At 70.4% G+C, this 55,787-nt stretch carries 56 protein-coding genes and 1 pseudogene (1 of these 57 running past the window's edge); 32 read left to right on the top strand and 25 right to left on the bottom strand.

Annotation, left to right across the window (positions count from 1 at the left end):
- On the top strand, positions 1-733 hold the 3' portion of the coding sequence (locus ABD331_RS40445) for an MFS transporter (protein ID WP_344487460.1). 665 nt of this gene lie to the left of the window's left edge; only the last 733 of its 1,398 coding nucleotides appear in the window; the start codon falls outside the window, past its left edge; it ends in the stop codon at positions 731-733.
- Between the two features lie 16 nt (positions 734-749).
- Here the strand turns inward: ABD331_RS40445 and ABD331_RS40440 are convergent, their stop codons facing one another.
- Positions 750-1,547 (bottom strand): hypothetical protein, encoded by a 798-nt coding sequence (locus ABD331_RS40440; RefSeq protein ID WP_344487458.1) that lies wholly within the window; start codon positions 1,545-1,547, stop codon positions 750-752.
- 587 nt (positions 1,548-2,134) lie between these two features.
- Between ABD331_RS40440 and ABD331_RS40435 the strand changes: the two genes are divergently transcribed.
- Both ABD331_RS40435 and ABD331_RS40430 read left to right on the top strand, forming a co-directional pair.
- Positions 2,135-3,340: a sensor histidine kinase gene (locus ABD331_RS40435; protein ID WP_344487456.1), complete on the top strand. Its 1,206-nt coding sequence runs from the start codon at positions 2,135-2,137 to the stop codon at positions 3,338-3,340.
- Between the two features lie 225 nt (positions 3,341-3,565).
- Entirely contained in the window at positions 3,566-4,288 is a 723-nt protein-coding gene (locus ABD331_RS40430; protein WP_425566169.1) for a response regulator, read from the top strand.
- Between the two features lie 509 nt (positions 4,289-4,797).
- Here the strand turns inward: ABD331_RS40430 and ABD331_RS40425 are convergent.
- The 4 genes from ABD331_RS40425 to ABD331_RS40415 form a co-directional block, all read right to left on the bottom strand.
- Entirely contained in the window at positions 4,798-5,397 is a 600-nt protein-coding gene (locus ABD331_RS40425; protein ID WP_344487452.1) for a dihydrofolate reductase family protein, read from the bottom strand.
- Positions 5,398-6,458: 1,061 nt separating this feature from the next.
- The gene (locus tag ABD331_RS61285) at positions 6,459-6,572 is read right to left on the bottom strand and encodes a VapC50 family PIN domain-containing toxin (RefSeq protein ID WP_486348511.1); all 114 of its coding nucleotides are present in this window, start codon (positions 6,570-6,572) and stop codon (positions 6,459-6,461) included.
- A gap of 367 nt (positions 6,573-6,939) precedes the next feature.
- Positions 6,940-7,395 carry a helix-turn-helix domain-containing protein gene (locus ABD331_RS40420; protein ID WP_344487450.1) on the bottom strand — a complete coding sequence of 152 codons (456 nt, stop codon included), beginning with the start codon at positions 7,393-7,395 and terminating at the stop codon, positions 6,940-6,942.
- Between the two features lie 123 nt (positions 7,396-7,518).
- Positions 7,519-9,048 (bottom strand): carboxylesterase/lipase family protein, encoded by a 1,530-nt coding sequence (locus ABD331_RS40415; protein ID WP_344487448.1) that lies wholly within the window; start codon positions 9,046-9,048, stop codon positions 7,519-7,521.
- A gap of 124 nt (positions 9,049-9,172) precedes the next feature.
- On the opposite strand from ABD331_RS40415, the gene ABD331_RS40410 reads away from it, so the two are divergent.
- The 3 genes from ABD331_RS40410 (at position 9,173) to ABD331_RS40400 (ending at position 13,187) form a co-directional block, all read left to right on the top strand.
- Positions 9,173-9,748, top strand: a complete 576-nt coding sequence (locus tag ABD331_RS40410) for a TetR/AcrR family transcriptional regulator (protein WP_344487446.1) — start codon at positions 9,173-9,175, stop codon at positions 9,746-9,748.
- A 77-nt stretch (positions 9,749-9,825) separates the two neighbouring features.
- Complete coding sequence (locus ABD331_RS40405; protein WP_344487444.1) at positions 9,826-12,645, top strand: WD40 repeat domain-containing protein; 2,820 nt, start codon at positions 9,826-9,828, stop codon at positions 12,643-12,645.
- 122 nt (positions 12,646-12,767) lie between these two features.
- Positions 12,768-13,187, top strand: coding sequence for a VOC family protein (locus ABD331_RS40400; RefSeq protein WP_344487442.1), 420 nt, complete (start codon positions 12,768-12,770; stop codon positions 13,185-13,187).
- Here ABD331_RS40400 and ABD331_RS40395 read toward each other — a convergent pair.
- The 3 genes from ABD331_RS40395 to ABD331_RS40385 are packed head-to-tail and all read right to left on the bottom strand — an operon-like array spanning position 13,132 to position 15,135.
- Complete coding sequence (locus tag ABD331_RS40395; protein WP_344487440.1) at positions 13,132-13,794, bottom strand: TetR/AcrR family transcriptional regulator; 663 nt, start codon at positions 13,792-13,794, stop codon at positions 13,132-13,134. The genes ABD331_RS40400 and ABD331_RS40395 overlap by 56 nt on opposite strands.
- 16 nt (positions 13,795-13,810) lie before the next feature.
- Positions 13,811-14,479, bottom strand: a complete 669-nt coding sequence (locus tag ABD331_RS40390; protein ID WP_344487438.1) for a DUF4166 domain-containing protein — start codon at positions 14,477-14,479, stop codon at positions 13,811-13,813.
- Entirely contained in the window at positions 14,374-15,135 is a 762-nt protein-coding gene (locus ABD331_RS40385) for a hypothetical protein (protein WP_344487436.1), read from the bottom strand. Before ABD331_RS40385 ends, ABD331_RS40390 begins: the two co-directional genes overlap by 106 nt.
- Before the next feature lie 157 nt (positions 15,136-15,292).
- Here ABD331_RS40385 and ABD331_RS40380 point away from each other — a divergent pair, with 157 nt between their 5' ends.
- The 10 genes from ABD331_RS40380 (at position 15,293) to rfbD (ending at position 23,703) form a co-directional block, all read left to right on the top strand.
- Positions 15,293-15,607, top strand: coding sequence for an MmcQ/YjbR family DNA-binding protein (locus tag ABD331_RS40380; RefSeq protein WP_425566177.1), 315 nt, complete (start codon positions 15,293-15,295; stop codon positions 15,605-15,607).
- 11 nt (positions 15,608-15,618) lie between these two features.
- Complete coding sequence (locus tag ABD331_RS40375) at positions 15,619-16,110, top strand: GNAT family N-acetyltransferase (RefSeq protein WP_344487432.1); 492 nt, start codon at positions 15,619-15,621, stop codon at positions 16,108-16,110.
- A gap of 378 nt (positions 16,111-16,488) precedes the next feature.
- Complete coding sequence (locus ABD331_RS40370; RefSeq protein ID WP_344487430.1) at positions 16,489-16,866, top strand: hypothetical protein; 378 nt, start codon at positions 16,489-16,491, stop codon at positions 16,864-16,866.
- A gap of 40 nt (positions 16,867-16,906) precedes the next feature.
- The gene (locus ABD331_RS40365) at positions 16,907-17,893 is read left to right on the top strand and encodes a DMT family transporter (protein WP_344487428.1); all 987 of its coding nucleotides are present in this window, start codon (positions 16,907-16,909) and stop codon (positions 17,891-17,893) included.
- Positions 17,890-18,534, top strand: coding sequence for a GntR family transcriptional regulator (locus ABD331_RS40360; RefSeq protein ID WP_344487426.1), 645 nt, complete (start codon positions 17,890-17,892; stop codon positions 18,532-18,534). The genes ABD331_RS40365 and ABD331_RS40360 overlap by 4 nt, the downstream gene beginning before the upstream one ends.
- 154 nt (positions 18,535-18,688) lie before the next feature.
- On the top strand, positions 18,689-19,039 hold the full coding sequence (locus tag ABD331_RS40355; protein ID WP_148433120.1) for a hypothetical protein: 351 nt from the start codon (positions 18,689-18,691) through the stop codon (positions 19,037-19,039).
- Positions 19,040-19,378: 339 nt separating this feature from the next.
- Complete coding sequence (locus ABD331_RS40350) at positions 19,379-20,833, top strand: sugar transferase (RefSeq protein WP_344487421.1); 1,455 nt, start codon at positions 19,379-19,381, stop codon at positions 20,831-20,833.
- A gap of 2 nt (positions 20,834-20,835) precedes the next feature.
- Positions 20,836-21,903, top strand: coding sequence for a glucose-1-phosphate thymidylyltransferase (locus ABD331_RS40345; RefSeq protein WP_344487419.1), 1,068 nt, complete (start codon positions 20,836-20,838; stop codon positions 21,901-21,903).
- Positions 21,900-22,826 carry a dTDP-glucose 4,6-dehydratase gene (rfbB, locus tag ABD331_RS40340; RefSeq protein WP_344487417.1) on the top strand — a complete coding sequence of 309 codons (927 nt, stop codon included), beginning with the start codon at positions 21,900-21,902 and terminating at the stop codon, positions 22,824-22,826. The genes ABD331_RS40345 and rfbB overlap by 4 nt, the downstream gene beginning before the upstream one ends.
- 25 nt (positions 22,827-22,851) lie before the next feature.
- Positions 22,852-23,703: a dTDP-4-dehydrorhamnose reductase gene (rfbD, locus tag ABD331_RS40335; protein WP_344487415.1), complete on the top strand. Its 852-nt coding sequence runs from the start codon at positions 22,852-22,854 to the stop codon at positions 23,701-23,703.
- Between the two features lie 65 nt (positions 23,704-23,768).
- Here the strand turns inward: rfbD and ABD331_RS40330 are convergent, their stop codons facing one another.
- Complete coding sequence (locus ABD331_RS40330; protein ID WP_344487413.1) at positions 23,769-24,350, bottom strand: dTDP-4-dehydrorhamnose 3,5-epimerase family protein; 582 nt, start codon at positions 24,348-24,350, stop codon at positions 23,769-23,771.
- A 59-nt stretch (positions 24,351-24,409) separates the two neighbouring features.
- Here ABD331_RS40330 and ABD331_RS40325 point away from each other — a divergent pair, with 59 nt between their 5' ends.
- The 9 genes from ABD331_RS40325 to ABD331_RS40285 all read left to right on the top strand — a co-directional run bounded on the left by ABD331_RS40325 (position 24,410) and on the right by ABD331_RS40285 (position 33,573).
- A complete protein-coding gene (locus ABD331_RS40325) occupies positions 24,410-25,612 on the top strand; it encodes a class I SAM-dependent methyltransferase (RefSeq protein ID WP_344487676.1) in 1,203 nt (400 codons plus the stop codon).
- The gene (locus ABD331_RS40320; protein ID WP_344487411.1) at positions 25,609-26,385 is read left to right on the top strand and encodes a sugar phosphate nucleotidyltransferase; all 777 of its coding nucleotides are present in this window, start codon (positions 25,609-25,611) and stop codon (positions 26,383-26,385) included. Before ABD331_RS40325 ends, ABD331_RS40320 begins: the two co-directional genes overlap by 4 nt.
- Positions 26,382-27,032 (top strand): PIG-L deacetylase family protein, encoded by a 651-nt coding sequence (locus ABD331_RS40315; RefSeq protein ID WP_262379301.1) that lies wholly within the window; start codon positions 26,382-26,384, stop codon positions 27,030-27,032. The genes ABD331_RS40320 and ABD331_RS40315 overlap by 4 nt, the downstream gene beginning before the upstream one ends.
- Before the next feature lie 5 nt (positions 27,033-27,037).
- The gene (locus ABD331_RS40310; protein ID WP_344487407.1) at positions 27,038-28,057 is read left to right on the top strand and encodes an NAD-dependent epimerase/dehydratase family protein; all 1,020 of its coding nucleotides are present in this window, start codon (positions 27,038-27,040) and stop codon (positions 28,055-28,057) included.
- Entirely contained in the window at positions 28,054-29,325 is a 1,272-nt protein-coding gene (locus ABD331_RS40305; RefSeq protein ID WP_344487405.1) for a DUF4910 domain-containing protein, read from the top strand. The genes ABD331_RS40310 and ABD331_RS40305 overlap by 4 nt, the downstream gene beginning before the upstream one ends.
- Positions 29,322-30,275: a hypothetical protein gene (locus tag ABD331_RS40300; protein WP_344487403.1), complete on the top strand. Its 954-nt coding sequence runs from the start codon at positions 29,322-29,324 to the stop codon at positions 30,273-30,275. Before ABD331_RS40305 ends, ABD331_RS40300 begins: the two co-directional genes overlap by 4 nt.
- Positions 30,272-31,720, top strand: coding sequence for an oligosaccharide flippase family protein (locus ABD331_RS40295; RefSeq protein WP_344487401.1), 1,449 nt, complete (start codon positions 30,272-30,274; stop codon positions 31,718-31,720). The genes ABD331_RS40300 and ABD331_RS40295 overlap by 4 nt, the downstream gene beginning before the upstream one ends.
- Positions 31,707-32,582, top strand: a complete 876-nt coding sequence (locus ABD331_RS40290; protein WP_344487399.1) for a glycosyltransferase family 2 protein — start codon at positions 31,707-31,709, stop codon at positions 32,580-32,582. Before ABD331_RS40295 ends, ABD331_RS40290 begins: the two co-directional genes overlap by 14 nt.
- Positions 32,583-32,691: 109 nt before the next feature.
- Positions 32,692-33,573, top strand: coding sequence for a hypothetical protein (locus ABD331_RS40285; RefSeq protein WP_344487397.1), 882 nt, complete (start codon positions 32,692-32,694; stop codon positions 33,571-33,573).
- On the opposite strand, the gene ABD331_RS40280 is transcribed toward ABD331_RS40285, so the two are convergent.
- Together ABD331_RS40280 and ABD331_RS40275 are read right to left on the bottom strand one after the other, a co-directional pair.
- Positions 33,552-34,424, bottom strand: a complete 873-nt coding sequence (locus tag ABD331_RS40280) for a DUF6492 family protein (protein WP_344487394.1) — start codon at positions 34,422-34,424, stop codon at positions 33,552-33,554. The two genes, ABD331_RS40285 and ABD331_RS40280, sit on opposite strands and share 22 nt — an antisense overlap.
- Positions 34,421-35,305 carry a DUF6492 family protein gene (locus ABD331_RS40275; protein ID WP_344487392.1) on the bottom strand — a complete coding sequence of 295 codons (885 nt, stop codon included), beginning with the start codon at positions 35,303-35,305 and terminating at the stop codon, positions 34,421-34,423. Before ABD331_RS40275 ends, ABD331_RS40280 begins: the two co-directional genes overlap by 4 nt.
- 144 nt (positions 35,306-35,449) lie before the next feature.
- Between ABD331_RS40275 and ABD331_RS40270 the strand changes: the two genes are divergently transcribed.
- Positions 35,450-36,175 (top strand): hypothetical protein, encoded by a 726-nt coding sequence (locus ABD331_RS40270; protein WP_344487390.1) that lies wholly within the window; start codon positions 35,450-35,452, stop codon positions 36,173-36,175.
- A 3-nt stretch (positions 36,176-36,178) separates the two neighbouring features.
- A complete protein-coding gene (locus ABD331_RS40265) occupies positions 36,179-37,543 on the top strand; it encodes an O-antigen ligase family protein (protein WP_344487388.1) in 1,365 nt (454 codons plus the stop codon).
- Here the strand turns inward: ABD331_RS40265 and ABD331_RS40260 are convergent.
- Together ABD331_RS40260 and ABD331_RS40255 are read right to left on the bottom strand one after the other, a co-directional pair.
- Positions 37,492-38,391 (bottom strand): hypothetical protein, encoded by a 900-nt coding sequence (locus ABD331_RS40260; protein ID WP_344487386.1) that lies wholly within the window; start codon positions 38,389-38,391, stop codon positions 37,492-37,494. The genes ABD331_RS40265 and ABD331_RS40260 overlap by 52 nt on opposite strands.
- A 12-nt stretch (positions 38,392-38,403) precedes the next feature.
- Positions 38,404-38,952: a dTDP-4-dehydrorhamnose 3,5-epimerase family protein gene (locus ABD331_RS40255; protein ID WP_344487384.1), complete on the bottom strand. Its 549-nt coding sequence runs from the start codon at positions 38,950-38,952 to the stop codon at positions 38,404-38,406.
- A gap of 26 nt (positions 38,953-38,978) precedes the next feature.
- Here ABD331_RS40255 and ABD331_RS40250 point away from each other — a divergent pair, with 26 nt between their 5' ends.
- A complete protein-coding gene (locus tag ABD331_RS40250; RefSeq protein WP_344487382.1) occupies positions 38,979-39,824 on the top strand; it encodes a glycosyltransferase family 2 protein in 846 nt (281 codons plus the stop codon).
- 25 nt (positions 39,825-39,849) lie between these two features.
- On the opposite strand, the gene ABD331_RS40245 is transcribed toward ABD331_RS40250, so the two are convergent.
- The 12 genes from ABD331_RS40245 to ABD331_RS40195 form a co-directional block, all read right to left on the bottom strand.
- On the bottom strand, positions 39,850-41,043 hold the full coding sequence (locus ABD331_RS40245) for a glycosyltransferase family 4 protein (RefSeq protein ID WP_344487380.1): 1,194 nt from the start codon (positions 41,041-41,043) through the stop codon (positions 39,850-39,852).
- Positions 41,033-42,340, bottom strand: coding sequence for a nucleotide sugar dehydrogenase (locus tag ABD331_RS40240; protein WP_344487378.1), 1,308 nt, complete (start codon positions 42,338-42,340; stop codon positions 41,033-41,035). Before ABD331_RS40240 ends, ABD331_RS40245 begins: the two co-directional genes overlap by 11 nt.
- A 105-nt stretch (positions 42,341-42,445) precedes the next feature.
- Complete coding sequence (locus ABD331_RS40235) at positions 42,446-43,441, bottom strand: GNAT family N-acetyltransferase (protein WP_344487376.1); 996 nt, start codon at positions 43,439-43,441, stop codon at positions 42,446-42,448.
- A gap of 50 nt (positions 43,442-43,491) precedes the next feature.
- Positions 43,492-44,394 (bottom strand): glycosyltransferase family 2 protein, encoded by a 903-nt coding sequence (locus ABD331_RS40230; protein ID WP_344487373.1) that lies wholly within the window; start codon positions 44,392-44,394, stop codon positions 43,492-43,494.
- Positions 44,394-45,053 carry a polysaccharide deacetylase family protein gene (locus tag ABD331_RS40225; protein ID WP_344487371.1) on the bottom strand — a complete coding sequence of 220 codons (660 nt, stop codon included), beginning with the start codon at positions 45,051-45,053 and terminating at the stop codon, positions 44,394-44,396. Before ABD331_RS40225 ends, ABD331_RS40230 begins: the two co-directional genes overlap by 1 nt.
- A 55-nt stretch (positions 45,054-45,108) precedes the next feature.
- Entirely contained in the window at positions 45,109-45,990 is an 882-nt protein-coding gene (locus tag ABD331_RS40220) for an NAD-dependent epimerase/dehydratase family protein (RefSeq protein WP_344487369.1), read from the bottom strand.
- 13 nt (positions 45,991-46,003) lie between these two features.
- On the bottom strand, positions 46,004-46,945 hold the full coding sequence (locus ABD331_RS40215) for a hypothetical protein (protein ID WP_344487367.1): 942 nt from the start codon (positions 46,943-46,945) through the stop codon (positions 46,004-46,006).
- 20 nt (positions 46,946-46,965) lie between these two features.
- Complete coding sequence (locus ABD331_RS40210) at positions 46,966-48,012, bottom strand: 2-oxoacid:ferredoxin oxidoreductase subunit beta (RefSeq protein WP_344487365.1); 1,047 nt, start codon at positions 48,010-48,012, stop codon at positions 46,966-46,968.
- A complete protein-coding gene (locus ABD331_RS40205) occupies positions 48,005-49,849 on the bottom strand; it encodes a 2-oxoacid:acceptor oxidoreductase subunit alpha (protein WP_344487363.1) in 1,845 nt (614 codons plus the stop codon). Before ABD331_RS40205 ends, ABD331_RS40210 begins: the two co-directional genes overlap by 8 nt.
- Before the next feature lie 126 nt (positions 49,850-49,975).
- Positions 49,976-50,065, bottom strand: coding sequence for a putative leader peptide (locus ABD331_RS61110; protein ID WP_311132193.1), 90 nt, complete (start codon positions 50,063-50,065; stop codon positions 49,976-49,978).
- A gap of 33 nt (positions 50,066-50,098) precedes the next feature.
- Positions 50,099-51,661: a polysaccharide deacetylase family protein gene (locus ABD331_RS40200; protein WP_344487361.1), complete on the bottom strand. Its 1,563-nt coding sequence runs from the start codon at positions 51,659-51,661 to the stop codon at positions 50,099-50,101.
- 224 nt (positions 51,662-51,885) lie between these two features.
- The gene (locus tag ABD331_RS40195; RefSeq protein WP_344487359.1) at positions 51,886-52,083 is read right to left on the bottom strand and encodes a hypothetical protein; all 198 of its coding nucleotides are present in this window, start codon (positions 52,081-52,083) and stop codon (positions 51,886-51,888) included.
- 128 nt (positions 52,084-52,211) lie between these two features.
- Here ABD331_RS40195 and ABD331_RS40190 point away from each other — a divergent pair, with 128 nt between their 5' ends.
- The 4 genes and pseudogenes from ABD331_RS40190 to ABD331_RS40175 form a co-directional block, all read left to right on the top strand.
- Positions 52,212-52,583, top strand: coding sequence for an NADH-quinone oxidoreductase subunit A (locus tag ABD331_RS40190; RefSeq protein ID WP_344487357.1), 372 nt, complete (start codon positions 52,212-52,214; stop codon positions 52,581-52,583).
- 1,073 nt (positions 52,584-53,656) lie between these two features.
- A complete protein-coding gene (locus ABD331_RS40185) occupies positions 53,657-54,301 on the top strand; it encodes a M48 family metalloprotease (protein ID WP_344487674.1) in 645 nt (214 codons plus the stop codon).
- A 395-nt stretch (positions 54,302-54,696) separates the two neighbouring features.
- Positions 54,697-55,266 (top strand): NADH-quinone oxidoreductase subunit B, encoded by a 570-nt coding sequence (locus ABD331_RS40180; protein ID WP_425566165.1) that lies wholly within the window; start codon positions 54,697-54,699, stop codon positions 55,264-55,266.
- Positions 55,263-55,787: pseudogene (locus ABD331_RS40175) on the top strand (hypothetical protein); the annotation flags it as partial. The gene ABD331_RS40180 and the pseudogene ABD331_RS40175, both read left to right, overlap by 4 nt.

Genomic DNA, 55,787 nt, shown 5'->3' with positions numbered 1-55,787 from the left:
TTGGGGCTCCGCCGGGGTCCTGGTGCCGCTGGTGGCGGCGGTGGGGCTGCTCGTCGCGTTCGTCGTGATCGAGGCGCGCAGCCGCAGCCCGCTCATGCCGCTGCGGCTGCTCGCCAACCGCCACACGAGCGCCGCCGCCGGCGCCATCCTGGTGTACGGCATGACGCTGCAGTGCGTGCCCTACTTCCTGACCCTGCACTTCCAGGACGTCCTCGGCTACGACGCCATGCAGGCCGGCCTGGCCTTCCTCGGGCCGACCATCGGCATCGCCCTCGGGAACCTGGCAGGCGAGCGGCTCATCCCGCTGCTCGGGCTGCGCGGCACGCTGCTCCTCAGCGTGCTGGTGGGGGTGGTCGGCACGCTGGTACTGGCGTTCAGTCTGTCCGTGGACGGTACGTACCTGGGGCTGCTCGCCGGAGCCGTCGGCTTCGGGCTGGGCGCGGGGCTGTCGTTCACCACCATGTTCATCCTGGCCTCGACGGGGGTGGACGGGCATGAGCAGGGGGCGGTGTCCGGGCTTTCGTCCACGGTGTTGCAGGCCGGGAGCGGGGTGGGGCTGGCCGTGCTGGTGGCGGTCGCCGATCAGGGGACCGGCGCTGGGTTGGCCGGTGAGGCTTTGCGGGCGGCCACGGTGGAGGGGCTGCGAACGGCGTTCTTCGTGGCGGCGGGGATCGCGGTGCTGGGAGTGCTGGCGGGGATGGCGATTCCGCGGCGCGTGCCTGTGTCGCGGTGAGGACGTTCCGCAGGTGCTATCCGCGTGGGCCGTACGCCGCGGCCAGCGCGGTCGTGACGACGCAGACGGCGATCCAGCCCAGGGCGCGGTTGGTCGGGCGAGGCCCCGCGCGCAGCGTCTGGATCCCGAACGGTACGAGCGCCACGCAGAGCCCGACCACGGCGACGATCGACTGAGGGACCTGGGTGCCCTTGAGGGTGCCCAGCGCCAGCATGGACATGAGGCCGAGTGCCACGGCCCGGCCCACCCCCAGAGCGCCCGAACGGTAGGCCGCCACCGCCAGCACCACCCACCCCAGGAAGGCCGGGCCGGACAGGGTCTTGAACGGGTGCCACGGCGTGTCCCGCCACGACTGGTAGTAGTCGCCGATGGCCTCGACCATCGTCTGCGTTCCCAGGCTGTCGGTCAGGTGGAAGGAGAGGTGGTCGGTGCCGAACTGGAACGTGCGGGTGAACAGCCCGAACATCACCAGGCCGCCGCCCCACAGGGCCCATAACGGGTGGGTGGCGGCGATCCGCTGGGCCAGGGCCATGACGCCCGGCCACAACAGGACTACTCCGAGCGCGAAGCAGGCGTAGGCGGTGGTGATGAGGGTGGGGTGGGTGTCGTAGGCGGCGAGCTGGTCGGGGTAGAAGAAGTGGAAGCGGATGCGGAGGAGGATGCCGGTCAGGAGCAGGAGGGGGCCGCACACCAGGGAGACTCCGCTGATCCAGCGGCCGGGGAACGGGTGGCTCTGCTGGTGGTAGGCCGCTGTGTTGGCGGCCTGCCGGGCGCTGTCCGCCCGGCGCCACCGCCGGATTCGGTCCGTGATCATCTATCGCTCCGTTCGCTGGTGAGGGTGAGAAGTGTGGGCCGGTACGTTGGTCGGCCCGGCTGCTGGGCGCCGGTCGTCGGCGCTGCCCGTCGGGGTTGACCTGGCGCCATCCGGCTTGTGCGTGGCGCTATCCGGCTTGTGCGTGGTGCTATCCGGCTTGTGTGTGGTGCTGCCTGGCTTGTGCGTGGCGGTGTCTGGCTTGTGCGTGGCGGTGTCTGGCGCGTGTGTGGTTTGTCTGGCTTATGTAGTGCTGTCCGTCGTGTGTGGTGCCATCCGCACTGCGTCGGCACCCGCTTGTGCCTCGCCGTCGGCCCGTCGGCCTGGGCGTCGCCGTTGGCCTGGGCATTGCGCTTGGCCTGGGCGTCGCCTGCACCTCAGGTGCCGTCACATCGGTGTCGTCACGGCGAGGCGCCGGGGTAGTCGTCGTACTGGGCAGCCATCGTGCCGGACGGACCACAGAAGCCACATCCAACCCAGGTCAGATCTCCACAGCGAGAAAACCCCTCCAGCTACGACCACGGTCGGACACCAAATCTCCAACCCTGGTCAGATGCCCCTCCCAACACCCCCGCGATACCTTTCTCCGCATGACGACCCCACCCCAACGACAGGCACGGCGAGCGATCGCCGAGGCCGGGGCGGCAGCAGCGTTGACCCTGCTCCTCGGCTACGCGCTGGTCGACCCGCCGGGCCCGTCCTCCTGGCTGCCGACGTGGGCGGCCTGGCCGGTCGCGGCGGTCATGAGCCTGCCGGTAGCCTTCCGCCGGCGTTGGCCCCAGGCCATGCTCATCGTCGCGGCCACGGCGGCCGTGCTGGCGACCGCCACCGGCACCGTGGCCGCCGGCGCCATCTGGGTGTCGTTCATCCCCACCGCACTCACGCTCTACCTGGTCGCCTCCACCGCCCCGCTCACCCGATCGGCGGCGTCCCTGGCCGGATGCCTGGCCGGCGCGGCGATCGCCCTCTCCGTCTTCTACACGCAGGTCCTCCCGTCCCTGCCGCCCGCTCTCGAACGCACCGAGTTACCCCCGTACTGGCCGGTGGAGGGCGGCACGATCGGCGTCTTCATGAGCGCCGCGTGGGGCGTCGGCGTAATGGTCCGCCGCCAGCGGCACCTGGTCGCGCGCCTCGCCCACCATCGCGCCGAAGCCGCGGTGGCCGACGAACGCCGACGCATCGCCAGGGAGCTCCACGACATCATCGGGCACAGCATGAGCGTGATCGCGGTCAAGGCCACCGTGGCCAACTACGTCGCCGACCTCCACCCCCAGGAGGTGCGCGCCGCGATGACCGTCATCGAGCAGACGAGCCAGAGCACGCTCACCGAGATCCGCCGCGTGCTCGGCCTGCTCCGCTCCGACAGCGACCCCCACGACACCTTGGCCCCCGTGCCCGGCCTGGCCGACCTGTCCGAACTGGCGGACCAGGCGACCTCGGCCGGAGTCGACGTGGAGCTCAAGGTGCCCGCGGACGCGGCGCTACCCTCGGCGGTGGCCCTGTCGGCGTACCGAATCGTGCAGGAAGCCCTCACCAACGTCGTCAAACACGCGGCCCCCACCCGATGCTCGGTGACCGTGGCCCTCGACGGCGGCCAAGCGCTGATCGAAGTCCTCGACAGCGGCCCTCGGACACAACGCGAGCCACGATCGGCGTCCTTAGGCGGCCACGGTCTTATCGGGATGCGGGAGCGGGCCACGATGTTCGGCGGCACACTTACCGCCGGCCCTCACGCCGAAGGCGGCTTCCACGTGGTGGCCCGCCTGCCCTACGCCCCGGCGGACGCCGCAGCCTGAGGCCGTTCCGGCACAGGACGCGTCGGTCGACTTCCGGCAAGCGCGATGACCTGGGCCGAGTCGAGCCTGTGAAGGGGCGGGCATAGGCACCCGAGACTGGCTGCCATGATCGCGTGAGAGACAGCCGATGTGGATTGCGCGCGGGAGGCAAGCCGGTGTGGATTGCCGGAGCGGGCTGTAGTGATGAGGTCGGGCCGGCCCGACCGGTGTGGATGAAGTTGAGGGGTGAGTCGCTTGGAGACGGAGGCACAGCCGGGTGAGGGCTCGTCCATCAGGGTGCTGCTCGCCGAGGATCAGGTGCTGTTGCGCGACAGCTTCAAAATGCTCATCGACAGCACACCAGGAATGGTGACCGTGGGCGAAGCAGGCACCGGTGCCGAAGCGGTGCGGCTGGCCGGCCAGTTACGCCCCGACGTCGTTCTCATGGACGTGCGCATGCCCGAGATGGACGGCATCGAGGCGACCAGACGCATCTGCGGTTCTCCGCAGGGCTCTGGCACCCGCGTGCTGATCCTCACCACCTTCGACCTGGACGAATACGTGTACGCCTCACTGCGGGCCGGTGCCAGCGGTTTCCTGATCAAGAACAGCACGGCCGCCGAGCTGCTCGGCGCGATCCGGGTGGTGGCCGGTGGGGAGGCGCTGCTCGCCCCGACCGTCACGCGCCGGCTCATCGGGGAGTTCCTCCAGCGTTCCGAGCGCGTACCGGCAGCGGCACGACCGCTCGATGGGGTCACGCCCCGCGAGCGTGAGGTGCTGACGTTGATCGCTAAGGGGCTGTCCAATCGCGACATCGCAGAGCACCTCCACCTCACGGTCGGCACGGTGAAAACGCACATCGGTCATCTGCTGGCGAAGCTCCAGGCTCGTGACCGGGCCCAGCTCGTGATCGCCGCATACGAGGCGGAGCTGGTCACAAGCCCTGCCCGTGAGGGCCGTGGCTCGTGATGGGGCGCAGTTCGTGATCGCGGCGTACGGGGCGGAGCCGGTCAGGAGTCCTGCTCGTATGGGGCGGAGGTGGTCAGGAGTCCTGCTCGTACGGGGCGGAGCTGGTCACAAGCCCTGCCCGTGAGGGCCGTGGCTCGTGATGGGGCGCAGCTCGTGACCGCGGCGTACGGGGCGGAGCTGGTCAGGAGTCCTGCTCGTATGGGGCGGAGCTGGTCAGGAGTCCTGCTCGTATGGGGCGGAGCTGGTCAGGAGTCCTGCTCGTATGGGGCGGAGCTGGTCAGGAGTCCTGCTCGTACGGGGCGGAGCTGGTCACAAGCCCTGCCCGTGAGGGCCGTGGCTCGTGATGGGGCGCAGTTCGTGATCGCGGCGTATGAGGCGGAGCCGATCAGGAGCCCTGTTCGGGACGGTCGTGGCTCGTGATCGCCGCGTACGAGGCGGAGCCGGTCACAAGCCCTGCCGGGACGGTTGCCGGTGACGAGCCCTCGCGGCAGGATCCGGTGACCTCCGGCTCACCGGACCACCCGGTACGTCAGGTGGGTGACGAGGCTGGTGCCGGTGGGGGTGCCGAGGGGTTCGAGGGTGATGTCGCCGACGTTGTGGAGCAGCCGCTCGCCCCTGCCGAGGATCACCGGCGCGACGTGGAGCCGCAGCTCGTCGATCAGGCCGGCCGCCAGGTACTGGTTGACGGTGGCGGCGCCGCCCGCGATGGCGACGTCGCGGTCCCCCGCTGCCTCGCGGGCCTGGGCCAACGCCGACTCGATGCCGTCGGTGACGAACGTGAACGTCGTGCCGCCCTTCATCGGCAACGGCTCGCGCGGGTGGTGGGTGAGGACGAAGACCGGCGCGTGGTACGGCGGCTCCTCGCCCCAGTAGCCGTTCCAGGTCAGGTCCCAGTCGCCGCGGCCGGGGGTGAACATGTTGCGGCCCATGATGAACGCGCCGGCCGCGGTGATGTTCTCGATCACGGTGGCGTGCTGCTCGGGCTCGTCGAACATCCACTGGTGCAGACGGTCGTCCACGCCGTCGCCGAAGGGCTTCTCGAGGGTCTGGTTGGGGCCTGCCACGAAGCCGTCGAGGGACATCGCCATGTCGCAGGTGACCTTGCTCATCTCGCTACCTCCTGTGGTGTCGGCGCCGCCCGTCCGGCGCCGCCTTCACCGTGTGGTCGGAGCCGGGCGGCCGTCCTCTACATGCGGGTGAAGATTTGTGGTCGCGAAATTTGGGAGCTGCCGGGCCGAGGTCGGGCTGTGCTGGTGCCGCTGGATGTCGGAGGAGGGAGCGAGGGGTCTTGGGTGGGAAGGCCCGTTGGGGGAGGGAGCGAGGGGTCTTGGGTGGGAAGGCCCGTTGGGGGAGGGAGCGAGGGGTCTTGGGTGGGAAGGCGCGTTGGGGGAGGGACGCTTTGAGGGGGCATCGTTGTGCGGACATGACGGCGCATCTGGAGCATCGAGGTGAGGCGCATCCGAAGTGATCTCGTCGAGGTGAGCGGCGAAGGCTCGCACCATCCAGCGCATCCAGACCTCGACTGCGGCCGGCTGGCTCAGGCGATCTCGCGCCCAGACGCCCCTAATCCCGCCGGGCTCCCTCTGGCCGGACCACCCGAACGGGCACCTCCCGCCGCCGCGCCTCGGCGACCACGTCAGCGGTGCCACCGTAGCCCCGAGCAGGCCGCCCGTCCCAGACGGCCAGCAACACATCGGCGTCGTCAAGCATGCGCGCTGGCCGCCATATGCGACTCTGAGATCGACTCCACGAAGCCCGGTCTGTCCGGCCCAGTAACTCGTCGTACGGGGCATGGCACTCGCTCGGCAACCCGTCCCGTACTGCATGGCCGGGATGACGACCCCAGCGCTCCGCCGAGATCGAGCAGCGCGGGGGCGAAGATCTGGCCGGCCCCGTCCGCCAGGCAGGGCAGTGCGCTGATGTCGGGGACGTCCGCGAGCACCTCACGTATCGCCTGGTCGATCAGCACGACGGTCTCTTCCGGTAAGCCCCGATGCCCGGAGTCGGCGAAGCGGACCATGATTCTCCTAGATCAACACGGTGATCAGCGCCTTGATTCACCCCAGCGTGAATCAAGTCAGGACGATCACGCCTCACCGGACGTCAGCTCAGCCGGGCGGGCCACGTCTGTTCCCTGATCCCGCAGTACCCGTTGGGTGCCTTGAAGACTTCAACCGGCTCGAAGGGTAGCGACCGCCTCGACGAGACCCGCCGCCTCCAAGGCGTCGAGTACATCATCCACAGTCTCCGGTGGGCTGGTCCGCGAGTCTGCGATCTGCTGCACACAAGCCCACACGACCCTCCCGTCCAGCTCGATCTGGTCCAGGACGAAGTCGTCAGGGGACTCACCTCGACATCCCAGGGAGCCAAGCACTCAGCGGGGAAGCCCGGGAGGTTCGATGTGACGATGACTTGCGCGCTCGCCTTGATCGCCGCAGCCAGCACATGACGATCATCGGAGTCCGAAGCTTCAGGCCTTCGATCAGCGGCTCGTATCCTTCGACGAGGCAGTCTCGGACCGCTGTGTTCATCAGGAGGCGAAGCTTGCCGAGCTTCTCCGCAGGAATGTCGGGCCGGTTGGCAGCGAGGTTGCGCTGCATCTCATCGAGGATTCTGTTGGTCCACTTGGCTTGCATCCGCCCGGTCATGGTTCAGATGCCCAGTTCCTGTCCCAGCGCAGCGAGCTGATCAGCCGACGTCCGGCGCTTGGCGTCATCGCGACGCTTGTACTCCTGGAGGTCCTCACATTTGATCCGTCGGTGCTTGCCGATCAGGCGGAAGGGAATCTCTCCCGTCTCCAGCAGCTTGATCACGTATGGACGTGAGACGTTCAGCATGTCCGCCGCTTGCTGCGTCGTCAGCTCGGCGTGCGACGGAATGACCGTGACACCGCGTCCTTCGGCTGCCTGGGCGAGGATGAAGGCGAGCAGGCTCACGGCTTCGCGAGGCAGGATCAGCGGATCCTCGCCCCCGTGCTCACCGGCGACCTGGACGGTCGGCTGCTCGGGATACCGCATGAGGTAGTCCTTGATGCGACGTACGGCACGTCTGGCGACTTCAGCGTCGATGCTCCCAGGTTGCACCCGTTTGGCCTGCACGTCTGCCATGACGACACCTCCTCTTCGCAGTATCCGCAACAAACGAAATAAACGCAAGCGGTACCGGTGGCGCCTTCCGTGCCCCTGGTGTGGGGTGAGGCTGCCATCGTCAAGCGGCGTGCGGCTTGGGTGTCAGTTCGTGACGGTGGTCCAGAAGCGGTAGTGGTGATCCGTGGCGAAGTCGGCGCGCTTCCAAGCTCCACCAGTCAGCGACTGCACATGCCACCCTGCCTGGCCGCGGTCGTCGCGCAGGCGGGGCCAGGCGGGGTCGCTGCCGCCGTTGGGGTCGCCGGTGCGGGCGAAGCGGGTCCAGGTGGCGATGAGGCGGTCGGCGAGGGCGGACTGCTGGGGTGACAGCTTCTCGAACAGGGACAGGTCGAAGAGGTACGGCAGCTCGGCCATGTGCTGGGCGGCGGCGGGGAAGCTGGGCTTCGGGTAGCCCGCGTACCAGGGGGTCTGCTGTTCGGCGAACTCGAACATGCGGGTGGTGGTCCAGCGGGACAGGGCGCGGGCGGTGTCGAGGGTCGGCGTGGACCAGGTCGAGTCGGTCTTCACGGCCGCCAAGGTCTGGCCGGCGGAGTCGCCGAGCGGGTAGCGGCGGAGGACGGTGGCGGCGTCGCGGCCGTACGCCTGCTTGATGGCGGGGCGGTAGTCCTTGGCGGGCATGGGCTTGCCGGTGGCCAGCTCCAGGCCGAGGATCATGCCGTTCTCCTCGTCGTGGTTGACGCCGACGAGGACGGGGACGCGGTTGAAGCGGCCCGTGCGCAGTGACTGCTCGACCGGGAGGGGGAGGGAGGGGCTGCCGCTGTACGGGCGGGGCTCGCGGTTGGTGCCGTAGGCGTCCAGCAGCTTGGAGATGGGGAGGTCGCGCAGGCAGCTCGCCACGTCGGAGGCGTCGGCGCAGCCGGCCTTCTTGATGACGTCGGTGCTTTCGGCGAGGGCCGCCGCCTTGGTGCGGGAGGCGTCCCCACAGGGGGCGCTCTGGATGATCGCGCGCTGGAACAGCCCCGCGGAGGCGGGGGAGGCGAGGTGGCCGCAGACGGCGAAGCCGCCGCCCGACTGGCCCATGATCGTCACGTTGCGGGGGTCGCCGCCGAAAGCCGCGATGTTGCCGCGTACCCAACGCAGTGCCGCGCGCTGGTCGTCGAGGGCCAGGTTGCCGGAGTCGGGCAGCGACGGGTGGGTCAGAAAGCTGGTGACGCCCAGGCGGTAGTTCACGGACACCACCACGGCGCCGCCTGCCGCCAGCCGGTCGGCGCCGTAGAGGTCGCCCATGCCGTACATGAGGCTGCCGCCGTGGATCCAGACGATGACCGGCAGCTTGCCGCGCTGGGCGGGGGTCGGGGTGGTGACGTTGAGGTTGAGGCAGTCCTCGTGGGAGCTGGGCTTGCCGATGGGGTAGCCGGGCGGTTGTGCGCAGACGTTGCCGGGCTTGGTGGCGTCTCGAGTGCCCTGCCACGGGGTGATGGGGGTGGGGGCGGTGAAGCGGGTGGCGGTGGCGTACGGGATGCCCTGGAAGGTGCGTGTCTGGGGGCCGGAGGTGCCGCGGACGGCGCCGGTGGTCGTGGTGACGACGGTGGGGTCGGTGGTGGTGGCCTGGGCGGCCGGTGCGTACGCGGTGAGGAGGGCGAGGCCGAGGCCGGCCGATGCGAGCTTGTTCATGGTCGTCTTCCTGTCGATCAAGCGGATGGCAGGACCATAACGCAGATTTACACGATCGCGCAAAACGATCGCGCAAAACGAACGCATCAAACGTTCGTGCTAATCTGTTGGTACGGTGTGCCGCATGGGAAACCGTGAAGACCTGCTCGCGGGCGCCAAGGAATGCCTGCGCGAGAAGGGTTACGACCGCACCAGCGTCCGCGACATCGCCACCGCGGCCGGTGTGAGCACCGCCGCGATCGGCTATCACTTCGGGTCGCGGGAGGCGTTGCTCACTCAGGCGCTGTTCGGCCTGCTCGACGAGTGGGGCGACAGCCTGGGCCGTGCGCTGGCGCCTGAGCCGGGTGATGACGCGGTGCGGGCGTTCGAGCGGATGTGGGAGGGGCTCGTCCGGCAGTTCGCCGAGCATCCGGATCTCTGGCTCGCGACGGTGGAGCTGTTCCTGCAAGGCCGGCGGCAGCCCGAGTTGGCTGCGCGGGTGGCCGAGGGGATGGCGGAGGGCTGGCGGGGGATGGGGGCGATCCTGCAGAGCGTGCCGGAGGAGAGCGTGTCCGAGCGGTCCGCCCGGACGCTGGGGATGGTGCAAACGGCGTTGATGTCGGGGGTGATGATTCAGAGTCTGGGGAATCCGGCGAACGCGCCTACCGCGGCTGAGGTGCTGGAAGGGGTGCGGGCGTTGGCGAAGCTGGCGGGGGCGTGACCGCAAGGGCATGGAGGGACCAGGCCATCCACCAGATCTCCGGACAATCTGAAGATAGTTCAGTAAGGTCGCCCGCTATGGCGATCACGAACCCATCGGCCGATCCGGGTGCGTTCCTGACGACACTGCGGGCGACGGACTGGGCGGCGTTCGAGCCGGCCCGCGATCTCCCGCCCCTGCGCGCCGCACTCGCCCGGCTGGAGCAGACGCACGGGATCACCGAGGCGCACCGGTTCGCGACCGAGCGGGTCAAGGAGCTGGGGGCGGTGCTGCGGCATCCCGACGGGCATCCCGCCCAGATCTACGGGCACGCGTTGAGCCCGTGCGGGCGCTACCTCGCGATCGGGAGCTGGTGCGGCGACGACTACGACCGGGGCGGTGTGCTGCAGGTCTGGGAGCTGGCCGGCGCCCGGTGCGTGAACGTGCTCGGCCAGATCATGGGCGGGGTGGGGTGGCCCGGGTACACGCGGACGGTTCAGTGGTCGGCCGATGGGGAGCGGCTGGCGCTGGCGTACAACACGAACGGGGTGGGGGCGTGGGATCCGTTCGGTGCGGACTCGGAGCCGTGCGCTGAGGCTTATGTGACGGACGGCGGCTCGCGTCCGCCCGGGTTCGCATTCGCGCCCGACGGCATGCGCGCCTACATCGCGACGGGGACCTCGTACGAGGTGATGGGGTGTGTCGCGCCGCTGGACGAGGGCGAGGTGTACGAGATCGAGGATGAGGACGGCGGGGACGGCGAGAGGGTCGCGTCGCCGTTGACCGCGCCGCTGCCGGAAGCGGTCAAGGCGCTGCTCGGCGGTGACGACCTTTTCGTGCGGGAGGCGCGCTGGTCGCGCGACGGCCGGCGGCTCTACGGGCACGCCCGCGGCTGGGCCTGTGCCGTCGACGTCGCCGACGGCCGGGTCCTGTGGTTCACGCAGGCGGGCGTCGGCAGGGACGCGCCCGCCTGGAGCAGGGACGAGAAGTACTTCGCCCACCAGCTCCACGGCCAGTTGCTGGTGGGCGACGCGATGACGGGCTGGACGGTGGCGACGCTGCCGGGGCATCCGGGCGCGTCCGAGTTGGCGTGGGGCGCGTACGGGGCCGTCACGAGGCTGGCGGTCGTGGTGCCGGAGGGCAACGACGCGAACGCCCGTCCGCAGGTCACCGTCTACGACCAGGGCAGGCACCGCTACGACCTCGATCTGGCGCTGCCGCAGCTCGACCCCGACGCGGACGGCGTCGCGTGGGCGTGGTCGCCGGACGGGCTCCACGCGGCGGCGCTGACGGCGCGGGGGCAGGTGGAGGTGTGGAACCTCGGGGACGTGCCGAGCCTGATCGGGACGGTTGAGGCGCCGGCGGACGCCGATGGCGTGTTGTGGGGCGCCGACGGGGTGATCGTGGTGGTCGGTCCCGCTGTGTTGCGCTTCTTCCAGGCGGCCACCGGGCGGGTCACCGGGGACTTCGTGTTCCTGCGCACGCCGCCCGGGCCGCGTCCGCTGGAGCTGGACGACGGGGTGGACGTCGGGGAGGAGGTGCGGGACGAGGAGGGAGCGAGCATCGATCCGACGTTCGCGCTCGACGACGAGACGTGGGCCGTCGCCTTCGAGACCGGGCAGGTGATCGCGCCACCCGGCCGCGTGCACGCCCTGGACGGCGCGCTGGCGTGGACGGTGGAGCGACGGTTCGGCTGGCCGGTGCGCTGGGGCGGGCTCCCCGCCGCGCCGGACGCCGCGGGTGCTGTGGGCCTGGAGATCGCACCGGACGCCGCGGGTGCTGTGGGTCTGGAGATCGCGCCGGACGCCGCCACCGCCGCCGACCGCTTCGGCCCGCCACTGAACGAGTACCTGGCGCCGTTCCGCGACCACACCCCCACGGCGGACGAGCCCTGGCCCCCACCCAACACCACCACCCTCGACGACCTGTTCCAGACGGCACTCGACTCGGTGGCACCGCTCCACAACGGCTGGGACCACCACGTGAGCCAGAGCCTGCGCCACGCGGCCAGACTCAGGGCCCGCCTCGGCCGGCCGGACGGAGCGCGTCCGCTGCTGGACGCGATCCCCAGCCCGGACGAGCAGGTGAGGGGCCGGGCAGAGGTGGCGATGATCCTGGCCGCCGCCGGCCGCAGGCAGGACGCGCGGACGTTCTTCGACGGGGAAGAAGCGCAGGTGGAAGAGGTGCTCGACGAGTACAACGTGGCGTTCGTGGCCTCGTCGGTGGCCGGCGCGTACGCGGCGATGGGGGATCCGCGCGCCGAGGCGTGGTTCGAGCGAGCCCGGGCGGCGATCGAGCCCGAGACGAACCCGGGCGAGCACCGCCTGGCCGTCGCCTGGGCGATGATCGAGTGCAGATGGGAGCAGGAGGGCCGGGCCCTGCTGCGGGAGGGCGGCGGGGTGCCTTCCAGTTTCTACACGGTGCCGCTGCTGGCCTACCTGATCCTCACCCGGCGGGACCACATCGCCCGCGAGCTGATCCCCCTGAGGGACGCGGCGGCGGAGGAGTGGCAGCCGCAGGGGTGGTTCGACGGGTGGGAGGCGGTGGAGGTGTTCGCGCGGCTGGGCCGTCCCGATCTGCTGCGGGAGTGGGCGCAGGTGTACGGCGACGGTTACGCGTACGAGGACCACCTCGCACAGGCGGAGGCGAACGCCCGGCGCGATCCGGCGCGCGCCCGGCCGAATGAGGGGGAGCTGGCGGCGCTCACCGACGCGTACGCCACGCTGCGGAAGACGCCGCGGACGCAGCGCGAGCACCCGACGGAGCTCCTGGCCGTGCAGGCGGCCGAGTGCGGCCACCTCGGGGCGGCGCTGAGCCTGATCGAACGCCTGCCGCGGGACGACTTCAACGGCCGCGCGTCGAACGCGTTCCGCGCCCTGTGGATCGCCGCCACCGGCCTGGACGTCGAGCCGTGGTGACCCGGAACGGCGTGTGAACCGCCCCTATCCGGCAGATGGCCATTTGCCGGGCGATGAATCATGAGGTGGACAACAGGGATCAGGACATCAAGTATTGGAGGCAAACCGGAGGACGGTGTTGTATGCACGCACGTCTGGACCATCTGGTCTGCTGGGTCTCCGACCCTGGCGCGTCCGTGGACTTCTACGAGCAGGTCGTCGGCCTGCCCGGGGTGCGGGCGGCGGAGTTCCGCGACGGGATGGCGCCCTTCCCGAGCGTACGGGTCTCGCCCGAGACCATCCTCGACCTGATGTCGTTCGAGGCGATGCGCGGCGTGGACGAGGGCACCGGGGTGCGGGGCAGCGCCGGGCACCCGATCAACCACCTCTGCCTGGCGGTCGGCAAGGAGGACTTCGACGCGCTGCAGGTGCGGCTGAAGCAGCACGGCGTGGAGATCACCGGCAACGGCGCGAACTCGTTCGGCGCCCAGGGCATCGCGCCCGAGACTATGTTCTTTCCTGACCCTGACGGGAACGTGATCGAGGTCCGATACTACGAGTGAGCCTGGCCCTGACGGTCCTGCGCAGCACGGGGCCGAGATCGTCCAGGACGCTCACCAGCGTGGCCAGCTCCTCCAGCGAGTCCAGGGCCTGGGCGGCGCCGTCCGCGTCCACGCCCTCGTACAGCTCCAGCCCCACGAAGGCCGCCGCGGTCGCCTTGGCGAGGCCGCTCACGTCCACGAACTCCGCCAGCGGCGAGGCGGCCAGCACCCGGCCCAGCGCCTGCTCCACCTCGGCCATCCACAGGTTGAGGCCCTTCACGACGGCCTCGGCCAGCTTCTCGTCGGTCTGCCCGCCGGCCAGGAGCTGGGCGAGCGCCGCGACGCTGCCCTCCGTACGTTCCTGCTCGTGCAGCTCGCGGCCGAGGTCGAGCAGCTCGCGCAGGGAGGTCACGGCGGCGAAGCGCTCGCGGTAGAGGGGGACGCGCTGCCGCGAGCCGTGCTCGCAGGCGGCGGCCAGGAGCTGGTCGACGCTGCCGAAGTGGTAGAAGACCAGAGCCTGGTTGACCCCGGCGGTCGCGGCGATCGTACGGGCGGAGGCGCCGGCCATGCCCTGCGTCTTGAGCGTCTCGAGCGCCGCGTCGAGCAGCTTCGTGCGGGTGTCGGCCACCGGGCTCCCTCGTCGATCACAGGCGGGCCACCTCCCGCCTGGGCCTCACGCTAGCGGGAACGCCGTGCGCCGCGACGTTCACGTAGGAGACGGTGAAGCTGCCCCAGTAGCCGAAGATCCGGCCGAGCAGCGGGTTCGAGACGGTCACCGCGATGGTGAAGCGCCCTGCCCGGTCGTCGTAGTGTTCGGTGACCACGGCCGTGCCGGTGGCGGCGGCGGGGATGCGGACGGCCAGCGGGCCCTCCAGGAGGCGTTGCGGGCCTGAGCGGATGACCAGGCCGCCGCGGTCGTCCACGGAGAGGTGGAGGGGGGTGGCGATGTGCTGGTGGGTGCCCAGGTAGTCGATGACGCGGGCGCCGGCCTCGTCGTAGATCATGGTCGCGTCGAAGCGGCTGAGGGGGAAGGTGCGCACGAAGGTTACGGTCTCGCGGTCGTACGAGTCGGCGTACGGGTAGTTCTCGATCCGGAACGGGATGTCGCGGCCGGTGTCCGTGACGAGGATGTTCCTGAGGCTGCCGAGGGCGAGGAACGGGCGTACGACGAGGCCGGCGTTCCAGACGCGGCGCATGACCCCCTGTCCTATGCAGGCTTCGCCGCTGTCGAGGCCGACGCCGAAGCGGCGCTGGAGCTGGGGGTGGAGGCGGCCGAAGTCGGGGCCGAGCGCGCGCTGGAAGATCGAGGGCATGGTGGTCGCTCCCGTGGTTGCTCGATGGGGTGGCGCAGAGGTGCTCGGGCGGGGTGCCTGTTGGGGTGCTCGATGGGGTGGCGGAGGCAGCGGCGGGCCGCGGGGGTGCCGGGCAGGGGCGGGAGGGCGACGGTGAGCGCCGCCACCGCCAGGGCGGGCAGCGGTCCGAACAGCCAGGCGGTGAGGGCGGCGGCGGCCGTTCTGCCGACCGCTTCCGCCAGTGCTTGGAGGAGGGTGCGCGCGGGTGGCCTGCCGGTCTCCAGCCACAGGCGCAGCCGGTCGAACGACCAGGCGGTGGCCCACCACATGAGCCGGGGCGGCAGCACGTGGGGGCGGTAGTCGTAGGAGGTGAGGAAGCGGACGCCGGCCGCTGTCGGGAGGTAGCGCCAGTAGCCGGCGCCCGCGCGGATCGGGGAGAGCGGGTGGGCGGAGCCGAAGCGGAGCGCTGAGGTGCACGAGCCGTCGGCGGCGTGCCGGTCGCCGGTGTGGACGCCGATGCCGCTGACGCCGAGCGTCGAGTAGCGGAACCGCTGGGCGGTGAGGCGTTCGATGCGGCCGAAGCGCAGGTCCCAGCGCTGGTGCCGGGCCGGGTTCTGGGTGGCCTGCCACAGCGCCTCCAGGTCGGCCTTGATCAGGATCTCGACGTACAGCCGCATGATCCCCCTTTTTGAGCGATCGCTTAAAAGGACTATAGGCATGTTTGAGCGATCGCTCAAGACGCTCGGAACTGTCGGTCGGTTCTGGTACACAGGCGGCATGGGTGTCAGCGTCGATGAGTTCCTGAAGTTGCTGGACGAGCTGCCCGACGTGCGCATGAGCCACGGCGGCGAGTGGGTCGCCCTCAAGGTGCACGACAAGGGCTTCGGCTACCTGTGGGAGGCCACCGAGACCGTCGGGCTCAAGGCGACGATCGAGGAGCAGATCGCGCTGGTCAACGAGCGGCCCGAGGTGTTCGAGGTGCAGTTCACCGCCGGGCGGTTCGGATGGGTGGTGGTGCATCTCGACAAGATCGACGCCGAGGAGTTGTTCGAGCTGATGGCCGAGGCGTGGAGCCTGACCGCGCCCAGGCAGCTCGTGGACGACTTCGAGGCGACCCACCCGATCGGGAAGAAGGTGCAATCCGGGTAATCTCCGACATTGTGACCGCTCTGAACGTCCGGCTGCGGGAGTGGCGTGAGGACGACGCTCCCGTTGTGCTGCGTGCCTTCCAAGCCCCTGACTTGCGTACGCAGGCTCCCTGGCCCGTCGTCACGCTCAAGGACGCGTCCGGGTGGATCGCATCTTGGGCCGGGGTGGGGCATGCCTTCGCCGTGCTGCGGGGGGAGCGGGTCGTCGGGAACGTGGCGGTGACCAAGCTCGACACGCACGGAAATGGGTGGGTGTCGTACTGGGTGGTGCCTGAGGCTCGGGGGCGGGGGGTCGCGGTGGTGGCCACCGAGTTGCTGGCGCGGTGGGCGTTTGGGGAGCTTGGGCTTTATCGGCTGGAGTTGGGGCATCGGACGAACAACCCGGCTTCGTGTCGGGTCGCTACGAAGGCCGGGTTTCTGCCGGAGGGGATTGAGCGGGGCAAGCTCTGTTACGAGGGCGTCCGGTACGACGTGGAGCGGCACGCCCGCCTGGCCACCGACTGACCCCGTGCCCGCGGGTGGGGGCGCGTGCGTTCGGGTGCGGGTGGGCGCTGTGAGGGCACGGGGCACGGGCAGGCGCTGCGGGCGCGCGGCTCGGGCAGGAGGCTCGGGCAGGAGGCTCGGGCGGGAGGCTCGGGCGCGCGCTGCCAGTGTGTAGGTGTGAGGGCGGATCTCGGGCGCGCGCTGCGAGGCGAGCGGCGCTTAGCGCGGGGGCGGTGCGGGCGGGTGGTTCGGGCGCGCTGCGGGTGCGGGTGGCGGGGCGGGTGGGCGTTGGGAGGGGTGGATCGGGTGGGTGGATCGAGGGGTGCGGGAGTGGGGGTGGCTGATCGGGAGGGCCGGTCACCTGGCGTTCCATGCGCACGCTGAACTACCCTGTGGCGGGTGGACAGCGAGAGTCTGGCCGCGGTCGGGCTGTTGGAGGCTCTGAGCCGGGCCTCGGAGATTCTCGCCGAGTTACGCCATCCGTTCCTGAGAAGCGAGCACTTCTCCTATTTCTTTCCCCCAGCGGGCGCCCGCGTCGGCATCACGTTCGTGCTGCCCGACGGCCGGGAGGTCAGGTTCGAGGTCTCCATCGCCGCGTCCGGGAGGGCCTTCCATGTGGAGGGCGGGATTCTGGCGGAGGAGGAGGCGCTGCTGGAGTTGCCCCGGAAGAGCGTGCCGGGCATCGAGGCGGGGTTGACGGCGTTCGAGGACTACGTGGGGGAGGTGGCGGCGCCGGCGCAGCGGTTGATTGAGCAACTGCTGGAAGAAATTGTCTGACAACTAGACGAGCGGTGTCTGGTTGTCTGACAATGGGTCCATGAGGAATGGACCCCTTGCCGTTGTGGCCGCTTCCGTGTTGTGGGGCACCGCAGGCACGGCCGGGTTGCTGGTGTCGGCCGATTCCGTGGCGCTGGCCGCGGCTCGCCTGGTGGTCGGGGGTGCGGCGCTGGCGTTGGTGGCCGGGGCCGGGTTGAAGAGGGCCGTCAAGCCTGGGTTGCTGCTGGGGGCGGTGGCGGTGGCGGCGTACCAGCTGTGCTTCTTTGCGGCCGTCAGTCGTACGGGCGTGGCCATTGGCACGGTGGTCGCGATCGGGAGCGGACCGGTGTTTACCGGGCTGCTGTCTTGGGTGCTGCATGGGCGCAGGCCGACGAGGCGGTGGAGTGCGGCCACCGCGGCGGCCGTTCTCGGGTGTGCGGCGCTGATCGTGGGCGGCGGGGCAGAGGTGGGCGCGGAGGCGGGCACACAGGCGGGCGCTGAGGTGGGCGCGCAGGCGGGCGCTGAGGTGGGCGCGCAGATGGTGGCCGGGGTCGGGCTGGCGTTGCTGGGTGGGCTGCTGTACGCCTTCTACGCCGTCATGGCGGCGCGGGCGATCGGCCAGGGTGGTCAGTCGAACGCGGTGATGGGGGTGATGTTCGGCGGCGCCGCGCTGATCATGGTGCCGGTGCTGGCCGTCAGCGGGGTGGGCTGGATCGGTGAGCCGCGGGCGCTGCTCGCCGTGCTCTACCTCGGGCTCGGCACGACGGCTCTGTCCTACTTCCTGTACGGGCGGGGTCTGCGCACCACGCCCGTGGCCACGGCCGCCACGTTGTCGCTGGCCGAGCCGGCCGTCGCCGCGTTGCTCGGGCTGGTGGTGCTGGGTGAGCGGCTGGCTCCGGTGTCGATCGCCGGGCTGGTGCTGCTGGGGCTGAGCCTGGTGGCGGTGGCCGTACCTGAAAGGCGGCAGGGGCGGGGGCGTACGCCCGAAGGGGAGCGGGCGGCGGGAGAGGGGCGTACGGCGGAAAGGGAGCTAGAGTCGCAGCCGTGACGTTGCCCCTCAGACCCGTCTCCACCGTCGGCGCGCTCGCCGATGCCCTGCGCAGCAGGGTGTTGTCCGGTGAGATCGCGCCCGGTACCGCCCTGCCCGAGCAGGAGATCGCGGCGTCGTACGGCGTCGCCAGGCCGACCGTGCGGGAGGCGTTGGCGAGCCTGGTTCATGAAGGGCTGCTCAGACGTGAGCGGAACCGCAGTGCTTATGTCCCGGAAGTGACGCTTTCGGACCTTGAGGATCTCATGTACGTTCGCCGGCCCCTGGAGGACCTCATGGCGCGGGCCGTGACCGGCAGGAGGGTGCCGGGGGCGGAGGAGGCGCTGCACCGGATGGCCGCGTTGCCGGGGGAGGTGCCGTGGTCGGAGACGGTGGCTGAGCACATGGCGCTGCATCAGGCGCTCGTCGAGGCGGTCGGCAGTCCGCGGCTGGAGCGGTTGTACGGGGTGCTGGCGGCGGAGACGCGGCTGGGACTGGTGCGGTTGCGTGAGGTTTACAAGGACAGGGATGTGCTGGTGGCCGAGCATCGCGAGCTGCTTGACGCCATCGCGAACGGGCCGGAGGAGGCCGCGCGGGCGGCGGTTGCGGCGCATCTGAGCCACTCGTGGGGTGGCGACTCGGCAGCGCATCGGCACCTTTGAGGCGCTCTCGGGCGGTGGCGAGCGCCTTTGGGCCGCTCGTGGGGCGGTGATACGCGCCTTTGGGGCGCTTGTGGGGCGGTGGCTCGGCAGTACATCGGCACCTTTGAGTGCGAACCCTTGCGGGACCGGCCCGTAACTCGCAAGAATCGCGGCCATGCACGGCAATCCGATGCCGGACTCCTACGTGTATGTCACGGAAGAGGGCGTCACTCGTCACTATGCGGACGGTAGCGTCGAGGCCCTCGCCTGGGAGGACGTGGTGGAGGTCCGTGTCGTCACGGAATCCGGGGAAGACGTCCTATATATCCTGCTCGATCGCGACGGCGAGGGCTGTGTCGTGCCGCGTTCGGCCACGGATGCCACGTTTCTCGCCCGCCTGCGTTATCTGCCGGATTTCGACCTCGACCGGCTGACGCTGGCGGCCGACTCCGCGCACGACGGCGTCGTGGTGGTGTGGCGCAGCCCCGACCCGCCTTCGGCGCTGCCGGACCTTGAGTACGACTAGCCGCGCCTGGAGTACGACTAGCCGGACCTGAAGCAGAGGACTGGCTGTCGGATCGCGAGTACGCGACTAACCGCTTCACCATTCGGCAACCTGCCGAAATACCGCAGTAAATCTCACATTCCCTTCGTCAACTGCTGCCACTTGTGGACCGTTCCGTCAAGCCCCCGGGCGGTTCGACAATCGTCCGATTGTGGACATTTGCCGGTATTCCTCATGCTGGAAAGGATCTTTACTCTTTAGTGGGGGCCGCCGCCCTTGATTGTGCGTGGGACTTGTCAACCCATGTGGTTCAAGGAACGTCCAGTTATCGCGGTGCACAGAGTTGTCAGGGTGGTAGCTATGAGGGTGGGGACTGGGGAGTCCGCTGTCGTGCTCCTCGAGGCCGTACCGCGCCGCGCGTCGAGCATCTGGACGCGTGCGTACCTACGGCTCCTGTTATCCGGAGACACGATGTGCGCGCTGCTCGCATGCGTATGCGTGCTGGGCATCCGGCTGATCGCCGGCGCGTACATCCCGCTGGCCGAGTTCCTGCTGGGATTCGGCCTCGTCGTCGCCTGGCCCATCGCGCTGTGGATGGGGGGCGCGTACCGCCAGCGCGCCAACGGCGAGGGAACGGAGGAGTTCAAGGCCGTGCTCAACGGTGGCATAGGACTGATGGCAGCCGTCGCCATCATGGCCTACGCCACGCAGACCGCCATCGCCCGCAGTTTCGTGATGGCGATGCTGCCGCTGGCTCTGCTGGCGGTGCTCTACTACCGCTACCGCATGCGAAAACGACTACACCGGCGCAGAGCGGTGGGCGACTACATGCGCCAGGTGATCGCCGTCGGGCACCGGGAGTCGATACTCGACCTCGTCATGCAGTTCAGGCGCCAGCCGTACCACGGAATGCGGGTGGTGGGAGCCTGCCTTCCCGGCAACGCCATGGACGTCGACCTCGACGGCATCCCGGTGCTGGGCTCGTTCGGCGACGTGGCCATGGTGGTCGAGCGCGAGCGGGCCGACGCGGTGGCCGTGCTGGCCTGCCCCGAGCTGGACGGCGCGGCGCTGCGCCGGCTGGCGTGGAGCCTGGAGACCGCGCGCACCGACCTGTTCGTGGCGCCCGCGCTCCTGGACGTGGCGGGGCCGCGCATCAGCATCAGGCCGGTCGCGGGCATGCCGTTGCTGCACGTGGAGCACCCCGAGTTCGACGGCATGCGGCAGTTCGTGAAGACCGTCTTCGACCGCCTGGTGGCCGGGCTCGCCCTGCTGGGGCTGGCGCTGCCGCTGCTGGGGATCGCGCTGCTGATTCGGCTGAGCAGCCGGGGACCGGCGTTCTTCTACCAGACAAGAGTCGGCAAAGGCGGCAGTGAGTTCCGTCTGGTGAAATTTCGGACCATGGTGGTCGATGCCGAACGACTCAAGGGCGCACTGCTCGAATCAAACGAGTTCGACGGGGTGCTCTTCAAGATTAGGAACGATCCAAGGATCACCAGGGTAGGCGCTTTCCTGCGGAAATACTCGCTCGACGAGCTCCCCCAGCTGCTGAACGTCCTGCGCGGCGAGATGTCCCTCGTCGGCCCGCGCCCGCCGCTGCCGGAGGAGGTCGCCGAGTACGGCACCGACGTCCGGCGCCGCCTGGTGGTCAAACCGGGCATGACCGGCCTGTGGCAGGTCAGCGGGCGCTCCGACCTGACGTGGGAGGAGTCCGTACGCCTGGACCTGCGGTACGTGGAGAACTGGTCGCTCATCCTCGACCTGCAGATCCTGTGGAAGACCTGGTCCGTCGTCACCCGTGGAGAAGGGGCGTACTAGCGGTGAAGGCACTCGTGCTCGCCGGAGGGTCGGGCACCCGGTTGCGTCCCATCACGCACACCTCGGCCAAGCAACTGGTCCCCGTCGCCAACAAGCCGGTGCTGTTCTACGGCTTGGAGGCCATCGCACAGGCGGGGGTCCAGGAGCTCGGCCTGGTGGTGGGGGACACGCACGCGGAGATCGAGGCGGCCGTGGGCGACGGCTCGGCGTTCGGGCTGCAGGTGACGTACCTGCGCCAGCAGGCGCCGCTCGGGCTGGCCCACGGCGTGCTGATCGCCCGCGACTACCTGGGTGACGACGACTTCGTCATGTACCTGGGCGACAACTTCGTGGTGGGCGGCATCAGCGGCCTGGTCGACCGGTTCGCCAGGGAACGGCCAGCCGCCCAGATCATGCTGACCAGGGTCGGCGACCCGCGCCAGTTCGGCGTGGCCGAGCTGGACGCGGGAGGCCGCGTGATCGGGCTGGAGGAGAAACCCGAGCGGCCCAAGAGCGACCTTGCGCTGGTCGGCGTGTACCTGTTCAGCCCGGCCATCCACGCGGCGGTCGCGGAGCTGAAACCGTCGTGGCGGGGTGAGCTGGAGATCACCGACGCGATCCAGTGGCTGATCGAGTCGGGGCAGCGCGTCGAGTCCTCGGTGATCTCCGGTTACTGGAAGGACACCGGCAACGTCACCGACATGCTGGAGGTCAACCGGCTCGTGCTGGAGTCGGTCGAGCCCAGGACCGACGGGCGGGTGGACGCGGCCAGCGAGCTGATCGGCCGCGTCGCGATCGAGCCGGGCGCGGTCGTCGAACGCTCGCGCGTGGTCGGCCCGGCGATCATCGGCTCGGGCGCCCGCATCCAGGACAGCTACGTCGGCCCGTACACCTCGATCGGCGCCTCCTGCACCGTCACCGGCAGCGAGATCGAGTACTCGATCGTGCTGCCCCGGGCCTCCATCGCCGGCGTGGGCCGCATCGAGTCGTCGCTGATCGGCCACGACGTCGAGGTCACCTCGGCACCCAACACGCCCAAAGCCCACCGTCTCGTACTGGGCGATCACAGCAAGGTACAGATCAGTTCATGACCAGAATCCTGGTGACGGGTGGTGCGGGATTCATCGGCTCCCACTTCGTCCGGAACCTCCATGACGGGTACGTGACCGTCCTCGACAAGCTGACCTACGCCGGCAACCGCGCCAACCTGGACGGGACGCGGCACGAGTTCGTGCACGGGGACATCTGCGACGCCGAGCTGCTCGCGCGGGTCGTCCCCGGTCACGACCTGGTGGTCAACTTCGCCGCCGAGTCCCACGTGGACCGGTCGATCGCGGGCGCCGCCGAGTTCATGCGCAGCAACGCGCTGGGCACCCAGACGCTGCTGCAGGCGTGCCTGGACGCCGGGGTGCCGAAAGTGGTGCAGGTCTCGACCGACGAGGTGTACGGCTCGATCGACATCGGCTCGTGGGACGAGTCGGCGCCGGTCCGGCCGCGCTCGCCGTACGCGGCGTCGAAGGCGAGCGGCGACCTGATCGCCCGCGCCTACGCGATCACGTACGGGCTGAACGTGTCGATCACCCGCTGCGGCAACAACTACGGGCCCCGGCAGTACCCGGAGAAGCTCATCCCGCTGTTCGTCACCAACCTGCTGCGCGGCAGGAAGGTGCCGCTCTACGGGGACGGCGGCAACGTGCGCGACTGGATCCACGTCGAGGACCACTGCGCGGGCATCCGTCTGGTCGCCGAGAAGGGCGAGCCGGGCGAGATCTACCACATCGCGGGCACGGCCGAGCTGACCAACAAGGAGCTCACCACGCGCCTGCTCGAAGCCTGCGGCAGGGACTGGGACAGCGTCGTGTACGTGGCCGATCGCAAGGGCCACGACCGCAGGTACTCGCTGGACGACTCGAAGCTGCGGGCGCTCGGCTACCGGCCGGAGGTGCCGTTCGACCAGGGGCTCAAGGACACCGTCCGCTGGTACGCCGCGCATCGTGACTGGTGGAGTCGTTGATCACCCACTTAGGCCGGGAGGCCGCATGAGGTGGCTCATCACGGGGGCGGGCGGCATGCTGGCCGCCGACGTCCTCGACAGGACCGCGCTGACGGGCGAGCCGGTGCTCGCGCTCGGCCGGGCCGAGCTGGACGTGTGCGACAGGCGGGCGGTGCACGACTTCGTCGCCGCCTACCGGCCCAGGGCCGTGCTGAACTGCGCGGCCTGGACCGCCGTGGACGACGCCGAGGCGCACGAGACGGAGGCGCTGGCGGTCAACGGGCACGCGCCGCGCTGGCTGGCCGAGGCGTGCGACCGCGTCGGGGCGCGGCTGGTGCACGTCTCCACCGACTACGTCTTCGACGGGGCGGCGGGCCCGCCCCACACCGAGGACGCGCCGACCGGGCCGGTGAACGCCTACGGGCGCACCAAGCTGGCGGGCGAGCAGGCGGTGCTGGAGCACGGCCACTACGTGGTGCGCACCGCCTGGCTGTACGGCGCGCACGGCGCGAACTTCGCCACCACCATGATCAGGCTGGCGGGGGAGCGGCCGACGCTCGACGTGGTGGACGACCAGCACGGCCAGCCCACCTGGAGCGCTGACCTGGCCGACTACCTCGTCCGGCTGGCGCAGTCGGATCTGCCGCCCGGGGTCTACCACGGGACGAGCGCGGGTGAGACGACCTGGTGCGGGTTCGCCAGGGAGATCTTCACGCTGCTCGGCGAGGATCCTGAGCGGGTGCGGCCGGTGCCGACCTCGGCGTTCCCGCGCCCGGCCCGGCGGCCGGTCAACAGCGTGCTGGCGCACACCCGGTGGGAGCCGATCCGGCACTGGCGCACGGCGCTGCACGCGGCGTGGCCCGTCCTGGCGAGGAGCCGCCAATGCAGCGTCGCGTGAAGCAGCGTCCTGGCGAGGAGCCGCCCATGCGGTGTCGCGTACAGCAGCGTTCTGGCGAGGAGCCGTCAGCGCCGCGTCTCGTAGAACTCCTGGCACGCCTGGTAGTCGGGCAGCAGTCCGGCCCTCAGCGCCTCGTCCAGGGTGGGCGCCTTGGCGTCCTTCTCCGACAGCACGGGCTCGACGTCGGCCGGCCAGCCGATCCCGAGTGCCGGATCGAGCGGATGCACCCCGTGCTCACGAGCCGGCGCGTACGGCTCGGAGCACAGGTACATCACGGTGGCCCGTTCGGTGAGCGCCATGAACCCGTGCCCGAGCCCCTCGGCGACCAGCACGGCGCTCCTGGTCACGTCGTCCAGGACCACGCTCTGCGACCGGCCGAAGGTGGGCGAGCCGGTGCGCAGGTCGACGACGACGTCCATGACGCTGCCGGACAGGCACATCACGTACTTGGCCTGTCCTGGTGGCACGTCGGCGAAGTGCACGCCGCGCAGCACGCCGCGGGCCGAGACGGAGCAGTTGACCTGCGCCAGGTCGAAGCGCCGGCCGGGCAGGTCGGCGGCGCGGAAGGCCTCGTAGAACGAGCCGCGGGGATCGGAGTGGACAGGCGGCGTGTGGCGCCAGACGCCATCGATGCCGAGGGGATCCATGGGCTGACAGTAACGAGATCACCGGCCTTCGCGAAATATCAATCTCTTGGAGCGTGCGAATGATGACTTGCCGGTTATGCGGTTCGGGCGATCTCACCGGCGTGGTGGACCTGGGGGCGACGCCGCCCTGCGAGCGGATCCTCACGGCCGGGCAGCTCGACGAGCCCGAGGTGACCTACCCGCTGCACCTGCGCGTGTGCACGTCGTGCTGGCTCGCGCAGATCCCGCCGTTGATCACTCCGGAGGAGACGTTCACGGACTACGCCTACTTCTCCTCCTACTCGGCCTCCTGGGTGGAGCACGCCCGCGCGTTCGTGGCGGAGCTCGACCTGCGGCCGGGGTCGTTCGTGGTGGAGGTGGCCAGCAACGACGGCTACCTGCTGCGGCACGTGGTGGAGCGCGGGGTGCGCTGCCTGGGCATCGAGCCGTCGGTGAACGTCGGCCAGGCCGCCAGGGAGCGCGGCGTGCCCACGGTGACGGCGTTCCTGACGCCGCAGAGCGCGCAGGCGGTCGTGGCGGAGCACGGCAAGGCCGACTACGTGGTGGCCAACAACGTCTACGCGCACATCCCCGACGTGATCGGCTTCACGCAGGGGCTGCGCACGCTGGTCGCCGACCACGGGCGGGTCTCGATCGAGGTGCAGCACCTGCTGACGCTGATGCAGCTCAACCAGTACGACACGATCTACCACGAGCACTTCCAGTACTACACGGTCGCCTCCGCGCAGCGGGCGCTGGCGAGCGGCGGGCTGACGCTGGTGGACGTGGAGCTGCTGACCACGCACGGCGGCTCGATCCGGCTCTGGGCGGCGCCGTCCGGCGTCCCGTCGCAGCGGGTGTCGGACGTGCTGGCGATGGAGAAGGCGGCCGGGCTGCACGAGCTCTCCGGCTACATCGACTTCACGGAGCGGGTCGCCAAGGTCCGCCGCGACCTGCTGAGCTTCCTGGTCAACGCCGTCGAGGAGGGCAGCACGGTGGTCGGGTACGGGGCGCCGGGCAAGGGCAACACGCTGCTCAACCACTGTGGTGTGCGGCCCGACCTGCTGCCGTACACGGTGGATCGCAACCCGTACAAGCACGGCAAGTTCACCCCCGGCGCGCGGATCCCGATCTTCGCGCCCGAGCGCATCGCCGCCGACAAGCCGGACTACGTGCTGGTGCTGCCGTGGAACCTGCGCGACGAGCTGATCGACCAGCTCTCCTACATCCGCGACTGGGGCGGCCGGTTGGTCTTCCCCATTCCTGCCTTGGAGGTCGTGTGAAGGTCGTCCTGTTCTGCGGGGGTTACGGCACCCGCATGCGTACGGGCGCCGCCGGCGACGCCCCGAAGCCCATGCAGCTCGTCGGCCCCAGGCCGCTGATCTGGCATGTCATGCGCTACTACGCGCACTTCGGGCACAAGGAGTTCGTGCTCTGCCTCGGCTACGGGGCCGAGCAGATCAAGGACTTCTTCCTGCGGTACGAGGAGACCGCGTCCAACGACTTCGTGCTGCGCGGCGGCGACGTCGAACTGCTGGCCACCGACATCTCCGACTGGACGATCTCGTTCATCCACACCGGCGTCGAGTCGTCGATCGGGGAGCGGCTGCGCCGGGTGCGCGACCACCTCCAGGGTGAGGAGATGTTCCTGGCGAACTACGCGGACGTGCTCACGGACGCGCCGCTGCCGGAGATCATCGGCAGGTTCGAGAAGTCGGACGCCGGCGGCGCGCTGATGGCCGTGCCGCCGCCGGGGACCTTCCACTGCGTAGAGATCGCCGAGGACGGCCTGGTCGGCCAGATCACCGCCGTCACCGAGATGCCGCTGTGGGTGAACGGGGGATATTTCGTCTTACGTCAGGAGATCTTCGATCACATTCCGGAGAACGGCGACCTCCTCGTGGACGGCTGCAAGGAGCTGGCCAAACGCGGGCGGCTGATGGCCTACCCCTACCGCGGCTACTGGCGGCCCACCGACACCGTCAACCAGCGCATGGACCTCGATCGGGCCTACTCCCGCGGCGACCGCCCCTGGGCCCTGTGGGAGCGCGTGTGAACCGGCTCTACCCCAGCAGCCTGAGCCGCGTCGCCCTGCTCGCCGCGCACTGCGACGACCTGGCGATCGGCGCGGGCGGCGCCCTCCTGGTGATGTGCACCGCGCACCCGGGCCTCCAGGTGGACGCGCTGGTGCTGTCAGGCGGCGGGACCGTGCGCGAGGAGGAGGAGCGCAACGCGCTGGCCGCCTTCTGCCCGGGCGCGGACCTGCGGGTGACCGTGGCCAAGGTGCCCGACGGCCGGCTGCCCGCGCACTGGGACGAGGCCAAGAACGCGGTCGAGGAGCTGCGGATGCGTACCGAGCCCGACCTGATCCTGGCGCCGCAGGCCGGAGACGCGCACCAGGACCACCGGGGGCTGGCGCGGATGGTGCCCACCGCGTTCCGCGACCACCTCACGCTCGGCTACGAGATCCTCAAGTGGGACGGCGACCTCGGCCGGCCCAACGCGTACCAGCCGCTCGACCTGGCGCTGGCCGAGCGCAAGGTCTCCCTGCTCTGGGAGCACTACCCCTCCCAGCGGCACCGCCCCTGGTTCGACAGGGAGGCGTTCCTCGGGCTGGCCAGGATCCGCGGCATCGAGTGTCACGCACGCTACGCGGAGGCCTTCTACCTGCACAAACTCGCTCTAGATCTAGCTGGAGGCTGATCGACATGCGTGTCTTGCTCACGGGGCACCAGGGCTATCTGGGCACGGTCATGGCACCCGTGCTCGCCGAGGCCGGCCACGAGGTGGTGGGCCTGGACTCGGGGCTGTTCGCCGAGTGCGTGCTCGGCCCGATGCCGGACGACCCGCCGGGGCACCGGGTGGACCTGCGCGACGTGCCGGCGAGCCTGCTCGAAGGCTTCGACGCGGTGATCCACCTGGCCGCGCTCTCCAACGACCCGCTCGGCGCGCTCGCGCCCGAGCTGACCTACGACATCAACCACCACGCCTCCGTACGGCTGGCCAGGCTGGCCAGGGAGGCGGGCGTGCGCCGCTTCCTGTACGCCTCCACCTGCTCGGTCTACGGCGCGTCGGGCGGTGACGACCTGCTCGACGAGGACGCCCCGCTGCGGCCCGTCACCCCGTACGCCGAGTCGAAGGTGCGCGTCGAGGACGAGCTGGTCGAGCTGGCCGGCGACGGCTTCACCCCGGTGTTCCTGCGCAACGCGACCGCGTTCGGGTTCTCGCCCCGGCTGCGGGCCGACATCGTGCTGAACAACCTGGTCGGCCACGCCCACCTGACCGGCCAGGTCCGCGTGCTGTCGGACGGCACCCCGTGGCGGCCCCTGGTGCACGTGGCCGACATCGCCGACGCGTTCCTGGCCGCGCTGACCGCGCCGCGCGAGGCCGTGCACGCCAGGGCGTTCAACGTGGGCGGCGAGCTGAACAACCTGACCGTGGCCGAGATCGCCGAGCACGTGGTGGAGGCGGTGCCCGGCTCGGAGCTGCTGATCACCGGCGAGACTGGCGCCGACCCGCGCTCCTACCGGGTCTCCTTCTCGCGCATCCGCGAGGCGCTGCCCGGCTACCACGCCCGCTGGACGGTGAAGGCGGGCGCCGTCGAGCTGGCCGACGCCTACCGCTACCACGGCCTGACCGGCGAGGACTTCCGCCAGCGCTTCACCCGGCTGGCGTGGCTGGCCGACCGCCGCACCGCAGGGACCGTCTCCGAGGAGTTGCGCACGTGACCGGGGAGGAGATGCACGCCCTGGTGGAGCGGCTCTACCCGCTGTGCCGCTCCATCACGGGCGACGGCGTGCGCGCCACGCTGGACGTCGTCGGCGAGCTGCTGGACCTGGCGGTGCACGAGGTGCCGACCGGGACCCAGGTGCTCGACTGGACGATCCCCAGGGAGTGGAACATCCGCGACGCCTGGATCAAGAACCCGGCGGACGAGCGGGTGGTGGACTTCCGGCGCTCGAACCTGCACGTCGTGGGCTACAGCGTGCCGGTCTCGGCGACCATGACGTTGGACGAGCTTCGGCCGCACCTGCACACGCTGCCGGAGCAGCCGGGCCTGGTGCCCTACCGGACCTCGTACTACGCCGAGACGTGGGGGTTCTGCCTGAGCCACGACACGCTCGGCGCGATGGGCGAGGGGCCGTTCGAGGTGGTGATCGACTCGACGCTGGCCGACGGGCACCTGACGTACGCCGAGCACGTCGTGCCGGGCAGCAGCGAGGACGAGGTGCTCATCTCGTGCCACGTCTGCCACCCGTCGCTGGCCAACGACAACCTGGCCGGCGTCGCGGTGGCCACGGCGCTGGCCCGCAGGCTCAAGGAGCCGCGCCACACCTACCGGTTCGTGTTCGCGCCGGGCACGATCGGCGCGATCACCTGGCTGGCGCGCAACCGCGAGCGCACCGGGCGGATCAAGCACGGGCTCACGCTGGCGTGCGCCGGTGACCGGGGCGCGCTGACGTACAAGCGCAGCAGGCGCGGCGACGCGCCCATCGACCGGGCGATGGCGATCGTGCTGCGCGACAAGCCGCACACGATCGTGGATTTCTCCCCGTACGGGTACGACGAGCGGCAGTACTGCTCGCCGGGCTTCGACCTGCCGGTCGGCAGCCTGACCAGGACCCCGTACGCGGGCTACCCCGAGTACCACACCTCGGGAGACGACCTGGGCTTCGTCTCCCCGCAGGCCATGGCCGACACACTGGAGACGCTGTGGTCGGCGGTGGAGGTGCTGGAGCACGACGGCCGTTACCAGAACCTGAGCCCGTACGGCGAGCCGCAGCTCGGCAGGCGCGGCCTGTACGGAACTCTCGGTGGCCGGAGTGACACGAAACAAGCGCAAATGGCGATGTTATGGGTGTTGAACCTGTCGGACGGTGAGCACAGCCTGCTGGACGTGGCCGGCCGATCGGGCCTGCCCTTCAGCGCGGTCGCCGAGGCGGGCGCCGCCCTGGAGGGCGCGGGTCTGCTCAAAGGGGTGGGAGAGGGCGCATGAACCTGCGGGTGGGGGACCTCGTCGAGGTGCGGAGCGCGGCGGAGATCCTGGCCACACTGGATGAGCGGGGCGAGCTGGAGAGCCTGCCGTTCATGCCGGAGATGCTGGCCTACTGCGGCCGGCGGCTGACCGTGCACAAGGTCGCGCACAAGCTGTGCGACACCATCAGCCGCAGCGGAATGCGGCGGATGGACAGCGCGGTGCACCTGACCGGCGCGCGGTGCGACGGCGGCGGGCACGGCGGCTGCCAGACGGCCTGCTCGCTCTACTGGAAGGAGGCCTGGCTCAAACGGGTCGAGCCCGGCGAGCCGCCGGCCCGCCAGATCCCGGAGGAGCGGTTACTCAAGCTGCTCGACGCCAACACCCGCAAGGGCCCCGACGGCTACTCCTGCCAGGCCACCGAGCTGCTGCGGGCCGCGCCGACCTGCCTGCCGTTCCGCGACCTGGGCCAGTACGTCACGGACGTGCGCAGCGGCAACGTGGGCGTCGGCCAGAGCGTGCGCACCTTCCTGGTCGGATTGTTCAACCGCTTCCAGGGCGTCAGCAGGAAGGTGCTGCCGCGCCGCCTGTGGATCAAGCGCGGGCTGCGCTGGGGCTTCATCGAGGGCAGGGCAGGCAAGAAGACGCCGACGGCCACGCTGGACCTCAAGCCGGGCGAGCTGGTCAGGATCAAGTCCAAGGAGGAGATCCTCGACACGCTCAACGACGACCTGCTCAACCGCGGGATGGGCTTCGAGGAGGAGATGGCCCGCTACTGCGGCAGGACCGCGCGCGTACGGGCCAGGGTCGATCGCTGCCTGGATGAGAAGACCGGGCGGATGCTGACCATGAAGAGCCCGTGCATCATCCTCGACGACCTCGTCTGCGAAGGCGTCTACAACGCCAACTGCCCGCGCGAGTTCGTGCCGTTCTGGCGGGAGATCTGGCTGGAGAGGGTCGAGACTTCGTGAGTGAGGTCGGCGACATCGGCCGCAAGGCCGGTCGCGGACTGCGCTGGAGCCTGCTGGGCAACCTGGTGATGAAGGCGGGCTCGTTCGTGATGAGCCTCATCCTGGCCAGGCTGCTGGTGCCGGAGGACTTCGGCGTGTTCGCGATCGCGCTGGCGGCCACCCAGTTCGTCATCTACATCAACGACGCCGGGGTGATCGCGGCGACCGTGCAGTGGCGGGGCAGGCTGGAGGAGATCGCGCCCACGGCGACCGTCGTCGCCATCCTGTCGAGCTTCGCCTTGTACGCGCTGTTCTGGGTGATCGCGCCGTTCTACGCGCGGCTGGCCGGGAGCGAGGACGCCACCTGGGTGATCCGCATCCTGATGGCCACCAACGTCGTCTACGGGCTGACCGCGGTGCGCAGCGCCGCGCTCATGCGCCGGTTCGAGCAGGACAAGCTGGCCTGGGCCAACCTCGCGGGGTTCGTCGTCAACGCCTCCGTCTCCATCACCCTGGCCGCGAACGCCGCCGGGGCCTACAGCTTCGCCTGGGGGCAGCTCGCCGGCGGCGTGGTCACGGGCGTGCTGGTGGTGCTGCTGGCGCGGATCAGGATCCGGCTCGGCTTCGAGCGCGCGCAGGCCGCGCGGCTGCTGCGCTTCGGCCTGCCGCTGTGCGTCAGCCTCGGCATCGAGGGCCTGCTGCTCAACGTGGACTCGGTCATCGTCGGCGACGTGCTCGGCCCCGTCTGGCTCGGCTTCTACCTGCTCGCCTTCAACATCTCGAGCTGGGTGCCGGGCCTGATCGGCACCGCCATCCGCTACGTCGCGCTGCCCAGCTTCTCGCGCCTGGCCGAGGAGGGCGGCCAGGCCATGCGGGAGGGCGTGCGGCAGGCCGTCCCGCTGCTGGCCGGCATGGTGCTGCCGATCGCGGTGCTGATGGGCACGCTCGCCCCCTCGGTCGTGGAGTTCCTGTACGGCGCCAACTGGCTGCCCGCCGCCCAGGTGCTGCGCTTCCTGGCGGTCGTGATGGCGGTGCGCATGCTGACGCTGCTCATCACCGACATCCTGGCCGCGCTCGGCAGGACGAAGGCCACCATGTGGGTGAACCTCTGCTGGGCCGTCGCGCTGATCCCGGCGCTGCTGGTGGGCGCCCGCTACGACGGCATCCAGGGCGCCGCCGTGGCGCACGCGATCGTCGCCGTCGTGGTGGCGCTGCCGCTGCTGGGCGTGGCCCTGCACCGCTCCGGCGTGTCCGTGGGGCTGGTCGGTGCCGGGCTGGCCAGGCCGCTGCTCGGCGCGGCGGCGGCGGGCCTGGTCATGGCCGGGCTCGCCAGGGTGATCGACGGCGCCTTCATCGAGCTCTGCGTGGCGGGCGGCGCCGGGCTGCTGCTGTTCGTGCTCATCGTGGTGCCGCGCGCGGTGCTGAAGCGACTCGTACGCCAAGGGAGGGCGCATGCACGACCGTGAGCTGGTTTCGATCGCGCTGCCGGTGCGCAACGGGGCCGATCGCCTGGAGGCCGTGGTCAGGTCGGTGCTGGCACAGGACCATCCGCACCTCGAGCTGGTCATCTCCGACAACGCCTCCACGGACGGCACCGAGGAGCTGTGCCGCGACCTGGCGGCGGACGACCCCAGGATCGTCTACCACCGGCACGCGGAGAACGTCGGCCTGCTCGGCAACTTCCAGCACGCGGCCCGCGTCTCCAAGGGCGCGTACGTGCGCTGGATCGGCGACGACGACCGGCTGGAGCCCGCTTGCGTCTCGACGGCCCTGGCCGCCTTCGCCGCGGACGAGCGGCTGATCCTGGTGACCAACCAGGTCTCCTACACCGGCTCCAGCGGCACGGTCAGCACGGTGTCGTACACGGGCACCGAGTTGGGCTCCGACGACCCTGTCGAGCGCTTCGCCGAGATGCTCAGGCTGCTCAACGAGAGCCCGTACCTGATCGACCCGCTCTACGGCCTGTTACGGCGCGGGCCCGCGACCGGCATCCAGCGGCGGAACATGCTGCGTGAGGACGAGGTGTTCGCGGCCAAGCTGGCCCTGGCGGGGCCGTGGGGGCACGTCCCCCAGGTGCTCTCGCACCGCAACTGGCGGATGGAGCGGATCGGCCGCATCGCCCGCCGCCTCGACGTGCCCGCCTGGCAGTCCCACCTGGCCAACACACTTCAGTGCAGGGAGCTGCTGCGATGGGTGCGCGACGCCGACCTGACCGAGGACCAGCGGCGGCGGGCGCGTACCGAGGTGATGCGCATGTACGCGCGGCGCCAGCGGCGCACGCTCGCCCACCGCAGCCGCAAACTGCTGGCTCTGGTCCGCCTGGTGTAACACCTCCGATGAGCAGAGCGATTTCCCGTTTGCATCGGTACAAAAGTCGACGGGGGCGGAAATAGTGCGCTTCTGGAAGACCATCCTTGGTCTGGCCCGGAAGAGGTTCGTGGGGCCGCCTGTCGCCGTCGCGGCCATCGGCTTGGCGCTGGCGGCGTACTTCCTGATGCCGAGCAGCTACGTCTCCACCGCCTCCATGGTGCTCACCGTGCCCGCCACGGGCGGCACGCTGGAGACGGAGCCGGCCAGCAAACCCGGCCTGACCAACCCGTTGCTGCAGTTCAACGACGCGTTGCGGACCACCGCCGGCATCCTGATCCTGGCCACCAACAGGGCCGACGTCTACAAGGAGGTCGGCGCGCCGGACGGCGGGCCGGTCACCGTGACGATCAACGACGGCCGTACCAACCCCGACCTGCTGAGCATCAGCACCAACGGGCCCTTCATCTACGTCGAGGTGGAGGGCGACGACCCCGCCGCCGTGCGGGAGGTCATGCGCAAGGCGCAGCAGCGGGTGCGGCTGGAGCTGGGCAGGCGGCAGACGGAGCTGGACGCGCCGATCAGCACGCACATCGGGATCATGGACGTGATGCCGCCCTCTGGCCCCAGGGCCGTGGTCAGCGACCGCCTCATGCTCGCCGGCTTCGGCGGCGTGTTCGGCCTGATCGCCGGGATCGGCGTGGCGTACGGCGTCCAGCGGGTGCGCTGGTCCCGCGCCCCCGCCGCGCAGGAGACCGTGCCCGAGCCCGAGCCGGAGGAGCCGGAGGTCTGGGCCGAGGTGGTCGCCGAGCAGCCGGGGACGGACGCCGAGGCCGGGGACAAGCTCAACGGCTCACGGCCGCACGCCCCCTCGACCGTCTCGGGCTTCCCCATGACGGTCGACGAACTGGAGACCGAGCAGACGGGACCGATCCAAGTGATCAAGGATGAACCGGCCCCGGACACCGGGAAGGGCGACGACGGCGACGGTCAGCTCGACTCGACGACCTGAGCGCACCTCTTGATGGCGGCCTGCCTGGCCGCCATCGGGGTGTGCGACTTGGCGGAGATCATCATGCCGACCGCGTCTTGCGGCAGCCGGTCGGCGAAGGCGATCGCCTGGGCCTCGTCCCACGGCTCGTGGTTGTAGCTCAGATGGCAGATCGAGGTGTTGATCGGCGGGTCGGCCTTCAGCACCTCGTCCACGAAGACGCCGTACAGGATGAACTCCGAGACGTGCAGCTGGGAGTTGAACACGTCGAGCCAGTCGCGGCCCGTCACCTGCGTGATCCGCCGCTGCATGGCCCGGACGATCTCCGGGTCCCAGAACGTCAGCGCTGTCACGTAGTCGGGCAGCGGCGGTGGCGGCGCGGCGGGCAGGCCGAGCAGGTCGCGGGCCACCTGGTGCCAGATGACGTGCCGTTTCATCTCGGCCGTCACGCCGTTCTCCAGCCGGTACAGGCACAGCCTGCCGTCCCTGCTGAAGGACTCGGCGCTGGTGGGGCGGACGAGCACGGCGTCGGAGTCCACGATGAGCATGGCGTCGGCGTCGATCAGGCCCGCCGAGGCGATCTTCACGGTCTGCTGCATCACCCAGCCGCGCAGCGGCGGCCACGGGCGGCGGTAGTTGACGTACAGGTCGGCGCCCGGCATCCGCAGGTACCTGCGGGGCAGCAGCTCCGAGCGCACCCACACGTGGCAGCGGGGCCCCTCGAACCCGGCGAACGCCGCGCGGTCGCCCGGCGGCACGAAGACGTGGTGGATGGTGTCCTCGGAGGTGTTGTCGAGGACGGATCGGTGCAACTGGGCGAACAGGTCGGCGTCTTGGGTGTAGGAGGGCGTGATGACCGCCAGCTTGCTCACGGATGACTCCCGTCGGGTCCGGTGATCTGGGAGCATCGCTCGATCGCCGCCGACCTGGCCGGCATGGGCGTCCCCGACTTGGCCGAGATCATCATTCCCACCGCGTCGGGAGGTAACAGGTCGGCGAAGGCGATGGCTCCGGCAGGGTCGAGTGGGGTGCGATCCCAGCGGCTGTGGCAGATCGCGGGGTTGACCGGAGGGGCGGCCCCGAGCACCTCGTCCACGAACACGCCGTAGACGATGAACTCCGAGACCTGGAGGTAGGAGGTGAAGGCGGACAGCCAGTCGCGCCCCGTCGCCTCGGTGATCCGCCGCTGCATCTCGCGGACGACCGCCGGATCCCAGCAGGCCAGCGAGCTGACGTAGTCGGGCAGGGGCAGCGGCGCGGACACCGGCAGGCCCAGCAGTTCGCGGGCCACCCGGTGCCAGGTGACGTGGTCGGTCATCAGCTCGTGCACGCCGTCGTCCATCCGGAACATGCACACCTGGCCGTCCTGGATGAACAGGTCGGGCACCGCCTCGCGGACCAGCACCACGTCGGAGTCGGCGACGAGCACCACCTTCGCGTCGAGCAGCGCCGTCACCGCGACCTTCACGGCCTGCTGCGCCACCCAGCCGCGCAGCGGCGGCCAGGGCCGCCTGGGATCGATCCACACGCCGGCGAGCGGCATCCGGAAGATCCGGCGGGGCAGGATCTCGGCGTAGGTCCAGATCCTGCAGCGGGGGCCCGCATATCGGGCGAACAGGCGGTGGTCGGAGTCGGGTACGACCACGTGGTGCACCGTGTCGTCGGAGGTGTGGGCGAGCACGGATCGGTGCAGGTCGGCGAAGAGCTCGGCGTCAGGGGCGTACGTGGGCGTGACGACGGCCAGTGCGCTCATGAAAGAAATCTCCGTCCCCCCGCCGGTGAATGGCGGCCCCTCGTACTCCATATCGCCCCGCGATGGGTGGTGTTACAGGGATTTGTGTAACGCTCCATCACCATCGCGCGACATGCATGAGGCGGAACTCGCGAGGGAGGGCGCGTGGACTTCTGGGGGACCATCCTCGTCCTGCTGCGGCGCTGGTACGTCGCCCTGCCCGCCTTCCTCGCGGCACTCGGGGCGGCCTTCTACTCCTACTCCACGATCCCGGTCACCTACACCACGACGGCCGTGCTCGTGCTCACCGCGCCGACCAGCGGCGGCGTCCTGCCGCCCGACCCCGACCAGCCCATCCCCAAGGTCAACCCGCTGCTCAACTTCGACCACGGGCTCGACGTGGCCTCCTCCATCCTGATCAGCGTGATGAGCACGCCGGACATGGTGGCCGCGATGGGCGTCACGAGCGGCGGGCCCACCACGTACGCCGTCACGAACGGCACCAACAACCTGGAGTCGCTGGCCACCGGGCCGCTGGTGTTCGTCGAGGGGGAGAGCCAGACGCCTGACGAGGCCACGCGGATCGCGCGCAAGGCCATCGACCGGATCGAGCAGGAGCTGGACCAGCGGCAGCGGCAGGTGCAGGCGCCGAAGGGCACGTACATCACGATCAGCGAGGCGGTGCCGCCGACCACGCCCGCCCCCCAGCAGGGCAGGAAGCTGCGCTCCGCCGCGTCGGCGCTCGGCCTGGGGGTGATCGCCTCGCTGTGCGCCTCGTTCGCCGCGGAGAGCCTCTCAGGGCCGCTGAGCGGAGCCGTCGCGCGCCTGCGCCGGCGCGGGGACCGGCCCGCGGAGGCGCGGGAACGGATCTCCGAGAAGACGGGGGTCTAGCCGGTGGCCGCCACAGGCACGGGCACGCTCACGGGAGCAGGCGCGCCGCCGCTGCCCGGCCGCGCCGACGGGGCCACGGTCGCCGCGATCTTCGCGGCGGTGCTGCTGATCGTGCCCGCCCGGCTGGTGCTCAAGGGGCTGCCGCTCTCGCTCACCCCGGCCAACGTGGTCAGCCTCGGCGCGGCGGTGCTGTGGCTGTGCGCCCAGTTCACGCTCACGCTCGGCGCCGCCAAAGGGCGTAACCCCGTGCGGACGGCGCTGTTCGCCTACTTCACCGCGATGGTGGCCACCTACGGGTTCTCCACCTGGGGCTACATGGACTCCGACGAGCTGAACCTGAGCGATCACGCGTTCGTGCTGGTGATCGCCCTGGTCGGCATCGCGCTGGCGGTCTGCGACGGGGTGCGCGACCGGCGGCGGCTGGACTTCCTGCTGCAGACGCTGGTGGTCGGTGGCGCGGTGATCTCCGTGATCGGCGCCTTCCAGTTCCTGCTCTCCATCGACCTGACCAGGTTCCTGGAGCTGCCGATCCTGCGCTACAGCAGCGAGGGCGACTCGTTCGTGCTGGAACGGGCCGACCTGCGCCGGGTGGCCGCGACCACCGGCCATCCCATCGAGTTCGGCGTCACCTGCGCCATCCTGCTGCCGCTGGCCGCGCACTACGCCACCCAGGCGCGCATGCGGGCCGAGCCCGCGCTGCGCTGGTGGGTGTGCACGGGGCTGATCGGGTGCGGCCTGATGTTCTCCGTGTCGCGCTCGGCCATGCTGAGCCTGGCCGTGGTGGGCGCCGTGCTGTTCACGGGCTGGTCATGGCGCCGCAGGGGATACACACTGCTGATCGCCGCCGTGTTCCTGGTCGTGATCAGGATCACGGTGCCGGGCCTGCTCGGGGCGATCACCGGGCTCTTCTCCAACATCGGCCACGACGAGAGCGTCCAGTACCGCACGCACGACTACGCCGTCGCCGCGCAGGAGATCGGCCGGCACTTCTGGCTGGGCCGCGGCCTGGGCACCTGGTACGCCCCCAAACACCAGATCTTCGACAATCAGTACATCCTGTCCATGGTCGAGACCGGCCTGTTCGGCACCGTCGCGTTCGGCTCCATCTTCGCGGTGGCCTGCTACGCCGCGCTGCGCGCCAGGCACCTCAGCCCCGACCCGGGCGACCGCGACCTCGGCCTGACCATCGCCGCCGTCATGCTCGTGCCGCTCGTCGGCTCGTTCACCTTCGACCTGCTGTCCTTCCACACCGTGACCGGCCTGGCGTTCGTGCTGGTCGGCGCGGCGGGCGCGCTGCTCAGGGCGGCGAAGGCCGATCAGCTCTCCCCCGCGCAGGCCAGCGGGCCGACGATCGAGGTGACCCGATAGCTCTCGTCGATGGTGACCAGCTCGTTGCCGGCCCACTCCGTCCTGGCGCACTCGGAGTCCACCGGCCCGTACACCCACGACTTGTCCACCAGCTTGTTGCCGCGCACCACCTGCTTGCCGCCCGCGTTGCGCACCTGGATGCTGTACGTGCCGCCCATGACGAGGTTGTCGGTCACCACCACGTCCCGCGACTTCTCGTCCACCAGGAAGATCGGCGCGGTGATGTCCTTCGCCTCCCGCTGGTCGACGGTGTTGTGGTGGAACAGCAGGCCCTTGCCGCCGTTGTAGGCCTGGATGCCGTCGGAGTGGTCGCCGGAGCGCGAGCAGAGCTTGACGTAGGAGTCGCGGATCTCCACGTCGTCGCCGGAGACGCGGAAGCCGTCGCTGTGCCCCTGCACCAGCACCCTGGTCGCCTTGTACTTGTCGTGCCCGATGGCGGGCAGCGGCTCGCACTTGGTCGTGGTGCCCACCGTCGTGTCGGTGATCGTGAAGCTGAACGACCGCGGCCCGTCGGCGTTGATCACGTCGCCGTCGATCACGCTGTTCCTGACCGTCACGTTGTCGGCGTGGATCAGCAGGTGGCCGGGGACGTGCACGCCGTCGAGCACGGCGCCCTCCCTGCGCACGCGCAGCGCGACGTCCTCCGTGTTCAGCCCGGTGTCCATCAGCTCGGTGCCGCGCAGCACGCCCGTGCAGGCGGGCGTCGGATGGTCGGGGCACGAGGAGCCGTCGGAACGCAGGATGGCAGGCGGCGGCGTGGAGGGGGCCGGCGCCGGCTCGGCGGGGGCGGCCTGGCAGGCCGCCGGCGCCATCGCCGCGAGGAGAAGCAGGAGAGCACGTCCGCGCATTGCCGTCACCTCTCAGGCGCCCAGCCTGGGCAGCAGATCGGCCCAGGAGCCCGCGTCCAGATCGCGGGCGCTGACCTCCGCCGCCGGAAGCGGCCAGGCAATCCGCAGCCCGGGATCGTCGTACCGCACCGCCAGATCCTCGCCCGGATCGTGCTCCCTGTCGATGCGGTAGCACGTGTCGGCCTGCTCGGTGAGCGCCTGGAAGCCGTGCAGCAGGCCGGGCGGCACGTAGAGCGTGACGAAGTCCTCGTCGTCCAGGCGCGTCGTCATGACGCGGCCGAACGTGGGCGACTGCGGCCTGGCGTCCACCAGCACGTCGAGGATCGCGCCCCGCGCGCACCGCACCAGCTTGGCCTCGCCCCTGCCGGAGCGCCCGTGCATGCCGCGGATCACGCCCCTCCTGGACCTGGACTGGCTGTCCTGGATGAACGTGCACGGGTCCAGGCCCGCGCCGGCGGCCACGGCCGCGTCGAACGTCCTGGTGAACAGGCCGCGGCTGTCGCGGTGCGGCACGGGGGTGAACAGCAGCACCCCGTCGAGCTCGCCCTGCTCCACTTTCATGTCCGGTCCTTCCTGGAAGGCGTGCGATGAAGCCTGAGGTCAGTGTCGTGATTCCGGCGCACAACGAGGAGAGCGTCGTGCGGGTGGGGCTGGACGTGCTGCTCGCGGGGGCCGCGCCGGGGGAGTTCGACGTCGTGGTGGTGGCCAATGGCTGCTCCGACGGCACCGCGCGGGCCGCCGCCCGGCCGGGCGTGCGCGTGCTGGAGACGCCCGCCGCGGGCAAGGCCGGCGCGCTGCGCCTGGGTGACGCGGCCTGCCGCGCCTTCCCCCGCGTCTACCTGGACGCCGACGTGCGCCTCGACGCGGAGTCCGTGCGGCTGCTGGCCGAGGCGGCGGGCCGGCCCGGCGTGCTGGCCTGCGCGCCCGTCCCGGTGTGGGACCTGCGCGGCACCGGCCCCGTGGTCCGGCGGGTGCACAAGGTGCACGACCGGCTCATCGCGCCCACGCGGGCGCTGGCCGGGGTCGGCGTGTACGTGCTGAACGAGGGCGGGCACCAGCGGGCCTTCCCGCTGCCCGACGTCATCTCGGACGACGGCTGGGTGGACGGCTGCTTCACCGGCTCCGAGCGGGTCGTCGTGGCCGAGGCCCGATCCGTGGTGCGGCCGGCGCGCACCGTCCGGGCCCACCTGCGCAGGCGGGTCCGGGTGCGGCAGGGCAACCGGCAACTGGCCGCGCTCGGCAGGTCCGGCCCTTCGCTGCGGCTCCGGGCGCTCGGGCGGCTGGTGGCGGCGCGCGCGATCGGGCCGCTCGACGCCGCCTGCTACCTGGGCGTGCTCGGGCTGGACCGGCTGCTGACCAGGCTGCGGCGAGGCCCGGCCGGCTGGGGCACCGACGCGGGCAGCCGTCATCGCGACCCCACGGCGGCCCCGTAGACCGCCGCCCCCGTGGTCAAGGTCGTCATCGCCGTCTCACGGCGGCCTCGTAGGCCGCCAGGAGCGCGGTCCTGGAGTGTTCCCAGGAGAGCGGCCCCGCCACGCGCTCGCGCCCGATCTCGCCCATCCGCCGCCGCTCCTCCGGATCGTCCAGCAGCCGCGCGATCAGCTTGGCGAACTCCGACTCGTCGTTGGCCGGCGCGTACAGCGCCGCCTCGCCGGCCGACACGCGGGCCTCGCGTAACTCGAAGGAGACGATGGGCCTGGACATGGCCATGTACTCCATGACCTTGTTCATGGTCGAGACGTCGTTGAGCGGGTTGAGCGGGTCGGGCGACAGGCACACGTCGGCCGTCGAGAGGTAGCGCATGAGGTCCTCGTCCGGGATGCGGCCGGTGAACTCGACGCAGTCGCCCAGCCCCAGCTCGCGCGAGAGCGCCACCATCGCGTCGAAGGTGTCGCCGCCGCCGACGAACACCGCGTGCCAGTCCGTCCTGCCGTGCTCGTCCCGCAGCCTGGCCAGGCTGCGCAGCGCGTAGTCCACGCCGTCCTGCGGGCCCATCACGCCGAGGTAGCACAGCAGGTACGGCTTGCCGCGCCGCGCCGACTCGTCCGGCGGCACCTGGTGGAACCGCTCGACCACGGGCGCGCTGCGCACCACGAACACGTCCTCCGGCCGCTTGCCGCCCCTGGTCAGCGCGATCTGCCGGTAGCTCTCGTTGGTGGCGATCACCACCCGCGCCAACCGGTACGTCAGCCGCTCCGCCAGCAGCACCGCCCGGTACAGCAGGTCCCTGCCGCGCCCGAACCGCGACAGGTACAGCTCGGGCACCAGGTCGTGCTGGTCGAAGACGAACCGCGTGCCCCGCCACCGCATGGCCAGCGCGACCAGGAAGAACAGGTCGGGCGGGTTGCAGCCGTGCACGACGTGGAACGGGCCGAGCCGCCTGGCGATCCTGAAGGTGTGCCACAGGGCGGAGCCGTACTCCTGGACGAACCCGAGCGGGCCGCCGGTCGCGGCGCGCAGCGGGTAGCGGTGGATGTGGACGCCGTCGATGACGGCCTCCGCCTCCCTGTCCTGCTTCGTGCCCTTCGGGCAGATGACGTGCACCTCCCACCCGGCCTGGCGCAGGGCGACGCTCTCCTGCCAGACCCGCCGGTCGAGCGGTACGGAGAGATTCTCGACGAGGATCAGCGCTCTGCGCGCTCTACCAGCCAATGCCTGTGTAGTCCCTTCTGCCCCGTTGGGTTTCCGCGTCGGGGAGGCGTACGAGATCGACGACCACGCGGTCGCCCGCGCGGGACAGCGCCTCCAGCACCGGCGCGTCCTTGCAGCCGATCACGCACACCTCGGCGTGCTCCAGCACCTCCTCCACCGAGTCGGCGAGCAGGTCGCCGAGGTGGGGGAGGCGTTCGGCGATGTAGGCCCTGTTGGCGCCGACCAGGCGCGACAGGGACACGTTCGCGTCGTGGATGCGCAGGTCGTAGCCCTTGCCGAGGAGCCGCTCGGCCAGCTCGACCAGCGGGCTCTCGCGCAGGTCGTCGGTGCCGGGCTTGAACGACAGGCCGAACATGCCGATCCTGCGTCTGCCCGGCGCGGTGACCAGCTCGAAGGCGCGCTGCAGGTGGGCCTCGTTGGCGGGCAGCACGTGCGACAGCAGCGGGATCGACACGTCGGCCTTCCTGGCCGCGTAGACCAGGCCGCGCAGGTCCTTGGGCAGGCAGGAGCCGCCGAAGGCGAAGCCGGGCCGCAGGTAGGCGGGGCTGACGTTGAGCTTGCGGTCGGCCAGGAACACGTCCATGACGCGGTGCGAGTCGAGCCCGAGCGCCTGGCAGATGGCGCCGATCTCGTTGGCGAAGCCGATCTTGACCGCGTGGAACGCGTTGTCCGCATATTTCGTCATCTCGGCGATGGGGATCGGCACCCGGAAGACCTCGCCGGGCAGGCCGTCGTACAGGGCGGCGACCACGTTCCCGGACCGCTCGTCCGACTCGCCGATCACCGTCTTGGGCGGCGCGAAGAAGTCGCGCACGCTGGTGCCCTCGCGCAGGAACTCGGGGTTGACCGCCACCCCGAAGTCCACCCCCGCCCGCATGCCCGACGACAGCTCCAGGATCGGCACGAGCAGCTCGGCGCAGGTGCCGGGCAGCATCGTGCTGCGGAAGACCACCACGTGCCCCGGCCGCAGCGCCCGGCCGATCTGCTCGGCCACCCGCTCCAGGTACGTCGTGGACAGGCTGCCGTTCTGCGCCGACGGGGTGCCGACGCAGACCAGCGACACCTCGCTGGCCGCGACCGCCTCCGCCGCGTCGGTGGTGGCCCGTAACAGGCCCTCAGCGGTCGTCTTGGCGATCAGCTCGCCGATGCGCTCCTCGACGATCGTCGCCCGCCCCTGGTTGATCAGCTCGACCTTGTCGGGGTTCACGTCCACGCCGGTCACCTCGTGACCCATGGAGGCCAGGCAGGCCGCCGAGACGCACCCCACGTAACCGAGCCCGAAGACACTGATCCGCATAGCCGCCCTCCGCATTGGACCGTCTACCGTGGACCGTCTTTGTGGAGGGCAGCGCGTGATTTCCCCCCGCCTCCAAGGGATATGTCGGGCATGCGTATTGGAACGTTACCGACTTCTCGGTAAACGTCCGTTCCTGGCCATCTCCCTGGCCCTGGCGAGGGCCGTCACCGCCGCCCTGCGCAGCGGATTGCGCGTCACGACGCCCTGGCAGACGATGCTCTCGCCGGTCTTGGCCCGCCGCTTGTACTCGTCCTCGCCGCGTCCCAGATCGATCCGGGAGATGCCCATCGCCGGGGCGGCGTCCGTCAGCTCGCGCAGCAGGATCCAGCCGGGCGACAGCCGCGCGAACTCCGGGTCGTACACCGGGAACCACCAGTGCAGCACCCCGCCCGCCCTGAGGCCGAAGTGCGCCGCCAGCAGGCGCGAGCCCGCGTGCACCGTGGACAGCACGCCGCCGAAGCCCGGGTCGCGGGTCTTCAGCAGGCTCTCCATCAGCCGCACCCGCGCCGGATCGGCGAAGTAGTCCCTGGCGCCGGTCGCGGCGTACTGGGCCCGCTTCAGCTCGATCACCCGCGCCAGCGCGTCCGCGTCGCCCGAGTCGGCCTCGAACCGCACCGCGCCGTGCTCCCGCCCCGCCTTGGCGGCCCGCCGCCTGGCCTGGCCCATGTTGTCCTTGCCGCTCTTCGAGGCCCGGCCCAGGTAGCCCGCCAGCCCGCCGGTGACGTCCAGGAACGGCGACGGCCTGCGCGTGACCACCCACCGCTCGAAGCCCGGCGCCTGCTCCACCAGGTGGTCGAACGCGTACCCGCCCGCCCCGTTCCCCAGCAGGTCCAGCGGCCGGAACGGGGTGCCGGGGGCCAGGATCGGCCCCTGGAAGTCCGCGCCTGGCCAGCCCACCGGCCGCAACGTGCGCCCGTCCCTGTGGTGCGGCACGAACACGCCGTCGCCCACCGCCACGTGCACGGTCGCGCCGCTCGCGTGCACGGCCGCCGAGAAGCCGGGGTGGAAGTACGGGCTGTCCAGCGCCGGGTTGGCGGCCCGTACCGCCTCCCACTCGTCCAGGTCCGCCCTGGTGAGCGCGTCGAAACCCTTGACGTTCATCGCGGAAGCACCGTTCGTCGCGGAAGCACCGTTCATTGCGGAGGCACCGTTCATTGCGGAAGCACCGTGAGACGCAGGGAGGGCCGCACCAGCGCCGCCACGCTGGCTCGCGACGTGCGCCGCCCGGCCAGCGCCCGCACCGACTCCCCGGCGAGCACCGCCAGGTAGTACGCCGTCCCCGACAGCGGCCCGTGCCGCCGCCGGTACAGGCGGACCTTGTTCACCACCAGCATGGCCGCCAGCATCGGGTTCACCCCCGAGTCGCCGCCGATGTGCTCGATCACCGAGGCGGGCTCGTACCAGGTGGCGTAGCCCAGGTCGGCGGCCCGCAGGCAGAAGTCCGTCTCCTCGCTGTAGAGCAGGAACGACTCGTCCCACGGCCCCACCTCGCGGATGACCCGCGGCGACAGCAGCATGGCTGCCCCCGTCGCCCAGGCGAACGCGCCCGGCTCGGCGTAGTCGCGCGGATCGGTCACCAGCTCGCCCAGCTTGCCGATGCGCCCGGCCAGCCCGCCGCCGACCACCGCCTCGACCACCGCCCTGCCCACGGTCGGCATCCGGCGCAGCGACGGCTGCAACGTGCCGTCGGGGTTGACCATGTACGGCACCGCGATGCCCCGCCCCGGCACCTCCAGCGCGTCCAGCAGCGGCACGATCGCGCCGGGCCGCAGCCGGCAGTCCGGGTTGAGCACGTAGACGCCGTGGAGGCGGTCCAGGTCGAGCGCGGCGATCCCGGCGTTGATCGCGGCGGCGTACCCGGCGTTCCTGCCCACCTGCACCACGGTGGCTCCGGCCTTCTCCGCGATGGCGACGGAGTCGTCCTTGGAGGCGTTGTCGGCCACCACCACGCCGGCCAGCTCCACGCCCGACGCGCCGCCGGGCAGCGATTCGAGGCAGCCGGGCAGCACCTCGGCGCTGTTGTAGGTGACGATGACGACCGCGGCCCTGCGCATCAACGCACCCGCTTGTACAGCCGCATGCCCAGCTTGCCCGCCCGCCGGCCGAGCGACGGCCCGGCCAGCACCCCGCCGATCCAGGAGTCGTCCAGGTCGTGCCTGAGGCTGTTGCGCGCCTGCAGCCACGAGCCCGGCCTGGCCCTGCCGCCGTCGCTGGTGTACGCCCTGGTGACGCCCGCCCGCCGTAAACGGCGCAGCACCCGCCTGTCGTACGAGCCGAACGGGATCGCCACCCGCGACACCGGCGAGCCGGTCAGCTCACCGAGCACCTCGTGCGCCTGCTCCAGCTCCTCGGCCGCCTGCGCGGTGGTGAGCGTGCGCCAGTCGCGGTGCAGCCAGCCGTGCGAGCCGACCCGCATGCCCTTGCCGAGCAGCTCGCGCACGCCGTCGGCGTCCAGCCTGCCCGGCTCGCCGAGCAGCCCGGCCAGCACGAAGAACTCCGCCTTCAGCCCGCGCTCCAGCAGCCTGGGCAGCGCGATCCGCACGTCGGAGTCGTTGCCGTCGTCGAACGTGATGCGCACGTCGGGCCGGTCGGCCACCGCGTCCACCACCCGCTCGAACTGCTCGACCGACACCCACGTCGCGTCCTCACCCGGCTCGAGCTCCCGGGTCGTCTCTCCGATGCCGTGCACGGTCAGGTTCGTCACCGCACGCATCCCGCCCCCTGATCAGAGTGCCGCCGAGAGTGTTATCGCGGCCGGGGATGGACCGTTACACGCGCTTTGAATGCCATTCGACAGTTTTTGTGAGCCCCGCCGTCAGCGACGTGACGGGCCGCCAGCCCAGTACCCGCGCGGCCGGCTCGATGTCCGAGCGCTGCGTGCGGTCCAGCGGCCGGGCTGCCACGGCGCCGTACACCGGACGCCCCGGGCCGCCGACGATGTCGGCGATCAGGTCGGCGGTGTGGCGGATGGTGACGGGCTCGGGGGTGCCGATGTCGAGCACGTGCCCGGCCGCCCGGCCGTCGGCGCCCGCCCTGACGAACGCGTCCACCACGTCCTCGACGTACACCCAGGTCACCAGCCTCGTGCCGGAGGTCAGCTCGGGCGACTCGCCGCGCAGCAGGGACGCCGTCACGTACGGGACCAGCCTGCGCGGGTTCGGCTCGTCCGGGCCGTACACCATGGCCACGCGCAGCACGGACACCGGGACCTGCCACAGCGCGTGGAACATGCGGGCGTAGCCGGTGGCGGCGGCCTTGGCCGCCGCGTACGGCGAGCCGGGCGCCTCACCCCCGGACGGCTCCTCGACCGAGCCCGCCAGCACGACGCTGCGCACCCCCGTGCCGGTCACCGCCGTCAGCAGGTTCACCGCCGCGCCCAGGTTGGCGGCCAGCGTCGGCGCCACTGTTTCCGGCTCGCGGACCCCGGTCACCTCGCTGGCCAGGTGGAACACCACCTCGGGACGGACCTTCGCGACCAGCTCGGCCGTGGCGGCGGCGTCGCTCAGGTCGGCCTGATGCCACCGCTCCCGATCCGTGCCCCTGCGGCTGACCGCGTGCACCTCCGCGCCGAGCTCGTCCAGCCGCCGGACGAGATGAGCTCCGATGAAACCGGTCGCGCCCGTCACCAGGGCCCGGATCCCCTGCCACATAGGGGGCCTCTTCTCAGTCGTGTTGTTCGGGTGCCGGTAGGGGATCGCCCGTGTCGTGCCAGACGTTTCCCTCCGCGGCCCCGAGCTGCGACTGGGTGCTCAGCAGGATCGGGCAGTCGTGCGCCGAGTTGCGCCCGAACCGGTTGCCCGTGACGCGCTGGCCGGTCAGCGGGCGGCCCAGCGGCGTGTGGTCGATGTTGACGACGCACGCGCCGCCGTCCAGGTAGTTGCCCTCCACCCGCAGGTCGTCGGCCGACGACTGCACGGCCGCGTTCGGGTCCCTGGTGGTGGACAGGTCGATCGTGTTGTGCCGCAGCGTGACGCCGGTCTGCTCGGCGAAGGCCTGGACGCCGTCGTTGTGCGTGGCCTCCCCGCCCTGGTCGGGGTCGCTGGCGAACCAGCTCAGGTCGTGGATCCAGGAGTCCTGCACGAGGGTGGCGGTGTGGGCCTTGACGCCGTCCACCGTGCCGCGGAACTCCGAGCGGTAGATCTTGGTGTGGGCGGCCCAGATGCCGTCGATCGAGGGGGAGGGGTGGGTGGGGTGGAACTCCGAGTCCTCCACCACGGTGCCGCGGGCGTGCTCGGTGTCGAGCAGCGGGCGTACGTCCTGGGTGGGGCCGCCGCGGAAGACGCACTTCCTGAACGTGACGTTCCTGGCCGTCACCACGACGAAGCCGTAGAAGACCTTGCCCTCGACGACCTCGCCGTCCTTGGCGAAGGTCTGGTCGCCGACGACCTCCGTGAGTTGGGTGCCGGGCGGCACGCCGGTCGTGTCAGCGCCCGGAAAACCCTTGGCCGTGTTTCCGGACGGGGTGAACGTTTCCTCGGCCACCTGCGGCGTGATCGTCGAGGTCGCCTCCTGCCGGCTCGCCGGGGCTCCCAGCTCCTGCGCGGCGGCCACGACCAGTGCCAGGGCGGCGACCGCGGCTACGACATACCACCACGTCTTCGCCACCCCGGCATAGTCGCGAAAAATCAGCCGATGCGCCAGGTGTCGCCACCCAGCAGCAGCTCACTCAGATCGCCGGGGCCCTTCTGCGCCACGGACTCCTCAAGCTGGTCGGCCATCAGCGACTCGTACGACGGCCGGTCGACACTGCGGAAGATGCCGATCGGCACGTGCTCGAACGCCGGCTCGTCGAGCCTGCTGAGCGCGAAGGCCACCGACGGGTCGGGGTTGTGCGCGTCGTGCACGAGGATCTGGTCCTCGCTCACGCCCTCGCGGGCCACCACCTCGACGCCGCCGTTCCGGCCGCGCACGACGGCCTTGGAGGCGCTCACGATCGGCTGGCCGTGCTCCAGTCGCAGCGTGATGTCGTCGCGGACCTCGGGGTCCTTGAGCTGCTCGAAGGCGTTGTCGTTGAAGATGTTGCAGTTCTGGTAGATCTCGACCAGCGACGTGCCGCGGTGGGCGGTGGCCTCGCGCAGCACCGACTGCAGGTGCTTGCGGTCGGAGTCGATGGTCCTGGCCACGAACGACGCCTCGGCGCCGATGGCCAGCGAGATCGGGTTGAACGGCTTGTCCAGCGAGCCCATCGGCGTCGACTTGGTGATCTTGCCGACTTCGGAGGTGGGCGAGTACTGGCCCTTCGTCAGCCCGTAGATCCTGTTGTTGAACAGCAGGATGTTCAGGTTGACGTTGCGGCGCAGCGCGTGGATCAGGTGGTTGCCGCCGATCGACAGCGCGTCGCCGTCGCCCGTGATCACCCACACGCTCAGGTCGGGCCTGCTCGCCGCCAGCCCGGTGGCGATCGCCGGCGCCCGGCCGTGGATGGAGTGGAAGCCGTAGGTGTTGAGGTAGTACGGGAAGCGCGAGGAGCAGCCGATGCCGGAGACGAACACGATGTTCTCGCGCTTGAGCCCCAGCTCGGGCAGGAAGCTCTGCACCGCGGCCAGGATCGCGTAGTCACCGCAACCCGGGCACCAGCGCACCTCCTGGTCGGACTTGAAGTCCTTCAAACCCTGCTTCACGTCGGTCTTCGGGACGAGTGACAGACCTCTCCCGTTTACCAGCTCAGTCACTGTCGATCACGTCCTGGATGACTCCGGCCAGCTCCTCGGCCTTGAACGGGAGCCCGCGCACACGGTTGTAGCTGATGATGTCCACGAGGTACCTGGCCCGCAGCAGCAGGGCGAGCTGGCCGAGGTTGATCTCCGGCAGCAGCACCTTGTCGTAGCGCTTGAGCACCTCGCCGGTGTTGGCGGGCAGCGGGTTGAGGTGACGCAGATGGGCCTGCGCGACCTTGCCGCCGTTGCGCCTGATCCGCCGCACGGCCGCGGCGATCGGCCCGTACGTCGAGCCCCAGCCGAGCACGAGCACGCTCGCGTCGCCGTCGGGGTCGTCGACGTCCAGGTCGGGCACGTCGATGCCGGCGATCTTCGCGGCCCGGGTGCGCACCATCAGGTCGTGGTTGTTCGGGTCGTAGGAGATGTTGCCGGTGCCGTCGGCCTTCTCGATGCCGCCGATGCGGTGCTCCAGGCCGGCGGTGCCGGGGATGGCCCACGGGCGGGCGAGCGTCTCGGTGTCACGCTTGTACGGCAGGTACTCGCCGTCGGCGCCGTTCGGCTCGACGGTGAACTCCTGCGAGATGTCGGGCAGATCCGACACCTCCGGCAGGCGCCACGGCTCGGAGCCGTTGGCCAGGTAGCCGTCCGAGAGCAGCATGACCGGCGTGCGGTACTTGATCGCGATCCTGGCCGCCTCGACCGCCGCGTCGAAGCAGTCGCTCGGCGACATCGGCGCCACGATCGGCACCGGCGACTCGCCGTTACGCCCGAACATGGCCATCAGCAGGTCGGTCTGCTCGGTCTTGGTCGGCATGCCCGTGCTCGGACCGGCCCGCTGCACGTCCACGACGATCAGCGGCAGCTCGGTCATGACCGCCAGGCCGACCGTCTCACCCTTCAGCGCCACACCGGGGCCGCTCGTCGTCGTCACGCCGAGCGCGCCGCCGAACGCGGCCCCCAGCGCCGCCCCGACGCCCGCGATCTCGTCCTCGGCCTGGAACGTGCGAATGCCGAACGTCTTGTGCTTCGACAGCTCGTGCAGGATGTCGCTGGCCGGGGTGATCGGGTAGGAACCGAGGAACAGCGGCAGCTTCGACTGCACGCTCGCGGCGATCAGGCCGTAGGCGAGCGCCTGGTTGCCGGAGATGTTGCGGTAGACGCCGGGCGCGAGCTGCGCCGGCTTGACCTCGTACGAGACCGAGAACGACTCGGTCGTCTCCCCGTAGTTCCACCCTGCCTGAAAGGCCGCGATGTTGGACTTGGCGATGTCCGGCTTCTTGGCGAACTTCTGCTCGAGGAACTTGATCGTCGCCTCGGTCGGCCGGTGGTACAGCCACGACAGCAGGCCCAGCGCGAACATGTTCTTCGAGCGCTCCGCGTCCTTCTTGGACAGGTCGAAGCCCTCGAGCGCCTTGACCGTCAGCGAGGTCAGCGGCACCGCGTGCACCCGCCACTCGCTCAGCGAGTCGTCCTCCAGCGGGTTGGCGGCGTAACCGACCTTCTGCAGGTTGCGCTTGGTGAACTCATCGGTGTTGGCGATGATGTCCGCGCCCCTGGGCAGGTCGCCCAGGTTGGCCTTGAGCGCGGCGGGGTTCATGGCCACGAGCACGTTCGGCGCGTCGCCGGGCGTGAGGATGTCGTGGTCGGCGAAGTGCAACTGGAAACTCGACACGCCAGGCAGGGTGCCTGCGGGCGCGCGGATCTCCGCTGGGAAGTTGGGGAGCGTCGACAGGTCGTTGCCGAACTCCGCCGTACCGGCGGTGAAACGGTCACCGGTCAGCTGCATACCGTCGCCGGAGTCCCCAGCGAATCTGATGATCACGCGGTCGAGTTGCTGGACCTGCTTCGTCACAGCTCAGTCCTCCTCGACGCGCCTATGCGCGGTTGCTTCGGGCGCGTTCTCTGTTTCCATGCTAGATCCTCGAAAGGTCACGCGTTTGCATGCCGCGCAAAGCGGGTAAACGCGGTCGGAGTTCAGTCAGGGTGAGGTGGGAGAACGACGACACAGCCCGGACGCGAGCCTGCAGAGGTCTACATGCAGGCGGGCGAACAGGACGGTTCGGGTCACGAGCGCCAACTATACGTCCCCCCAACACATGCGCTATGTCAGGGGCTGCTTGCGTGGCAGCTCGTTCCCTGACCTGTACAGGCGTCCGGCCTGCATCCCCGCAGAGCCGTACAACTCAGGAACGGTCACGAAGCTGTAACCCTTCCCGCGCAACCTTTTGAGGATGTCCGGAACCGCATCCACGGTTTCCCGGTGAATGTCGTGCATGAGAATGATCGCACCTGGATGAGCCTCGCGCACGGCCCGGTCCGCGATGTCCCCGGCCTTGCCCCCGTTCTGGTCGTCCGTATCGACGTCCCAGGTGACCAGCGACAACCCCATCTCGCGGGCGACGTTGCCCACCTGCTGGCTCACCGCCCCGTAGGGCGGACGCACCAGCGTCGGCAGCTGCCCGATGATGCCCGACACGACGTCTCCCGTCTTGCCGAGTGTGTCGGTGATCTTGCTGCTGCCCTGTTTCGACAGGTCCCTATGCGCCCATGTGTGGTTCCCGACGAGGTGGCCCTCCGTGCTCATCCGCCGCACCAGCGCGGGCTGCGCGGTGGCGTTGCTGCCCACGACGAAGAACGTGGCCCGCGCCCGCTCCCGCCGCAGCAGGTCGAGCAGCCTGCCCGTGTACGGCCCAGGCCCGTCGTCGAACGTCAGCGCCACGCACTTGACCTTCGCGCAGTCCACGCTCCCCGCCCGGTTGCTGACGGCGTCCGGATCGGTCGTGGGCGTGAAGCTCGGCTTGTCGCCGCCCTGCGCGCGGTTCTCCCTCGCGCTCCGCTGCGCCTGCCGTCCCAGCTCCGACAGCAGCGGCGCGACCCGCCCGGCCGGCACCGCCACCGCGACCCGCCCCAGCGAGCACGGCCCGACCTGGCAGTCGTCGAACTCCACCACGAGGTCGCCGCGCCGGTTGAACGCCATCGAGTCGAACTTGTCGCCCCCTTCGCGCTCCGTCTGGTCCCCGCGCTCCTTGAGCTGCTCTTCCGTCTGGTCCCTGCGCTCCTTGAGCTGCTCCTTCGCCTGGTCCTCGTGCTCTGTGAGCTGCTCCTCTGCCTGGTCCCCGCGCTCTGCGAGCTGCTCCCTGACCAGCCCCGCCAGCCGGACCAGCGCCGCCCGCCCCGCCAGCAGCCCCGTGGAACCGGTCGCCTCGCGCGTGTGCGGGTCGAACCAGAACGTCCGCGTGGAGTTCGCCCAGCTCTCCCCCTGGAACTCCCCGGTACGCAACCGCACCGCGACGGCCTCGGGGGAGGCGGCGGCCAGCTGCCAGTCCACGTTCAGCTCAGGGCGCGGGCTGACGGGCTCGGCGTCACGCGTGCGCGCCTCGAAGCTCTTGAGCTGGCGGTTCGCCTGGTCGCGCAGCTCGCGGTTGAGTGCGGTGGCGCCGGCGAACTCCGGGTAGTTGATGTGCACGTACCTGCTGCCTGCTGAGTCGCCTTCCGTCAAGGTCTTGGTGGACAGGCCGATGACGGTCGCCGGGTCGACGAAGTCGATCAGCGTCGGCTCTGCCGGGACCACGACGTCCCTCTCGGGGGAGGCGACGGCCAGACCGCACCCTGAGGCCGAGAGGGCCAGCAGAGCGATTCCGGAGAAGAATCGCGATTTGTGCATGCTTGTCAGGGTATGGGGCTGATCTTACGATTTACTCCGATTTTGGGTGATAGCTCCGGACACTTTGACCACCCTGGGTACCCCTTGACGCGCCCTGGGTACGTCGCGCTCACCCTGAGCACCCCCTGACCACCCCCTTTCGCGCCCTCACCCCCTACGCGCGCGTTTGACCACGCTGGGCATGCCTTGACCAGCCTGAACACGCCTCCGCCACCTGCGCTCCTTCACCACCTGCTTTCCTCGCCCACCCCGCGTTCCTGCACCACCCGGCGTTCCTGCACCACCCGGCGTTCCTGCACCACCCGGCGTTCCTGCACCACCCGGCGTTCCTCCACCACCCGGCGTTCCTCCACCACCCCGTGCGCCTTCGACACCCTGCGCGCCCTCGACACCCTGTTCGCGTTGACCATTTGCGCGCGCATTGACCACCCTGGATACGCCTTGACCACCCTGCGCGCGTTGACCACCCTGAACACGGCTTGATCGTCCTGCACCGACTGCGGCGCGACCGCACTGGGGCGCGACGCCCCACCGGAGCTACCATCACCTCATGGACGGCTACTACGGGTCCTACATACTCGTCGCCGCGCTCCTCGCCCTCGGCGTCGCCATCGTGGCCGGCGCCCTCCTAGCCAACCGCCTCCTCCGCCCCTCCCGCCCCACCCCGGAAAAGCTGACCACATACGAATGCGGAGTCGACCCGGTAGGCGAAGGCTGGGCCCAATCACAGGTCCGCTACTACGTCTTCACCTACCTGTACGTCGTCTTCGCCGTGGACGCCGTCTTCCTGTTCCCCTGGGCCACCGTCTTCGACGCGCCAGGTTACGGCGTGGCCACCTTGGTGGAGATGTTCGTCTTCCTGGGATTCATCGCCTTGGGCATCCTGTACGCCTGGCGCAAACGGGTCCTCACCTGGACCTAGCCCAGGTGGCTTATCTTGCTGTGCCATGTCTGCCTGTCCTGAATGTGACCAACCGCTCGAGGGCGAGCCCCTTTTCCCTCAGTGGTGCACGGCTTGCGACTGGAACGTGGTCCGGACTGAGGGACGTCGGACGGTTCGGTTCGGCCGATTACAGCGCTGGTTGGTGCGAGGACTCCACGAGGACGTGATCCGCCCCCGCACCTCTCACCCCGGCACCCCCCACCCCGGCACGCAACCCGCTTCCAACACCGCCCCCGCGCCCTCACCTACCTCCACCGGCGGTCACGCCGCCGCCTCAGCAGCCTCGCCCACCTCCACCGGCAACCTCGACGCCGCTCCTGCGACCCCACTCACTTTCACCACCGACGCCGCCGATGCGGCTGCCCGCGCCTCCGTCGGCGGTCACGACATCGCCCCAGCAGCCCCGCCCCCCTCCACCGGCGACCCTCACGCCGCTCTTGCGACCCCACTCGCCTCCACCACCGGCCCCGACATCGCCCCAGCAGCCCCGCCCCCCTCCACCGGCGACCCTCACGCCGCCCGTGCGACCCCACTCGCCACGGACCCCGACACCGCCCTCGCAGATCCCCGCGTCACTCCCATTGCCAGCCAGGCCACCTCCGCCCCAAACCACGACGCCACCCTCCGCACCAACCGCAGCGTCGCCCTTCAGAACCCGGCCGCCTCACCAGGTATTGCCCGCACGATAGTCATCACCCTTGCCCTCCTAACCCACCTCCTCACCCCAGCCTTCCTCCTCCTAGGCATCTACCTCCTGACCCTCGGCAGCCTCTTCGCCATCCTCCCGGCCCTGGTAGCGCTGGACCTGGCCTGGCTCCTCCGCCCCCGCCCCGCCCCGTTCCCGCCCGACACCCAGCCCCTCACCCGAGAAACAGCCCCCCACCTGTTCGCCCTTCTCGACCACCTCGCCGCCGAGACAAACGCCCCACGAATCGACATAGTGGCAATCAGCGGCGAAACAAACGCCTCCCTCCGCACCTACGGCTGGCGCCGCCGTCCAGTGCTCGAAATCGGCTACCCAATGTGGCTCATCCTCACCCCGTCAGGAACGCATCGCCCTCCTCGCCCACGAAATGGCCCACGCCAGCAACGGCGACGCCCGCCACAGCTTCATCGTGGGCAGCGCACTCCACTCCTTGGCCGTCCTGATCGACGTAACGCGCTTCGACTGGAGAGAAAGCGACGGCCTGGCCCGCCTGGTCGCCGAATCCCTGCTGGCGCTACTCGGCCTCCCCGTCCGTGGCCTCACGCTGGCAATGGGTCTCCTACTGTTCCGCTCGTCCCAACGCGCCGAATACCGCGCCGACGAACTGGCCACCCACGTAGCAGGCACCCCCGCCATGACCGCCCTCCTCGACACCACGACCACGACGGCACCCTCCGCCATCAGATTCCTGGAGACGAGCGCCCACACCGCCAAACCCGAAGACCTGTGGACAGCCCTCCACTCCGCCACCACCACCGTCCCGCCCTCAGAACGCGAACGCCGCCGCCGCGCCGCCCGCCTTCAGGAACTCCGCGTCGACACCACCCACCCACCCACGTACCTGCGAATCGAGGCGGTGAAGGCCCTGCCGTACACAAGGGGCCGCATCCCAGCTGACGACATGTCCGCAATCGACAAGGAACTCGAAACGGTCGCCCTCCGAGTAGCCCAATCGATCAGAGAAAACGCCCAATCAGCCCTCTACTCCTAACCACCCCGCCGCCACCTGCCCCCACCCAAACCGTCAGCCCTCACCACCTGCGCTTCCAGCCCCAGCCTCAGCCACCGAGCCTGCGCCCTTTAGCCCGCCCCTCACCCTCGGTCCCTCAGCCCGCCACTTCCTTGGCCCGCCCGCTCCCTCAGGTCCCCGCTGCTGCAGCCCCCGCTCCTCGGCCCCAAGCCCTCGGCCCCAAGCCCTCGGCCCCAAGCCCTCGGCCCCAAGCCCTCGGCCCCAAGCCCTCGGCCCCAAGCCCTCGGCCCCAAGCCCTCGGCCCCTCCACCCGCGGCCCCCCAGCCCCCCCAGCCCCAGCCCTCCACCCGCGGCACCTCCACCCCCCGATTACTCCCTTCCTTTGCCAGCCCTGTGATCCGCGCAAGAATGGCCATATGGCAGCAACGGATCTCCCGATGCCCACCGTGGGCCCCATCTCACGGCTGGCGCCCAAACCCATGCGCTTCGTCCTCAACTGGGGCCGCCGCTACTCGCTCTGGGTCTTCAACTTCGGGCTGGCCTGCTGCGCCATCGAATTCATCGCGGCCTCCACAAGCCGCCACGACTTCATCCGCTTCGGCGTGATCCCATTCGCGAACGGCCCCAGACAGGCCGACCTCATGATCGTCTCGGGCACGGTCACCGACAAGATGGCCCCGGCCGTGAAGCGCCTGTACGAGCAGATGCCCGACCCCAAATACGTCATCTCGTTCGGCGCCTGCTCCAACTCCGGCGGCCCCTACTGGGACTCGTACTGCGTCACCAACGGCGTGGACCAAATCATCCCCGTCGACGTCTACGTCCCCGGCTGCCCGCCCCGACCGGAAGCCCTCCTGTACGGCATCACCAAGCTCCAGGAGAAGATCGCCGCGGAACGGCTCAGTGACCGCTACGTCTGGTCCCGCTCCCACACGGACCAGCCCCAAGACCCCACCCCGAATCCGGACCAGGAGTCGCAGCGGTGACCACCGACAACCCCGGCGACGCCCCGACCCCCGACAAGCCCACCCCGGACACGTCAGCCGCGAACAAGCCCGTCCCGGACACGCCCGTCCCGGACACGTCGGACGCGGACCAGTCCGTCCCAGACCAGCCTGCCCCGGACATATCGACCTCGGACGCGCTCGCCCCGAACGCGCCCGCCTCCGACAGGCCAGGTACCAGCGCACAGGCGCCCAGCGCAGAGCCCGCCCACCCGGAGCCCGCCCACCCGGAGCCCGCCCACCCGGAGCCCGCCCACCCGGAGCCCGCCCACCCGGAGCCCGCCCACCCGGAGCCCGCCCACCTGGAGCCCGCCCACCCGGAGCCCGCCCACCTGGAGCCCGCCCACCCGGAGCCCGCCCACCCGGAGCCCGCCCACCCGGAGCCCGCCCACCTGGAGCCCGCCCGCGCAGAACCCGCCCGCGCAGAACCCGCCCGCGCAGAACCCGCCCGCGCAGAACCCGCCCGCGCAGAACCCGCCCGCGCAGAACCCGCCCGCGCAGAA

The organism is Nonomuraea monospora, from assembly GCF_039531895.1.
In the GTDB taxonomy this organism is placed as follows: Bacteria; Actinomycetota; Actinomycetes; order Streptosporangiales; family Streptosporangiaceae; genus Nonomuraea; species Nonomuraea monospora.
This window is presented reverse-complemented; position numbering and strand designations above follow the sequence as displayed.

What these genes read in the sequence shown, in the direction of transcription:
- ABD331_RS40260 (WP_344487386.1), bottom strand. Translation starts at nt 38,391, where the DNA reads ATGCGCGGACGTGCTCTCCTGCTTCTCCTCGCGGCGATGGCGCCGGCG.
- ABD331_RS40180 (WP_425566165.1), top strand. Translation starts at nt 54,697, where the DNA reads ATGGCAGCAACGGATCTCCCGATGCCCACCGTGGGCCCCATCTCACGG.
- ABD331_RS40350 (WP_344487421.1), top strand. Translation starts at nt 19,379, where the DNA reads ATGAGGGTGGGGACTGGGGAGTCCGCTGTCGTGCTCCTCGAGGCCGTA.
- ABD331_RS40290 (WP_344487399.1), top strand. Translation starts at nt 31,707, where the DNA reads ATGCACGACCGTGAGCTGGTTTCGATCGCGCTGCCGGTGCGCAACGGG.
- ABD331_RS40400 (WP_344487442.1), top strand. Translation starts at nt 12,768, where the DNA reads ATGCACGCACGTCTGGACCATCTGGTCTGCTGGGTCTCCGACCCTGGC.
- ABD331_RS40380 (WP_425566177.1), top strand. Translation starts at nt 15,293, where the DNA reads ATGAGCCACGGCGGCGAGTGGGTCGCCCTCAAGGTGCACGACAAGGGC.
- ABD331_RS40310 (WP_344487407.1), top strand. Translation starts at nt 27,038, where the DNA reads ATGCGTGTCTTGCTCACGGGGCACCAGGGCTATCTGGGCACGGTCATG.
- ABD331_RS40195 (WP_344487359.1), bottom strand. Translation starts at nt 52,083, where the DNA reads ATGCGCGCGCAAATGGTCAACGCGAACAGGGTGTCGAGGGCGCGCAGG.
- ABD331_RS40220 (WP_344487369.1), bottom strand. Translation starts at nt 45,990, where the DNA reads ATGTGGCAGGGGATCCGGGCCCTGGTGACGGGCGCGACCGGTTTCATC.
- ABD331_RS40420 (WP_344487450.1), bottom strand. Translation starts at nt 7,395, where the DNA reads ATGGCAGACGTGCAGGCCAAACGGGTGCAACCTGGGAGCATCGACGCT.
- rfbD (WP_344487415.1), top strand. Translation starts at nt 22,852, where the DNA reads ATGAGGTGGCTCATCACGGGGGCGGGCGGCATGCTGGCCGCCGACGTC.
- ABD331_RS40385 (WP_344487436.1), bottom strand. Translation starts at nt 15,135, where the DNA reads ATGCGGCTGTACGTCGAGATCCTGATCAAGGCCGACCTGGAGGCGCTG.
- ABD331_RS40200 (WP_344487361.1), bottom strand. Translation starts at nt 51,661, where the DNA reads ATGCACAAATCGCGATTCTTCTCCGGAATCGCTCTGCTGGCCCTCTCG.
- ABD331_RS40225 (WP_344487371.1), bottom strand. Translation starts at nt 45,053, where the DNA reads ATGCGTGCGGTGACGAACCTGACCGTGCACGGCATCGGAGAGACGACC.
- ABD331_RS40440 (WP_344487458.1), bottom strand. Translation starts at nt 1,547, where the DNA reads ATGATCACGGACCGAATCCGGCGGTGGCGCCGGGCGGACAGCGCCCGG.
- ABD331_RS40255 (WP_344487384.1), bottom strand. Translation starts at nt 38,952, where the DNA reads ATGAAAGTGGAGCAGGGCGAGCTCGACGGGGTGCTGCTGTTCACCCCC.
- ABD331_RS40250 (WP_344487382.1), top strand. Translation starts at nt 38,979, where the DNA reads ATGAAGCCTGAGGTCAGTGTCGTGATTCCGGCGCACAACGAGGAGAGC.
- ABD331_RS40300 (WP_344487403.1), top strand. Translation starts at nt 29,322, where the DNA reads ATGAACCTGCGGGTGGGGGACCTCGTCGAGGTGCGGAGCGCGGCGGAG.
- ABD331_RS40240 (WP_344487378.1), bottom strand. Translation starts at nt 42,340, where the DNA reads ATGCGGATCAGTGTCTTCGGGCTCGGTTACGTGGGGTGCGTCTCGGCG.
- ABD331_RS40235 (WP_344487376.1), bottom strand. Translation starts at nt 43,441, where the DNA reads ATGAACGTCAAGGGTTTCGACGCGCTCACCAGGGCGGACCTGGACGAG.
- ABD331_RS40405 (WP_344487444.1), top strand. Translation starts at nt 9,826, where the DNA reads ATGGCGATCACGAACCCATCGGCCGATCCGGGTGCGTTCCTGACGACA.
- ABD331_RS40190 (WP_344487357.1), top strand. Translation starts at nt 52,212, where the DNA reads ATGGACGGCTACTACGGGTCCTACATACTCGTCGCCGCGCTCCTCGCC.
- ABD331_RS40275 (WP_344487392.1), bottom strand. Translation starts at nt 35,305, where the DNA reads ATGAGCGCACTGGCCGTCGTCACGCCCACGTACGCCCCTGACGCCGAG.
- ABD331_RS40355 (WP_148433120.1), top strand. Translation starts at nt 18,689, where the DNA reads ATGCACGGCAATCCGATGCCGGACTCCTACGTGTATGTCACGGAAGAG.
- ABD331_RS40410 (WP_344487446.1), top strand. Translation starts at nt 9,173, where the DNA reads ATGGGAAACCGTGAAGACCTGCTCGCGGGCGCCAAGGAATGCCTGCGC.
- ABD331_RS40390 (WP_344487438.1), bottom strand. Translation starts at nt 14,479, where the DNA reads ATGCCCTCGATCTTCCAGCGCGCGCTCGGCCCCGACTTCGGCCGCCTC.
- ABD331_RS40330 (WP_344487413.1), bottom strand. Translation starts at nt 24,350, where the DNA reads ATGGATCCCCTCGGCATCGATGGCGTCTGGCGCCACACGCCGCCTGTC.
- ABD331_RS40325 (WP_344487676.1), top strand. Translation starts at nt 24,410, where the DNA reads ATGATGACTTGCCGGTTATGCGGTTCGGGCGATCTCACCGGCGTGGTG.
- ABD331_RS40435 (WP_344487456.1), top strand. Translation starts at nt 2,135, where the DNA reads ATGACGACCCCACCCCAACGACAGGCACGGCGAGCGATCGCCGAGGCC.
- rfbB (WP_344487417.1), top strand. Translation starts at nt 21,900, where the DNA reads ATGACCAGAATCCTGGTGACGGGTGGTGCGGGATTCATCGGCTCCCAC.
- ABD331_RS40230 (WP_344487373.1), bottom strand. Translation starts at nt 44,394, where the DNA reads ATGCGCAGGGCCGCGGTCGTCATCGTCACCTACAACAGCGCCGAGGTG.
- ABD331_RS40365 (WP_344487428.1), top strand. Translation starts at nt 16,907, where the DNA reads ATGAGGAATGGACCCCTTGCCGTTGTGGCCGCTTCCGTGTTGTGGGGC.
- ABD331_RS40425 (WP_344487452.1), bottom strand. Translation starts at nt 5,397, where the DNA reads ATGAGCAAGGTCACCTGCGACATGGCGATGTCCCTCGACGGCTTCGTG.
- ABD331_RS40415 (WP_344487448.1), bottom strand. Translation starts at nt 9,048, where the DNA reads ATGAACAAGCTCGCATCGGCCGGCCTCGGCCTCGCCCTCCTCACCGCG.